This window comes from Bradyrhizobium sp. PMVTL-01, from assembly GCF_051861855.1.
In the GTDB taxonomy this organism is placed as follows: Bacteria; Pseudomonadota; Alphaproteobacteria; order Rhizobiales; family Xanthobacteraceae; genus Bradyrhizobium.
Window position 1 is genome coordinate 2,836,012 of the sequence record NZ_CP193982.1, and the last position, 54,856, is coordinate 2,890,867.

55 protein-coding genes and 5 pseudogenes are annotated in these 54,856 nt (G+C 62.3%); 36 read left to right on the plus strand and 24 right to left on the minus strand.

Features of this window, described 5'->3' with window-relative positions:
• Nucleotides 1-86 precede the first annotated feature (86 nt).
• The gene (locus ACRQ5Q_RS12880) at nt 87-695 is read right to left on the minus strand and encodes a S24 family peptidase (RefSeq protein WP_128932533.1); all 609 of its coding nucleotides are present in this window, start codon (nt 693-695) and stop codon (nt 87-89) included.
• Between the two features lie 164 nt (nt 696-859).
• Here ACRQ5Q_RS12880 and ACRQ5Q_RS12885 point away from each other — a divergent pair, with 164 nt between their 5' ends.
• Together ACRQ5Q_RS12885 and ACRQ5Q_RS12890 are read left to right on the plus strand one after the other, a co-directional pair.
• On the plus strand, nt 860-1,390 hold the full coding sequence (locus ACRQ5Q_RS12885; protein WP_439398112.1) for a GcrA family cell cycle regulator: 531 nt from the start codon (nt 860-862) through the stop codon (nt 1,388-1,390).
• Between the two features lie 45 nt (nt 1,391-1,435).
• A complete protein-coding gene (locus ACRQ5Q_RS12890) occupies nt 1,436-2,011 on the plus strand; it encodes a hypothetical protein (protein ID WP_439369590.1) in 576 nt (191 codons plus the stop codon).
• Between the two features lie 45 nt (nt 2,012-2,056).
• Here ACRQ5Q_RS12890 and ACRQ5Q_RS12895 read toward each other — a convergent pair.
• A pseudogene (locus ACRQ5Q_RS12895) lies at nt 2,057-2,394 on the minus strand (hypothetical protein).
• Nucleotides 2,395-2,531: 137 nt separating this feature from the next.
• Between ACRQ5Q_RS12895 and ACRQ5Q_RS12900 the strand changes: the two are divergent.
• The 3 genes from ACRQ5Q_RS12900 to ACRQ5Q_RS12910 all read left to right on the plus strand — a co-directional run bounded on the left by ACRQ5Q_RS12900 (nt 2,532) and on the right by ACRQ5Q_RS12910 (nt 3,751).
• Entirely contained in the window at nt 2,532-2,711 is a 180-nt protein-coding gene (locus tag ACRQ5Q_RS12900; RefSeq protein ID WP_439398114.1) for a hypothetical protein, read from the plus strand.
• A 373-nt stretch (nt 2,712-3,084) separates the two neighbouring features.
• Nucleotides 3,085-3,270 (plus strand): hypothetical protein, encoded by a 186-nt coding sequence (locus ACRQ5Q_RS12905; RefSeq protein WP_439369589.1) that lies wholly within the window; start codon nt 3,085-3,087, stop codon nt 3,268-3,270.
• Nucleotides 3,271-3,409: 139 nt separating this feature from the next.
• Nucleotides 3,410-3,751 (plus strand): phasin, encoded by a 342-nt coding sequence (locus ACRQ5Q_RS12910; RefSeq protein WP_018644784.1) that lies wholly within the window; start codon nt 3,410-3,412, stop codon nt 3,749-3,751.
• Nucleotides 3,752-3,943: 192 nt separating this feature from the next.
• Here ACRQ5Q_RS12910 and ACRQ5Q_RS12915 read toward each other — a convergent pair whose 3' ends face one another.
• Nucleotides 3,944-4,276 carry a c-type cytochrome gene (locus ACRQ5Q_RS12915; RefSeq protein WP_439369588.1) on the minus strand — a complete coding sequence of 111 codons (333 nt, stop codon included), beginning with the start codon at nt 4,274-4,276 and terminating at the stop codon, nt 3,944-3,946.
• 271 nt (nt 4,277-4,547) lie between these two features.
• Nucleotides 4,548-4,763 (minus strand): annotated as a pseudogene (locus tag ACRQ5Q_RS12920) (hypothetical protein); the annotation flags it as partial.
• On the opposite strand from ACRQ5Q_RS12920, the pseudogene ACRQ5Q_RS12925 reads away from it, so the two are divergent.
• Nucleotides 4,764-5,270: pseudogene (locus ACRQ5Q_RS12925) on the plus strand (EAL domain-containing protein); the annotation flags it as partial.
• 16 nt (nt 5,271-5,286) lie between these two features.
• Here the strand turns inward: ACRQ5Q_RS12925 and ACRQ5Q_RS12930 are convergent.
• A complete protein-coding gene (locus ACRQ5Q_RS12930; protein WP_439398116.1) occupies nt 5,287-5,547 on the minus strand; it encodes a hypothetical protein in 261 nt (86 codons plus the stop codon).
• A gap of 246 nt (nt 5,548-5,793) precedes the next feature.
• On the opposite strand from ACRQ5Q_RS12930, the gene rocF reads away from it, so the two are divergent.
• The 4 genes from rocF to ACRQ5Q_RS12950 all read left to right on the plus strand — a co-directional run bounded on the left by rocF (nt 5,794) and on the right by ACRQ5Q_RS12950 (nt 9,120).
• Nucleotides 5,794-6,771: an arginase gene (gene rocF, locus ACRQ5Q_RS12935; RefSeq protein WP_439398118.1), complete on the plus strand. Its 978-nt coding sequence runs from the start codon at nt 5,794-5,796 to the stop codon at nt 6,769-6,771.
• Nucleotides 6,772-6,936: 165 nt separating this feature from the next.
• A complete protein-coding gene (soxC, locus tag ACRQ5Q_RS12940) occupies nt 6,937-8,205 on the plus strand; it encodes a sulfite dehydrogenase (protein WP_439369585.1) in 1,269 nt (422 codons plus the stop codon).
• Nucleotides 8,192-8,734 carry a c-type cytochrome gene (locus ACRQ5Q_RS12945; protein ID WP_439369584.1) on the plus strand — a complete coding sequence of 181 codons (543 nt, stop codon included), beginning with the start codon at nt 8,192-8,194 and terminating at the stop codon, nt 8,732-8,734. The genes soxC and ACRQ5Q_RS12945 overlap by 14 nt, the downstream gene beginning before the upstream one ends.
• Before the next feature lie 104 nt (nt 8,735-8,838).
• The gene (locus ACRQ5Q_RS12950) at nt 8,839-9,120 is read left to right on the plus strand and encodes a hypothetical protein (protein ID WP_439369583.1); all 282 of its coding nucleotides are present in this window, start codon (nt 8,839-8,841) and stop codon (nt 9,118-9,120) included.
• Nucleotides 9,121-9,126: 6 nt separating this feature from the next.
• Here ACRQ5Q_RS12950 and ACRQ5Q_RS12955 read toward each other — a convergent pair whose 3' ends face one another.
• From ACRQ5Q_RS12955 to ACRQ5Q_RS12970, 4 genes are all read right to left on the minus strand, one after another.
• On the minus strand, nt 9,127-10,341 hold the full coding sequence (locus tag ACRQ5Q_RS12955; protein ID WP_439398120.1) for a mandelate racemase/muconate lactonizing enzyme family protein: 1,215 nt from the start codon (nt 10,339-10,341) through the stop codon (nt 9,127-9,129).
• Between the two features lie 177 nt (nt 10,342-10,518).
• A complete protein-coding gene (locus tag ACRQ5Q_RS12960; RefSeq protein ID WP_439369579.1) occupies nt 10,519-11,805 on the minus strand; it encodes an NRAMP family divalent metal transporter in 1,287 nt (428 codons plus the stop codon).
• Between the two features lie 259 nt (nt 11,806-12,064).
• Nucleotides 12,065-12,574 (minus strand): Crp/Fnr family transcriptional regulator, encoded by a 510-nt coding sequence (locus ACRQ5Q_RS12965; protein WP_439399805.1) that lies wholly within the window; start codon nt 12,572-12,574, stop codon nt 12,065-12,067.
• A gap of 36 nt (nt 12,575-12,610) precedes the next feature.
• Nucleotides 12,611-12,796: a hypothetical protein gene (locus tag ACRQ5Q_RS12970; RefSeq protein WP_439398122.1), complete on the minus strand. Its 186-nt coding sequence runs from the start codon at nt 12,794-12,796 to the stop codon at nt 12,611-12,613.
• A 541-nt stretch (nt 12,797-13,337) separates the two neighbouring features.
• Here ACRQ5Q_RS12970 and ACRQ5Q_RS12975 point away from each other — a divergent pair.
• The gene (locus ACRQ5Q_RS12975) at nt 13,338-13,544 is read left to right on the plus strand and encodes a DUF3606 domain-containing protein (protein ID WP_439398124.1); all 207 of its coding nucleotides are present in this window, start codon (nt 13,338-13,340) and stop codon (nt 13,542-13,544) included.
• On the opposite strand, the gene ACRQ5Q_RS12980 is transcribed toward ACRQ5Q_RS12975, so the two are convergent.
• Complete coding sequence (locus ACRQ5Q_RS12980) at nt 13,537-13,722, minus strand: hypothetical protein (RefSeq protein ID WP_439369574.1); 186 nt, start codon at nt 13,720-13,722, stop codon at nt 13,537-13,539. The two genes, ACRQ5Q_RS12975 and ACRQ5Q_RS12980, sit on opposite strands and share 8 nt — an antisense overlap.
• 796 nt (nt 13,723-14,518) lie before the next feature.
• Between ACRQ5Q_RS12980 and ACRQ5Q_RS12985 the strand changes: the two genes are divergently transcribed.
• Nucleotides 14,519-14,767, plus strand: coding sequence for a hypothetical protein (locus ACRQ5Q_RS12985; RefSeq protein ID WP_439369571.1), 249 nt, complete (start codon nt 14,519-14,521; stop codon nt 14,765-14,767).
• Here ACRQ5Q_RS12985 and ACRQ5Q_RS12990 read toward each other — a convergent pair.
• From ACRQ5Q_RS12990 to ACRQ5Q_RS13000, 3 genes are all read right to left on the minus strand, one after another.
• Complete coding sequence (locus ACRQ5Q_RS12990) at nt 14,737-14,994, minus strand: hypothetical protein (RefSeq protein WP_439398126.1); 258 nt, start codon at nt 14,992-14,994, stop codon at nt 14,737-14,739. The genes ACRQ5Q_RS12985 and ACRQ5Q_RS12990 overlap by 31 nt on opposite strands.
• The gene (locus ACRQ5Q_RS12995; protein WP_439369568.1) at nt 14,991-15,191 is read right to left on the minus strand and encodes a hypothetical protein; all 201 of its coding nucleotides are present in this window, start codon (nt 15,189-15,191) and stop codon (nt 14,991-14,993) included. The genes ACRQ5Q_RS12990 and ACRQ5Q_RS12995 overlap by 4 nt, the downstream gene beginning before the upstream one ends.
• A 916-nt stretch (nt 15,192-16,107) precedes the next feature.
• A complete protein-coding gene (locus tag ACRQ5Q_RS13000; RefSeq protein ID WP_439398128.1) occupies nt 16,108-16,440 on the minus strand; it encodes a hypothetical protein in 333 nt (110 codons plus the stop codon).
• A gap of 192 nt (nt 16,441-16,632) precedes the next feature.
• On the opposite strand from ACRQ5Q_RS13000, the gene ACRQ5Q_RS13005 reads away from it, so the two are divergent.
• The 3 genes from ACRQ5Q_RS13005 (at nt 16,633) to ACRQ5Q_RS13015 (ending at nt 20,164) form a co-directional block, all read left to right on the plus strand.
• Nucleotides 16,633-17,352: a DUF4261 domain-containing protein gene (locus ACRQ5Q_RS13005; RefSeq protein ID WP_439398129.1), complete on the plus strand. Its 720-nt coding sequence runs from the start codon at nt 16,633-16,635 to the stop codon at nt 17,350-17,352.
• A 157-nt stretch (nt 17,353-17,509) separates the two neighbouring features.
• A complete protein-coding gene (locus ACRQ5Q_RS13010; protein WP_439398131.1) occupies nt 17,510-18,133 on the plus strand; it encodes an imm11 family protein in 624 nt (207 codons plus the stop codon).
• Nucleotides 18,134-18,589: 456 nt separating this feature from the next.
• On the plus strand, nt 18,590-20,164 hold the full coding sequence (locus ACRQ5Q_RS13015; protein WP_439398133.1) for a hypothetical protein: 1,575 nt from the start codon (nt 18,590-18,592) through the stop codon (nt 20,162-20,164).
• Nucleotides 20,165-20,315: 151 nt separating this feature from the next.
• Here the strand turns inward: ACRQ5Q_RS13015 and ACRQ5Q_RS13020 are convergent, their stop codons facing one another.
• Nucleotides 20,316-21,827 (minus strand): FAD-dependent monooxygenase, encoded by a 1,512-nt coding sequence (locus tag ACRQ5Q_RS13020; protein WP_439398134.1) that lies wholly within the window; start codon nt 21,825-21,827, stop codon nt 20,316-20,318.
• A 187-nt stretch (nt 21,828-22,014) separates the two neighbouring features.
• Nucleotides 22,015-22,203 (minus strand): hypothetical protein, encoded by a 189-nt coding sequence (locus ACRQ5Q_RS13025; RefSeq protein ID WP_439369557.1) that lies wholly within the window; start codon nt 22,201-22,203, stop codon nt 22,015-22,017.
• A 647-nt stretch (nt 22,204-22,850) separates the two neighbouring features.
• Between ACRQ5Q_RS13025 and ACRQ5Q_RS13030 the strand changes: the two genes are divergently transcribed.
• A complete protein-coding gene (locus ACRQ5Q_RS13030; RefSeq protein WP_439399807.1) occupies nt 22,851-23,216 on the plus strand; it encodes a hypothetical protein in 366 nt (121 codons plus the stop codon).
• A 100-nt stretch (nt 23,217-23,316) separates the two neighbouring features.
• Here the strand turns inward: ACRQ5Q_RS13030 and ACRQ5Q_RS13035 are convergent, their stop codons facing one another.
• Nucleotides 23,317-23,769 (minus strand): hypothetical protein, encoded by a 453-nt coding sequence (locus ACRQ5Q_RS13035; protein ID WP_439398136.1) that lies wholly within the window; start codon nt 23,767-23,769, stop codon nt 23,317-23,319.
• A gap of 440 nt (nt 23,770-24,209) precedes the next feature.
• Here ACRQ5Q_RS13035 and ACRQ5Q_RS13040 point away from each other — a divergent pair, with 440 nt between their 5' ends.
• The 8 genes and pseudogenes from ACRQ5Q_RS13040 (at nt 24,210) to ACRQ5Q_RS13075 (ending at nt 31,732) form a co-directional block, all read left to right on the plus strand.
• Nucleotides 24,210-25,244 carry an IS110 family transposase gene (locus ACRQ5Q_RS13040; RefSeq protein ID WP_439397461.1) on the plus strand — a complete coding sequence of 345 codons (1,035 nt, stop codon included), beginning with the start codon at nt 24,210-24,212 and terminating at the stop codon, nt 25,242-25,244.
• Nucleotides 25,245-25,650: 406 nt separating this feature from the next.
• Nucleotides 25,651-26,330: pseudogene (locus ACRQ5Q_RS13045) on the plus strand (IS5 family transposase).
• 278 nt (nt 26,331-26,608) lie between these two features.
• Nucleotides 26,609-26,845, plus strand: coding sequence for a hypothetical protein (locus ACRQ5Q_RS13050; protein ID WP_439369554.1), 237 nt, complete (start codon nt 26,609-26,611; stop codon nt 26,843-26,845).
• Nucleotides 26,833-27,447 (plus strand): annotated as a pseudogene (locus ACRQ5Q_RS13055) (PBSX family phage terminase large subunit); the annotation flags it as partial. The gene ACRQ5Q_RS13050 and the pseudogene ACRQ5Q_RS13055, both read left to right, overlap by 13 nt.
• Before the next feature lie 401 nt (nt 27,448-27,848).
• Nucleotides 27,849-28,277, plus strand: coding sequence for a GNAT family N-acetyltransferase (locus ACRQ5Q_RS13060; protein WP_439398137.1), 429 nt, complete (start codon nt 27,849-27,851; stop codon nt 28,275-28,277).
• Nucleotides 28,278-28,505: 228 nt separating this feature from the next.
• Nucleotides 28,506-29,768, plus strand: a complete 1,263-nt coding sequence (locus ACRQ5Q_RS13065) for a CaiB/BaiF CoA transferase family protein (protein ID WP_439398139.1) — start codon at nt 28,506-28,508, stop codon at nt 29,766-29,768.
• A gap of 161 nt (nt 29,769-29,929) precedes the next feature.
• On the plus strand, nt 29,930-31,159 hold the full coding sequence (locus ACRQ5Q_RS13070; protein WP_439398140.1) for an acyl-CoA dehydrogenase family protein: 1,230 nt from the start codon (nt 29,930-29,932) through the stop codon (nt 31,157-31,159).
• Nucleotides 31,160-31,168: 9 nt separating this feature from the next.
• Nucleotides 31,169-31,732, plus strand: a complete 564-nt coding sequence (locus ACRQ5Q_RS13075; protein WP_439398142.1) for a flavin reductase family protein — start codon at nt 31,169-31,171, stop codon at nt 31,730-31,732.
• 25 nt (nt 31,733-31,757) lie between these two features.
• Here the strand turns inward: ACRQ5Q_RS13075 and ACRQ5Q_RS13080 are convergent, their stop codons facing one another.
• On the minus strand, nt 31,758-32,666 hold the full coding sequence (locus ACRQ5Q_RS13080; RefSeq protein ID WP_439399809.1) for an NAD(P)-dependent oxidoreductase: 909 nt from the start codon (nt 32,664-32,666) through the stop codon (nt 31,758-31,760).
• A 178-nt stretch (nt 32,667-32,844) separates the two neighbouring features.
• On the opposite strand from ACRQ5Q_RS13080, the gene ACRQ5Q_RS13085 reads away from it, so the two are divergent.
• The 6 genes from ACRQ5Q_RS13085 (at nt 32,845) to ACRQ5Q_RS13110 (ending at nt 39,203) form a co-directional block, all read left to right on the plus strand.
• Nucleotides 32,845-33,828, plus strand: a complete 984-nt coding sequence (locus ACRQ5Q_RS13085) for an ABC transporter substrate-binding protein (protein ID WP_439375654.1) — start codon at nt 32,845-32,847, stop codon at nt 33,826-33,828.
• Nucleotides 33,829-33,905: 77 nt separating this feature from the next.
• Nucleotides 33,906-35,600, plus strand: coding sequence for a dihydroxy-acid dehydratase (gene ilvD, locus ACRQ5Q_RS13090; protein ID WP_439369524.1), 1,695 nt, complete (start codon nt 33,906-33,908; stop codon nt 35,598-35,600).
• Nucleotides 35,601-35,725: 125 nt separating this feature from the next.
• Nucleotides 35,726-36,571 (plus strand): ABC transporter ATP-binding protein, encoded by an 846-nt coding sequence (locus ACRQ5Q_RS13095; protein ID WP_439369522.1) that lies wholly within the window; start codon nt 35,726-35,728, stop codon nt 36,569-36,571.
• A complete protein-coding gene (locus ACRQ5Q_RS13100) occupies nt 36,568-37,353 on the plus strand; it encodes an ABC transporter permease (protein WP_439369520.1) in 786 nt (261 codons plus the stop codon). The genes ACRQ5Q_RS13095 and ACRQ5Q_RS13100 overlap by 4 nt, the downstream gene beginning before the upstream one ends.
• Entirely contained in the window at nt 37,350-38,117 is a 768-nt protein-coding gene (locus ACRQ5Q_RS13105; RefSeq protein ID WP_439369518.1) for an ABC transporter permease, read from the plus strand. Before ACRQ5Q_RS13100 ends, ACRQ5Q_RS13105 begins: the two co-directional genes overlap by 4 nt.
• A gap of 39 nt (nt 38,118-38,156) precedes the next feature.
• The gene (locus ACRQ5Q_RS13110; RefSeq protein ID WP_439398144.1) at nt 38,157-39,203 is read left to right on the plus strand and encodes a peptidase M29; all 1,047 of its coding nucleotides are present in this window, start codon (nt 38,157-38,159) and stop codon (nt 39,201-39,203) included.
• Here ACRQ5Q_RS13110 and ACRQ5Q_RS13115 read toward each other — a convergent pair.
• From ACRQ5Q_RS13115 to ACRQ5Q_RS13135, 5 genes are read right to left on the minus strand one after another with little or no spacing between them, the layout of a single operon-like run.
• Nucleotides 39,200-40,192 carry a 3-hydroxybutyryl-CoA dehydrogenase gene (locus ACRQ5Q_RS13115; RefSeq protein WP_439398145.1) on the minus strand — a complete coding sequence of 331 codons (993 nt, stop codon included), beginning with the start codon at nt 40,190-40,192 and terminating at the stop codon, nt 39,200-39,202. The two genes, ACRQ5Q_RS13110 and ACRQ5Q_RS13115, sit on opposite strands and share 4 nt — an antisense overlap.
• Nucleotides 40,193-40,195: 3 nt before the next feature.
• Nucleotides 40,196-41,284, minus strand: coding sequence for an NAD/NADP octopine/nopaline dehydrogenase family protein (locus ACRQ5Q_RS13120; RefSeq protein ID WP_439398147.1), 1,089 nt, complete (start codon nt 41,282-41,284; stop codon nt 40,196-40,198).
• Nucleotides 41,281-42,807, minus strand: a complete 1,527-nt coding sequence (locus ACRQ5Q_RS13125; RefSeq protein WP_439398148.1) for a class I adenylate-forming enzyme family protein — start codon at nt 42,805-42,807, stop codon at nt 41,281-41,283. The genes ACRQ5Q_RS13120 and ACRQ5Q_RS13125 overlap by 4 nt, the downstream gene beginning before the upstream one ends.
• Nucleotides 42,808-42,809: 2 nt before the next feature.
• Complete coding sequence (locus ACRQ5Q_RS13130; protein ID WP_439398150.1) at nt 42,810-44,099, minus strand: acyl-CoA dehydrogenase family protein; 1,290 nt, start codon at nt 44,097-44,099, stop codon at nt 42,810-42,812.
• A 12-nt stretch (nt 44,100-44,111) separates the two neighbouring features.
• Nucleotides 44,112-44,909 carry an alpha/beta fold hydrolase gene (locus tag ACRQ5Q_RS13135; RefSeq protein WP_439398152.1) on the minus strand — a complete coding sequence of 266 codons (798 nt, stop codon included), beginning with the start codon at nt 44,907-44,909 and terminating at the stop codon, nt 44,112-44,114.
• A gap of 213 nt (nt 44,910-45,122) precedes the next feature.
• Between ACRQ5Q_RS13135 and ACRQ5Q_RS13140 the strand changes: the two genes are divergently transcribed.
• From ACRQ5Q_RS13140 to ACRQ5Q_RS13155, 4 genes are all read left to right on the plus strand, one after another.
• Entirely contained in the window at nt 45,123-45,884 is a 762-nt protein-coding gene (locus tag ACRQ5Q_RS13140; RefSeq protein ID WP_439398154.1) for an SDR family NAD(P)-dependent oxidoreductase, read from the plus strand.
• 39 nt (nt 45,885-45,923) lie between these two features.
• Nucleotides 45,924-46,760 carry an enoyl-CoA hydratase family protein gene (locus ACRQ5Q_RS13145; protein ID WP_439398156.1) on the plus strand — a complete coding sequence of 279 codons (837 nt, stop codon included), beginning with the start codon at nt 45,924-45,926 and terminating at the stop codon, nt 46,758-46,760.
• 103 nt (nt 46,761-46,863) lie between these two features.
• On the plus strand, nt 46,864-49,215 hold the full coding sequence (locus ACRQ5Q_RS13150) for a bifunctional salicylyl-CoA 5-hydroxylase/oxidoreductase (protein WP_439398158.1): 2,352 nt from the start codon (nt 46,864-46,866) through the stop codon (nt 49,213-49,215).
• 52 nt (nt 49,216-49,267) lie between these two features.
• Entirely contained in the window at nt 49,268-50,518 is a 1,251-nt protein-coding gene (locus tag ACRQ5Q_RS13155) for a flavin-dependent oxidoreductase (RefSeq protein ID WP_439369500.1), read from the plus strand.
• Between the two features lie 64 nt (nt 50,519-50,582).
• Here ACRQ5Q_RS13155 and ACRQ5Q_RS13160 read toward each other — a convergent pair whose 3' ends face one another.
• Together ACRQ5Q_RS13160 and ACRQ5Q_RS13165 are read right to left on the minus strand one after the other, a co-directional pair.
• Complete coding sequence (locus ACRQ5Q_RS13160; protein ID WP_439369499.1) at nt 50,583-51,041, minus strand: cupin domain-containing protein; 459 nt, start codon at nt 51,039-51,041, stop codon at nt 50,583-50,585.
• A gap of 29 nt (nt 51,042-51,070) precedes the next feature.
• Complete coding sequence (locus ACRQ5Q_RS13165; RefSeq protein WP_439398160.1) at nt 51,071-52,246, minus strand: ABC transporter substrate-binding protein; 1,176 nt, start codon at nt 52,244-52,246, stop codon at nt 51,071-51,073.
• A 278-nt stretch (nt 52,247-52,524) separates the two neighbouring features.
• Between ACRQ5Q_RS13165 and ACRQ5Q_RS13170 the strand changes: the two genes are divergently transcribed.
• The gene (locus tag ACRQ5Q_RS13170) at nt 52,525-53,016 is read left to right on the plus strand and encodes a MarR family winged helix-turn-helix transcriptional regulator (RefSeq protein ID WP_035971233.1); all 492 of its coding nucleotides are present in this window, start codon (nt 52,525-52,527) and stop codon (nt 53,014-53,016) included.
• Between the two features lie 147 nt (nt 53,017-53,163).
• Nucleotides 53,164-54,855 (plus strand): benzoate-CoA ligase family protein, encoded by a 1,692-nt coding sequence (locus ACRQ5Q_RS13175; protein WP_439398162.1) that lies wholly within the window; start codon nt 53,164-53,166, stop codon nt 54,853-54,855.
• Nucleotide 54,856: the final 1 nt, after the last annotated feature.

Consider the following 54,856-nt stretch of genomic DNA (forward strand, 5'->3'; position numbering starts at 1 on the left):
CCCCGTGATCGGGTGTGCGGCAGAGTATTTCTAAAAAACAGAATGAAGTCAAGATGTATTTCCGAAAATCGGAAATCATCCAGCGCCTACTTGCCCTTCTTGCGGGGACGCGCCGACTTGGCACGCAGCCTTTCGAGTTGCCCCTTGGGCATGGACAGGCAGATCTCGCCGACCCAGTCGAGCTTGACGCCGACGATCGGCTTGGCGTTGAAGCTGGTGAGATTGACGACGGAGGGGGATTTGCCCCTCTCGATGGTCTTCAAATAGCGTTCGCCGGTCTTGAGCCGGACCACTGCCTCTTCGCCGTAGAAGCTCGACAGCGGATGGCGCTGGTCCTTGTAGACCACGATCACGTCGCCGTTCTCGTACTTCGGCAGCATCGAATCGCCCACGATCTCGAAGGCAACAGTCTCTTCCATGATCGGGAACGGCAGCGTGATGTCACCGAGCCCTTCCGGAGGAACCTGCTCATAGTCCGGTTCGATCACGGCGCCGGCCCCGACGCGGCCCATGATCGGCGCGAGGTTGAGTTCGAGATATTCCATGATCGGAATGATTTCCGACGCCTTCACCAGGCGCTCGCCACCGAGGATCTCGGACACGGCGCCGGGCCGCACGCCCATAGCAGCCGCCAGGCCGCCCTTGCTCTTGCCCGTCTTCTCCAAGCCCCGCTCGATCATCGCGACATCCAACATGGTGATTCCCTCGATTGCCCATCGTGTCGCCTCTTGTAATCCGAAATTCGGAATTGATGCAATTATGAATATCAGAAATTCAGCTTGACACTTGCTTCGGAATACCAGAATGTGTGTCCGGCCTCCGCATCGAGCGGTCGGAGGGCGCATCACAGGGCAGCATCATGGAACCGGGCCGTTGGCCGTCGGAGCATTCCGACGCGCTTCGCGATTATTTTCTCAAGGGAATGTCTTATGCGGAGATCGGAAGGCAGATTAATGCAAGATACGGAACGGCTTACACACGCAACGCGGTCGTCGGCCGCGCCAAGCGGCTCGGACTCGTCGTGCCGGAATGGATAACGAGCCCGTCGATCGTTCCGCCTTTGCCCGGCGAGGCTCTGGCTTCGCCACGCCGGTCGGCACTGCCGAACCTGAACCGGCCGCCGAAGTCGGCAATGAAGCCCGCCGCACGGGCCAAGTTGCGCTGCGTCGGCGTCCAGCCGCGCCTGATCGAGCTGGTCGAGCTCGAGGCGGCCGACTGCCGCTATCCCTACGGCGGCGACAAGGACGGGGAGGAAATTACCTTCTGCGGCCATCCGCGCCAGCCGGGCTCCAGCTATTGCGCACCGCATGCGCGCCTGACGCGCCGTTCCGGAGCTGCGTCAGCCCGCATCGCAACTCCCGTCGTGCTGAGGCTGGTCTCCCCCGCCTGAAGCCGCGCCGTCCATCCAATCGTCAGCCTTGCAAGGAGTATCCGAGTGGCACGTCCCCGACGCAACAAGTCCTACAAACTGGCGCAGATTTACGACCGGCGATCCCGGGAGGTTCCGTTCAATGCCGAGGTGGCCGAGGTGGAGGTCGACAATCCACTCGCGCTCGATGCCGGCGAGAAGATCCTGGCCCTCCGGTCGTTCCGCAGCGATCCGCTCGGCCGGCTGCACGCACACCACCAGATCGACGAAGCGCAATACCGCGGTGGGCGTGCCTTCCAGAACGATTGGGAGCGGGCGGAGCGAGGCCCTCAGGCGGTGGATACGACCCGCGAATATGTCGATGGGACCGGTACGCGCGAGCCCGTCACCGAAAGCCAGCGACAGGCGGTGCTGCGACTGAATCGGATCGAGCGGGAACTCGGCACCGACGGCGCCGCGCTGGTGCACGACGTGCTGGTCCTGGGTCTGACCATGGATCAAATCGGGCAGCGTCGTGCCGTCCGTACCCAGCGCTGGAATGATTATTTCGGGCGGCGCTTTCGCGAATGCCTGGACCGGCTGGCGCTGATCTACGGCTTTGCGACCGAGACCGGGACAGAGGGTGGGGGCCGGCGCAGGTGACCGCGGCGCCCCGGCGATCCGGCCGCCGGGGCGCGGTTCTGTTCCTTACGGATGAGGTACAATCTGGTAGGGCGTGGTGTAGGGCTCGACACGCAGCGAGGCGTTGGCCAAAAGCCCGATTTTGGCGGTCGGCGCCTGCTGCATTCGGGCCGCGATGCACGTTGTATTGCCAGACGGTGAGGTCGCCCTTCTGTGCCAGCGCATGTGCAACGGCGCTCGCGTCATTGCCGCCGAGTGCCTGCAGCTCCTGCGCCGACAATTTCGTCCTTGATGGCGACGATCTTGAACAGGTTCATCTTGATCTCCTGCGCCCATGCGCCTTGTATCGCGAAGGTGAGAAGCGCGACCGCGGCGCCCTTGATGAGATCGCAGCGAGAAAGCATGCCGTCGTCCTTTGTGCTGAGGCGCGCCCCGAATCGATCAGTTCATCAGCCATGGCGCCGTGATCTGCGTGGCCGTTTCAAACGCTTGGTCGTTCGGTCTCGAGCAACAGTTCAGGGGCGGAAATATCCCGGGAGCGATGAACCTCGATGCGAAGAGGCGAGTCGCCGATCCGAAGGCGCTTGCCGCCTCGCTCGGCTTTGGCGGCGCGTCAATCGAGACTTTGGAAACCGGCTGTAAGATCGACGTTCATGTCGTCGACGATACAACCGCCGAGCTGGGACTCAACAATTACGTGTATACGCTGAAGAAGCGCTAGGCGTCTCCACCAATGCCCATCCACACTTGAAACGAGGCGAAACGCAGTGCGGTTGCCAGCAATCGGTACCGCGCGCGTGATTTAATGCAGCTTCTTGACGCAGGTGGAGTGACGACGGCCCATATTCCTGTTATCCGGAATTGCGATGCGACGGATGCAGGCGAAGCATCGCCGGCGCCGGTGGTTGGGCTTGCCGGATGGGTTGTTCATTGGCATAATTACAACCTCCTCGGTTGAGCCTGGATGCGTCGTTGGCGGTGCTGACCTGCCGGGCCCTCCGGCCGAGAGGCCATCGTGTCCGGTGGTGGTGGTTTGGCGCTCGCGTGGACCTCGATGTTAGTTCAGGATGGCCGGTGCTTGTCATAGGTGCGAGATGAAGAACCTCAACTTCGTGGCTGAACTGCACCTCAAGCTCGGCGCGCCCGCGACCGGCACGGTCGAAAGCCTGCGCCTGCTCCGCGCCTTTCTGAAGCTCGCGCCGCGGGAGCGTTTCGAGGTGATCAAACTGGTTGAAGACCTCGCCACCGAAGAAGCCCTTCCCGAACACCCCCTGTCGTGAGCCGGACCGCGCGTCTCACGCCTTTTTCCTTCCGTTTCCTGCCCAAGCCGGCCTTCCGGGGGTATTTGCCCCGGCGTTCGCTGCTGGAAGGCGGTCAGGCAAATGTGGTAACAGTCAATAAAAAGGGAGGAGTGCGACCATGATCGAACCGAAGCTCGAAGTTCCGGCCGAACTGCGCGACCTGGCCGAGAAGACAATTGACCAGGCAGAAAAAGCGTTCGGCATGTTTTTCGAAGCCGCCACGAAATCGATGACGTCCGTTCCGGGAGCCGGGACGGAGGTGTCGAAGCAGGCGCTTGCTTTCACCGAGCAGAACATGAAGTCGGCCTTCGAGCATGCACGCAAGCTCGTGCATGCCACCGACCTTCAGGAAGCGATGCGGATCCAGTCCGATTTCCTGCGCAGCCAGTTCACCAGCGCCGGAGATCACATGCGCCAGATGACCGGCAGTCTCATGCAGTCAGGCAAGGGCAAATCCTGATTCCGGGTCTGTGCGCCGGCTGCCTACAAATTGATCTTGCGCGGCATGAAGATCCGCATTTCGATGCTCGCGCAGGTCCATGATGGGCCACCGAATGATGTCTCATTCGCCGTCCATCATCCTTTCTGCTGATCCCTGTCGGTCCTCCGGCAGGGATTTGCATTTGTGGCAGGTCTCGCGATCGACCCGCCTCTAGGGACGCAGTGATCCGATGTAAGCCGCGATGTCGCCAGCTTCGCTCCGGCTCAGGGGGAAGTTCGGCATCCTTGGATGCGGGTCGAGCAGGAAGAAGGCGAGCTTCTCCGAACTGAAGTCCGGCCGTCGCGCAATGGAAGCAAAGGAGGGGACGTCGGCGCTGGCTTGCGTCTGGTCACTGGCCACGACGTGGCAGCTTGCGCACCAGCGCTTGGCGAGGTCGGCACCGTGACCGGCGTCGGCGGCCAGAACAGAGGACGTGCCCAACGTCGAGGTCACGACGAGCAGCAGGCAAATTCGTCTCAAACGCTGGCGGCCGTGCTTATCCACAGCATGATCCCGGAAATTGCGAGAGATCGATGCGGGCGATGAGCGACCGCAGCAGCCTGCGGGTCGCACGATAGAGATGCCGCACGAATGACGGCGTTCTCGTTGTGGGCAGGCCGGCGCCCTTCGTATCGAGACTTTCGGTGTGGTGCGACACGTGCCCCTCCGACGTTATATGGCCTTTCTAGCCTGCCGGCCCGGAGCTGCCTTGATCTGCCGCAAAGGTGCTCGCGGCTAATAGTCGCCGGGATTCATGACCATCGGACTTTTGGTATCAGCTGGAGCGAGTGGGTGCTGGTGGGCGACACACATCGAGACGTCCCCGGCCGCGCTCGGGGCAAAGCCGAAACGCACTCGACAGCGTGAACAGGAAGCGCGGGCTGCGACGTACATTGTCCGGCGCCCGGTTGCTCAACGGGACGGCAACGCCGAGATCGGCCTGGAGGTCATCCCACAGGAAGGAGCGCACGCCCGGTCCGGCTGACGTCAGCGGCGTTGCATTAATCTCTCGCCCTTGCAGCTCGACTCCGGCGACCTCGCGCATTCGGTTGCGGGGCTGCTCGAGGCGACGGGGCTCGCGCCCTCGCTGCTCGAGCTCGAGGTCACCGAAGAATCCTGCTCAATGATGAAGGGCGCGTGCTCGACATGTTCAAGCGGATCCAGCAGCTTTGCGTCGGCGTGCTGTTCGACGATTTCGGCACCGGCTACGCCAGCCTGAGCCATCTGGAGAAGTTTCCGCTCGACGGGCCCAAGATCGACCGGTCCTTCGTGCTCGATCTGCTGACTGATTCCGACGACGCGCGATCGTCGGCTCGACCATCGCCCTCAGCAAGCAGCTCGGGCTCAAGATCGTGGCCGAAGGAATCGAGAACCGGGCTACAGCCGATTTCCTCGTCAGCATGGGGTGCGAGGAAGGGTATTCTTCGGGCGCCCGCTGCTTGTAGAGGCCTTCGAGAAGCAATTCCAGCCTGGGTACGAAGCGGTCAGCGCTGCCTGAACGGGATCTTTCGATTTCAGCGCCGCCGCGCGACGGCAACGCCAAAGAGGAATGCCACGAACAGGCTAGCCAAGGGGGCCTCGCGCGTGATGGCGGCAACTGTCGCGAGCGGCCGGCCGGGCTTTCGAGCTTCGTCGATCGCGGCGGTGAGGCGATCGACCGCCGCGTGCAAGCCGCCGGCGACTTCGCCGATCGTACGGGATACGTCGGTCGCGACGTCGATGGCACGCTCGCCCACGCCGGGCTGGGGATTAGGCTGCGGTATCTCCGTGCTCAAGCTTGCGACCTCCAGACTGGACGTAGCCATGGAGGCCGGCACCTTTGGCTATCCGCGCGAGCGCTCGTTTTGAACAGCGGGTCTGACGACCTTTGGCTATCCGCGACAGGCGCCGTGATTGACGGCGGGTACCGGCCTTGGATGGGCAATTCGGCGCGCGGGATTTTGTTCCCGTCGAGTCCGTGAAACGACGGATGCGAATCTCTGTTAGGCTCGCACCAGCCTTGCTGTTCTCAGGAGACGGCCGTGACCGACCGGACCATGACGGATCGAGCCCGGCGCATCGTCTTGCTTGGTGCTCCCATCGACATGGGGGCTTCGCAGCGCGGTACCCTGATGGGCCCCGCGGCGCTGCGCACCGCGGGCCTTGCGACACTGCTCGAAAGCCTGGATCTTGAAGTCGTCGATTACGGCGATCTCTCCGTGGGCGAGGTCGGCGACCTCGCTGACAGGCCGCCGGAAAAAGCCAATCATTACCGCGAAATCCAGCGCTGGACGCGCGTGCTGAGCCGCAGAGGCTATGACATCGCGAAAACCGGTGCGCTGCCGATCTTCCTCGGCGGCGATCACACGCTGTCGATGGGCTCGGTCAATGCCATGGCGCGCCACTGGCAGGAGCGCGGGCGGGAGCTTTTCGTGCTCTGGCTGGACGCGCATGCCGACTACAATACGCCGGAGACGACGATCACGGCGAACATGCACGGCATGTCGGCGGCGTTTCTGTGCGGTGAGCCGGGTCTCGAAGGCCTGCTCGGCGATGACCCGCGTGCGTCGATCGCCCCTGACAGACTCGATCTGTTCGGCGCGCGTTCGATCGACAAGCTCGAAAAGGAGCTGATGCGCTCGCGCCGGATCAGGGTTGTCGACATGCGACAGATCGACGAATTCGGTGTCGCGGTGCTGATCCGGCGCGTCATCGAACGCGTCAAGACGTGCAACGGCGTCCTGCATGTCAGCTTCGACGTCGACTTCCTCGACCCCAGCGTTGCGCCGGGCGTGGGGACCACAGTGCCGGGCGGGGCGACCTATCGTGAGGCACATCTTATCATGGAGCTGCTGCACGATTCAGGCGTGGTGGGATCGGTCGACATCGTCGAGCTCAATCCTTTCCTCGACGAGCGTGGCCGGACTGCGCGCACTGCGGTCGAGCTGATCGGCAGCCTGTTCGGGCAGCAGATCACCGACCGGCCCACGCCGAGCAACGCGATCGCTCCGGGTGAGTGAATCATGCGGGGCAGTGTTTGTGCGCTGCAAGGAAAGGACCTGCTCTCGCAGCCACTCGATTTAGATCAGCCCTGATCGAAATCGCTCGCTTTTGAAACGGCTGCGAATTGCAAATGCCGCTGTGGAACGGTTTGATGAGGGCTCCGCGCCAGCCGAGGGACCGCAATGAGCACGACAGATCCCGACAATGATTCCGTGACGTCGACACGCCGTCGCTTTCTGACAGCCGCCACCGCAGCAGCGGGAGGCGCCGTTCTTGGCGCGGACGCTTGCGTTGCCGCAGAGGCAGACAACCTTCCGCCCAACGTTCCTGAATGGATGAAGGCGCCGGGGGATCCGACGGGAGGCCAGCCCTACGGCACGCCATCGCCGTTCGAGAAGGGCGTCGTCAGGAACATCTCCAAGTCCCTCAAGCAATACATCTCTGCGTCCAGTCGGACGCCCTTGCAGGAGCTCGACGGCATCATCACGCCAAATGGGCTGTTTTACGAGCGACATCATGGCGGTGTTCCGACCATCGATCCCGCGCAGCACCGGCTAATGCTGCATGGGCTGGTCGAGCGTCCCCTGGTCTTCACGATGGACGATCTCCGGCGCTTTCCGTCGGAGTCCCGCATCCACTTCCTCGAATGCTCCGGCAACCCCGGTTACAGCAAGCCCTATGGCAAGACGGTATCTGACCTCGTCGGTCTCGTGAGTTGTGCCGAATGGACCGGCGTGAGCCTGAAGCTGGTGCTTCAGGAGGCCGGGCTGAAGCCGGAGGCCAAATGGGTGGTCGCGGAAGGCGCCGACGCGGCCGCGCTGACGCGAAGCGTCCCGATCGAGAAATGTCTCGAGGATGCGATGCTGGTCTACAGCCAGAATGGCGAGCGGCTCCGTCCGCAGCAAGGTTATCCGCTACGGCTGCTTCTGCCGGGATTCGAAGGCAATATGAGCGTGAAATGGCTGCGCCGCCTGCATGTGACCGCGGAGCCGGTTTATTCGCGCGAGGAAACCTCGAAATACACCGACCTCCTGCCCGACGGCACGGCGCGGGAATTCTCCTTTTATATGGAAGCGAAGTCGATCATCACCCGTCCCTCCGGCGGTCAGCGTCTGAGCGCACCGGGCTTTCATGAGATCACGGGCCTCGCCTGGAGTGGGCACGGCAAGATCGCGCGCGTCGAGGTATCCATCGATGAGGGGAAGGGCTGGCAGAACGCCTTCTTGCAGGAGCCAGTGCTGACGCGTGCCCTGACGCGCTTCCGCCTGCCGTGGCGATGGGACGGCAAGCCCGCCGTGATTCAGAGCCGCGCCATTGACGAGACCGGCTACGTGCAGCCCACCCTGGCCGAGTTGCTCGCCGTGCGTGGAGAGAACTATTTCTACCACAACAATGCCATCTGGCCCTGGCGCATCGCCGATGATGGCGAGGTGACCAATGCGCTGGCGTGAGACTTGCGGGATTGGCTTCGCAATCGTGCTGTGGGCCTCTTCGAACGCAGCACAGGGGCAGAGTCCTTACGGCATCGGCCGACCGGCGACGACCGCCGAGATTGCGGGGTGGAATATCGATGTCGGACGCGACGGCAGCAATCTTCCGGAGGGGAGCGGTTCGGTCAGTCAGGGACGTGCAGTATTCGCGCAGCAATGTGCCTCGTGCCATGGCGAGAAGGGCGAAGGCGGTTTGGGCGATCGGCTCGCCGGTGGCCAGGGCACAATCGGAACGGCCAGGCCGATTCGCACGGTCGGCAGCTACTGGCCCTATGCCCCGACATTATTCGACTACATCCGTCGCGCCATGCCGCAGAACGCGCCGCAGTCGCTGAGCGATGAGGATGTCTATGCGGTGTCCGCCTTTATCCTGAACATGAATGGCCTGGTGGGTGCGGATACAATCCTTGATGCGAAATCGCTGGCGGCTGTGAAGATGCCGAACCGCGACGGATTCGTCGGCGATGCTCGTCCGGATGTGAAAAGATGAACGGAGCAAGTTCCGACGGCTGGCGCGGAACTTGCTTGGATTGAATGGGGAACTCCGAGGGGCACAATTGGTTAACCTGCGATAGGAAAATAGCGGACCCCTCAATGACTGATCGTTTCGCGAACTCCATCTCGACGGCGCTCCGTCATCCCGGTGTGATCGCATTTGTCGTGGCTGGCCTGACGATTGCGGCCATGCTGATCGTCGACCACGGACCCTGGAGCCGCGCCAAGACCCAGCCGGCCCATGTCGCGATGTATGCGACGACAGGGGAAGCTGCACGCGCCGCAGGCGCTGCGGTGCTTCCGACCGAACCGAAGTCGCCGATCGAGCCGACACGGCCGGGGCCGAAGACATCCCCGACCGTCAATCCGGTGACGCCATAATCTTCGTTAGCCCCTGCTGCCGTAGTTGAGAAGCCCGCCGCTCGTCCTCGGCGGGTGCGCGCGCAATGCTTCCTCGTTCGGTTCGGTGCCCCAGCCGGGCCGGTCCGGGATGATGAGATGGCCGTTGTGGATCTCCGGCTCGTGCGTGAACAGCTCGCGGTCCCAGGACAGACGATCGATGTCGATCTCCATGATGCGCAGGTTCGGCACGGCGGCGCAGAAATGCGCGTTCATCATCGAGCAGAGATGGCCGTAGAAATTGTGCGGGGCGACGTTGACCTCGAACGCTTCGGCCGCCGCGGCGATCTTCATCGATTGCCAGACGCCGTTCCAGGGCGTGTCGATGATCGCGACATCCATCGCCTGCTCGTGGAAAAAGGGCAGGAATTCACGCAAGCCCAGCAGCGTCTCGCAGGACGAGATCGGATGCGGGCTTTGCCTGCGGATGTAGCCGAGCGCCTCCGGATTGAAACTGTCGATCTCGATCCAGAACATGTCGAGGTCAGCGATGAGACGCAGGATATTCAGGTAGCCCTCGGTCTTGGCGTTGAAGTTGCAGTCGAGCAGGATGTCGACGTCGGGGCCCGCGCCCTCGCGGATCGCTTCGAGATGCATGCGCAGGTCGCGCAGAATTTTCCTGTCCACATTGATCTCCGGCGCAAAGGGTGAGCCGAAGCCGGGACGCCAGCCGGTCGGCTTGCCATCGTCGTAGGAAAAGATGTTGGTCTTGAGCGCGGTGAATTTCTTCTCGCGCACCTCGCGGCCCATCGCCTTGACGCCATCGAGGCTTTCGATCGGCGGCTTGTACCAGGAGGGATGATTGATCCGCCACGTCGCGCAATGCGACCAGTACACCCGGACACGATCGCGGATCCTGCCGCCGATCAGCTCGTAGCAGGGCACGCCGAGACACTTCGCCTTGGCATCGAGCAGCGCGTTCTCGATCGCTCCGAGCGCCTGCGCGACGACGCCGCCGGCAGCGGGGCGGGTGGCCGCGAACAGCTCGGCGTAGATGCGCTCGTGCTGGAAGACGTTCTGCCCGATCACGCGGGCGGACAGGCGCTGGATCGCTGCGCCGACCCCGGGCGAGCCAAAGCCCTCGTCGAACTCGCTCCAGCCGACGATGCCGTCTTCGGCCGTCAGCTTGACGAAATGGTAATTTCTCCAGCCGGCATCGCAGGCGAGGATTTCGAGGTTTGTTGCTTTTGATGATTTGGTCATGTCGCTCCCTGTCCCCCGGCGGGGTTTTATGTTTGTTGTGGCGAGCTCGAAAGGCCCAGGTTGCAACTGTTAGGCTAACAACGGACCGGCGTGAAGCCCGCTGTAGAGCGCGTGCCGGGCGCCTTACGCCCACCTCGGCAGGGTGGCGTGTAGACAGCGGCATTGTCGTACGGTTCGTCAGCCGATCACTGAGGAGCCGAGCAGCGCAAGCACCGCCAGCGCCATCAGCGCTGTGCCCAGCCAGCCCAATGCGATCAGCCACGACCGGGCCCTGAAACGGCCCATGATCGTGCGGCTCGAGACGATGAGCATCATCATCGCCATGATCGGCACGGCGACAATGCCGTTGAGCACGGCGCTCCAGACCAGCATGTGCATGGAATCGATGCCGGTGAATCCCAGCCCGAAGCCGATCGCGGTCGCGGTCGCGATGATGGTGTAGAAGCCGACGGCCTCGTCGGGTTTCGCCTCGAGGGTGGCGTGCCAGCCGAAAATCTCGGCAACGCCATAAGCCGCCGAGCCCGCCAGCACGGGGATCGCGAGCAGGCCGGTGCCGATGATGCCGAGCGCGAACAGCGCGAAGGTGAAATCGCCGGCGAGCGGCCGCAGCGCCTCGGCGGCGTCGGTCGCGGAATTGACGTTGGTGACGCCGTTGGCGTGCAGTACCGACGCCGTGGTGAGGATGATGAAGAAAGCGATGCCGTTGGAGAGCAGCATCCCGGTGATGGTGTCGGCCCTGATGCGCGCGAGCTCCGGCCTGCCGCCATGCTTCAGCTCGCGAAGCGGCTTGTCGCGCTTGCCCTGGTTCATCTCCTCGACCTCCTGCGAGGCCTGCCAGAAGAACAGATACGGGCTGATGGTGGTGCCGAGCACGGCCACCACCATCATGAAATAGCCGGCGCTGACATTCACCTCCGGCCACACTGCGGCGAGCAGTGCCGTGCTCCACGGAATCTTAACGGTGAAGGCGGTCGCGACATAGGCGAACAGCGCGAGCGTGAGAAACTTCAGCACCGGCGAATAGCGGCGATAGGGCACGAACACCTGGAGCAGGGTCGAGCCAGCCGCGAAGATCAGAGCGTGCTCGTGGTTGAGGCCTCCGATGACGAGCGAGAGCGCCTCGGCCATCGCGGCGATGTCGGCGGCGATGTTGAAGGTGTTTGCGGCGACGAGCATGAAGACGAGCGCCAGCACCACCCACCGCGGCGCGACTCGCATCACGTTGGCGGCCAGTCCCTTGCCGGTGACCCGGCCGATCTGCGCGCTGACGAGCTGAATGGCGATCATGAACGGCGTGGTCAGAAACACCGTCCAGAGCAGCCCGTAGCCGAATTGTGCGCCCGCCTGCGAATAGGTGGCAATGCCGGAAGGATCGTCGTCGGCCGCCCCGGTGATGAGACCCGGCCCCAGCCGCTTCAGCAGGGTCGAGGCGGATTTCGGCTGGGCGAGGGCGCTGTCGCTCATGTATCTCGGGGTCTTTCCGGCTTGCCTTTTGCGAAGAGGAAGTCCGAAAAAAACCCCGCGGAGGAACAATTGTTCCCGGGCAGGAAAAAGGCGGTACTGGTGGTGAAATTCCGATTATTCGAACTCGGTTTGACCCGTGGGGCAAAACAGCTGTCGAAGTAGATCAACGCAACAGCTGTCGATGCAGGCGGCGCGGCTAGGGCTCTCTGCCGAGCCCTCGAGGTGGAATGCGCCCCTCTGAGCGACCTGTCGGGCCTGCTCATGACGAGGGCGACAGATACAGGTGGCGCCCGTCGAACTGCGCCAGCTCCTGCAGCTTGTGCTCGTTGAAAATGCGCACGGTGCCGCGCTGCAGCTCCAGGACCCCGTCCATGCGGAGATCGCGCAGGATGCGGTTAGTGTGAACGCTGGTGACGCCCATGGCCTCGCCGAGTTGCTCCTGCGTCAGCGGTATGGCGAAGGTGTTGTCGATGACGCGGCCGACAAGGCGAAGCCGCTCGCGCAACTCGACGATCAGATGCGCCAGGCGGTTATGGGTCGAGCGCTGGCCGACATTGACGAGCCACTCCCGCGAGATGGCGGCGTCGACCAGGGTATCGCGCCAGAACATCTCGCCGACGCCGCGCCGCTCCCTGATCAGCTCCTTCAGCGCCCTGTGGCCTATGAAGGCGAGCGTGCAGTCGGACAACGCGACGAGGTCGTGGTCCACGGTCGCATAGTGCAGGTTCTGCAGGTTGGGCAGGTCGCCGGGAATGTGAATCGCCAGGATCTGGCGCCTGCCGTCCGGAAGGGTCTTGGAGCGGACTCAGAAGCCGTCGACGATCAGGCAGCACTCGCTCGGCTCCTCGCCATCGCGCAGCACGGTCTGGTTCTCGTGGAAATCGCGCAAGGAGACCGGCAGTGCTGCCAGGGAAAGCAGTTCCTTGTCATCGGCGCCCGTGGTTGTTTTCAGGCGCTCGAACAGCGGTGCCCAAATTCTGTCGCTTGTCACGTCAACCCATCCCCACGCGACAGAGCGCGTCGGAGGCAAAGAGCACGAAGCCGGCGTTCATGTTGATGACAAAGGTTAAATCGGCGGCCGCCGCTTCGTAACATTGTGGACGATGCGTTTCGAAAATGAGCGATTATAACAAATGTTAAAGTCACGGCCCGCACCGCTGGCAATGACGCCCGAACATTCGTCGGGCTGCGGGCCCGGTAATAGGAACCAAACGGCGATGGAGCCGTTGCGCTGCCGTTTCATGGTCGTGGCCACAGCGTGTCACGCCGCTTGCCGTCCTTCCGAAAAGCCAGAGACAGGGACCATCTGGGTTTCGAGCGCGGACGGTGGACGTGAAAAGGGGGCTTGCTTGGCAGCCGATCTGATTTTCAAAGTCGCCATCATTGCCTTGTTCGCGTTCGCGGCGGTGCTCGCCTCGATGGTATGGCTGAGCGTGTGAGGCCTGCTGTCGGCACGAAAGCTTGCTCGATCGGCGAGCTCAGGAACGGCAGCTCCGTTGCAGCGTTTTCCCGCGGCAAGGAGGATCAGCCGCATGGACAATCTGACGAAGCGCGCGCAGCCGGACCGCAGCAAGATCAACATGCAGGAGGCCTTCGAGGTCAAGTACTGGACCCACGCACTCGGCGTCACGAAGGAGGAGCTGCAAAAGGCCGTCGACAAGGTCGGCAATTCCGCCGCCGCCGTCCGCAAGGAGCTGGCGGCCGGCGCGCGCGAGCCTGGGACGAGGTCCTCTACTTGATGCTGACGAACATGCCCCAGGCGGCGGCCAGCGCCGCGCCGGTGAAGACGACCACGGGGTTGTCGCAGAACGTGCCGCCATAGCGGCACACGTTCGTGCCGAACTGGCCGAGCTCGTGATGGCCCGCAGAGTAGAACAGTCCCGACAGCCCCAGCAATGCGGCGGCGACGTAGTACATCGATCGTCTCTCCGAAGCTTTTCGATCCTCGCCCCCTCGCGGGCGACATGTCCCAGCTTGGCGCGAACAAATTTCGGTCGGCCAAATCCGAATTGCCGGATTTGGTTAAAATTTGATCCGTCGGGCAAAACACTGGCATGATGGCAGGATCGGCCGAGTGCCGCTGGACGCCCGCCTGCGCCCCCAGCGGAGCGGAGGGTGCTGCTTGCTTTTCGCGGCGTCAGGCGGTCCCGCGATTTGGTTGGCGGTGTTCCTATAAGGCGCGGGTTGCTGATGCGTCTTGCAGTCGTTGATCTATCGCAATGGTCCCGTCGCGCCGGGGCCGACGGTCGGGCCCAGGAAGCTTGCGATGAACACGGATTACATGGCGGAAGCCGCCCGGCATCGGCACGTAGCCGAGGAATACCGAACAATGGCGTCATGCACACCGGACGAAGGCCTGCGTAAGGTCTACCTCAGGCTTGCAGACGACTACGATTCGCTCGCCACAAACGAAGATAGGGTTGCCTGCAATTGCAGGCGCGCAAACTAGAGGCCGACTGGGTGGCGATCGTCAGTCGTATCGATGTCGGGCTTCTGGCCCATGGTACGACGAAACTGTCCTGAAACAATCCCGAAACCCGATTGTCCTGAACGCCTTTTCCGCTCGTCTCGACCAACCAGGCGAAAGGGAGATCACCATGATCCAGGTCGGTTCGAAGGAAGAAGTCGCGTTTCTGCTGATGCTGTTCGGCACCCACACCCAGCCGGTCAAGCGACCAAAGCCGAAATCGCGGCAAGGCTGAGGCCAAAACCCATGCCGGGCTTGGCCGAATGCCAGAGCCTTTTGCGTCTTCTGATCGCCAGGGGCGATCCGAAGGCGATCCCGCAAGCCAAGGGCGCCATCGACCAATATCTCAACACTGCTCCGGTCAGTGCCCGCGGGCGCGGCCTGCGTGTGCTGCAACGCGATGCGCTCGACCTGCATGTTGCCGCGGTCGACGTGCAGCGATCCTTTGCCGAAACGGTGGATGCCTATATCGAGCGGAAGCTCGCGGAGGAGTGACCGTGCTGCTTGCCGGGGCCTGCGTCTTCGGGCGAGGCTGTGGCGGGCAACGTCGCCTGTTTCAGCAGGCCGATCTTGCGGTCGAGCTGCCAGACCTCGACGTCGCCCCGTCGCGTGAAGCGCCGCGCGAACAGGAGCGCCGACGCATCGGACCGCGCCTCGAAAGCCTCGGCGGACTGAAACACCCCGTTTTCCCCGACCAGATAGGCGCGATATTGCTGCATCATGTCGGAGCCCTCAGGCCGGGCGAGCGAAGCCAGGCTTCGATCTGCAACGCCGTCTCGTCCTGCCGCGCCTTTCGCAGCAGCATCTCACGCGCGCGTCCGGGCGGTAGCGCGCGCGCCTCGTCGCGAAGGTGTGCCGCTTCCTCGGCCAGCCGCTGATCGAGCGTTTTGGTCTGCTTGTAACGTCGACGCTTCAGCATGACGCCGGCTCCTTGCTGGAGTAGGCGGGAGCGCAATCGCGCTCTCATCACCGATCGTTGCCGTGGGCCTTGCGGTGATGGGATGAGGCTAGGCTTGCTGGAGCGCAGGGGACATAACAATTGATGGGTGCAAAGTAATTATTTTCGCTAGTACTTTCTGCAGTTTGAGCCACTTACTCATTTTTGTGCGAAGCACGCTTCCAAAGTTCACTTTTGAACAAAGCCATCTCTGGTAGTTTGCACAAATCACTGGCCGAGGCTTCGTCCATAGGCGCCGGTGGCTGAGAGACCGATTGCGTTTCAGGTCGGCTGGCCGCGGCAAGGGGTGTTTTAGCGCCGCACATAGCGGTAAGGACGCTCAAAAACGTATGTCGAGCCGAAGCGGTATGGCAGTGGGTCGTAGCCAATCAAATACGCAGTTCTCACCCTGTAGAGCCTGTGTCGCACGACGGCAGTGTGCCGGTGCCACGTAGTGCTGCAAGCACAATTGGCGCGAGAACTGAACTCGGTGGCAGTCGCATTCTGCGGTAGAACAAAAATAGCAAATGCCAAAACCGCCGCTGCGTGCGGTTCTCAAACCCAACCGAACCTGCGCCAGCCTGCGCAACGCATCACTGTACCAGGTACGAGCCAAGCGGCCCCCGGCCCGATAAGGGGCGACGTCTACGTGATACTAGCTGCCAAAATGAAGCGGCCCCAGCGCAAGGCTGGGGCCGACCACCCTCCCGAGTGGCGCGTCATTCATCCTCATCCAGTACCGGGAAAACTCGGCATCTGGCCTATGGTTCCGAGAGTGTCATAAGTTAATTTGTCGAGTGTCCCTCCGGGAAGCTCGCTGTGGGACAGCAGCAGTAATCCTCCGGCCAATCACAAGATTTCCGCGTCGGTACTCGTGAGCCGACATTCCGGGCGGGGCCTATCGATCCCCAAATGGATGATCGCTGACGGCCAGTGCGATGGCGATCGCGGGGATCAGGCCGGACAGCAGAAGACGGCTTTGGCTTGCATGGCTGCAGATGGCTTGCGCCGCTGAAGCATTGCGCATCAGCGCGAGTCGAAGCTGACTTGCTTCCTCCAGCGCAGCGTCGGCGCGCGCCAGGAGCGGATCCGGTGTTGTGTCCTGCATGAGAAGCGAATCGGTATGCTGACGAATGTTCCGGATCGGAGCCTCGGGCGCGATACGCGTTTGGAGTGGCGCCGCTAGGCGAGATGCCGCGGCATAGCTCTTCACATGGGCTTCGGGTCTCACGGCATGTGGACTCTCGCGAACCCTCCAGCAGGGTGCAATTTGACATTGTTCTCTTTTTGTTCTATGACACGAAAACTCAACCTGTAAGCGAGCCGTGATAGGACCACATCACGCCGCAAAGCTTCCGTGAGGCGGCCGATGAGTAAGTCTTTTCTCGCCTTGGTCTTGCTGGAAACACCCGCAACCCCGGACATGGTTGCGCTTGCTGCAGCCGTCCGTGCGCGACATCCCGAACTGCCGATGGAGGTGGACGGAGGCGGCGAGGGCGGCATGCAGCAGGGTTCGCCGCTGCTCCGCTGTGGCAACGAATTCGTGGCAGTGATGTCGATGCCGGCGCCCGTTCCAGACGATTCAGGACTGTGGTCACGCGCTGCCACGACATGGCCGGAGGGCAAGGCAGTTGCAGCCCGGCACCGAGGCCATGTGATCGTTTCGGTACTTGGCCAGAAGCAGCAACCGTTGTCCGCTGCTCGTCTGACGACTGCCGTCATCGGCGCTTTGATTGCGACGATGCCGCAATGCTGCGGCGTGGTCTGGAACGGCAAGGTCGCACGATCGGCCGATCTATGGCTGGATATGTCCATGCAATCGTTCGCGCCTTACCCCGACTATCCGTCCTCGCTATGGGTCGACATACTGCCGTTCCGTTCAGCGGCCGGCATCGGCGCAGTGACGATGGGTCTATCGGCATTTGCCCAGCGTGAAATTCAGTTCGAGACCCGCAAGCTGACGCTTGCAACCTTGATGTCCAAGGTGGACGGGCTTGCCGTCTATCTGGTCGAGCACGGGCCTGTGGTCAAGGACGGTCACACGTTCGGCCGCGACGAGCACGAGCGCTTCGCGGTCAGATACAAGAACTCCGATCAGTTCGGTGGCTTGCCCGTGTTCTTCTGCAGCGACGGTTCGGCGTAATAGGCGGCATGACAGAGTCATGATGGTGCGCGGAAGGAATTACGCGCGTCGTGGTCAGGAAGGTCGTCTGACGCGTCGGGTAGGAGCACTGGCAGTGGGCAGCGTCGGCACAATGCTCTAGAGTGCATTGGACCTGTATGTAAACGAGAGAAGACGGATGGTTCGTTCCCTTCCAGAGAGGCGCCAGAGCAAAACAAAGGTCCGAAGGTTCTATGTCGTAGGTCTGGACTTCAGGTTTCAAACGGCACCGGGATGGGAGATGGAGAATCTCGTTGCTCTCGCCGGCAAGCGCGAGGTACTTATTCCACCACCGGGGCGAGGCTTCGTGGCCTTCCCTGAACCACCGCGACTTGTCATCGACAAATCTCTCGGCCGGGCTCCTACGGACTGGGAGCTCTTTCACGACTACCACCTCGTGTCCGACCGGATGAAGAGCCTTCTTGAGGCGTTGGATTTAGAGGGAGTTCGTTTCGTCAGATGCGAGACATGGTATCGAGACGGCCCACCGGCGCAAACGTATTGGCTCTGCGACGTCGTCAGGGTTCTCGATGCCGTCGACGAAGCGAACTCCGTACTCGAGATCGAGTATCCCAGGCCCGATCGTAAGGTTTACAACCTGAATAGTAGAAGTTGCCTTCTCTTCAAAGAGGACGCTGTCGGAGCGGCCCATATCTTCAGGCTGCCCTTCTATCCCATGATCGTCTGCGACCAGGTGTTCAAGGATGCGTGCAAAGAGGCGGGTATGCGGGGCATCGGATTCACTGATGCGACCAAGTATTGAGCTGAAGCGTAGCTGCTGCCGATTCTGAAATCCTGTCGCATGGAAGTCCGCCGAGTAGGGCGGGAAAAACCTCGCTCTCCTTCCGTGGTCTCATCTCGCGGGAGGAATGTAAGGGGTTTGCCGCGTCTGCTGTCGGGGCTGCTCGTTGACACGTCGGGCAAAACACTGGCAGAGTGGTATGATCTAGAGAAAGGTGGGCCCGCGACGCTGTCGCGGGCTTTTTTGTTGCCCGTTCTTTGCAGCGGCAGGCGTCTCTTGGCGGCTCATGCGAGAACCTCGCTTCGAGCAATTGCTCGGCGCGGACGTCATGAATCTCGACGGCCCTACTCGTCGCAAGCTGCCGCTTCGCCCGACAGACAAGCAATCCAACCTCACAGTTCATTTCCTTCACTCGCATGCGGGCCAAACGTCTTTGGGCCGCGCTGATTGATGCCTTGGCGGACGCAAGAGGCTAACATGATCCAGATTCATCACATCTTGCCACAGATCCTTGCTGGCCACTTCACGCTGAAGGTCTTGGGTAATCGTTTCAACCTCAATAGCATCACGAATTTGATGGCTCTGCCATCAGATCTGCAAGCAGCTCGAGAGCTAGGATCAAGTCCTCATACGGGAGGTCATCTCGGAAGCTATAGCAAGATATTCTGCAAGTTTCTCGGTGTACTCCAGTCCCATCCATCCTTTGCCGCCGCTCAGGAAGGCGATGCCGCTGCTGTTGATCAACTGCATGCCGAACTGAACAGCTTTCTCGCCGCTGCCAAGCACGCACTGGCGAAGGGGCATTTGCTTGCCAATGCACCTTTAGGCATGACGAGCGAGGAGGGGAATAAGCGCATTGAAGATTGGTACGCAAATTGGAAAACGTATGCTGAAGAAAATCGAGACAGCATTCAGCAAATGCGGGAGACTGTCGATCAACTCCACGCCGCCGGCCAATGGGAAAACGCTTTGCGCGCCCCCGTTCTCCTTCCGGACGGCACCCGCAGTCTCGCCGACAAGATAGCGATACTAGCGCGATATCCCAAAGGCTCGCCTATTTCGCAGCACTTCACAGCTGTTGGACCTGTTCCCGATTTGCCTGGCCTCGTTCCGCCGTTTGTGGATACCCGCTTGCCAGGCTTCATCCCGCCTCGTCTTGAGGGAGTGAACAAGCCGGAAGGGTTTGCACCAAGCGACCCGCTCGCGACTTTTGGATCGCCGGGATTTCCGGTCCTATCGCCTGAATGGCAGCGTGGCATGCAATTGCCTCCCAGCACGGCATTGCCGCCCGACCCTCAAGTCCTGCAATTCCATCCAGAGACAGGCCAGCCGCTTACGTATCTTTCAGATGGGTCGCATGTTCTAGGCCCGCCGGCACCTCCTGATCAAGGCTCCGCGTTGCTGATGGGAGCTGGTGTGATTGGCACAGGCGCCCTGATGATACCTGGACTGGAGGGGCTCGGTGCTGCGATACTCTCAGGTGCGGCTGCTGCCGCTCTCACCCGACCTGCTTTCTCTGCGAGTGCCTCGGGTGCTACCCAAGTTGCAGATGGAAGTGTTTTCGCGCAAGGGGCGGCTTCTTACGATCCGTTCGACTTCGCCAGTCCTGCAGACGACCCGGAGGCGGCTCGGTCCAGCACCTTTGCAGATCGCTTCGCGAACTGGATCGACACTCCGGCAGGCACTGTGCCTGCGCAGACGTCGAATACGCCAGAAGCGCCGCCCGCTCCTGCTGCGGGAGCCGTCGCGCCCGATGAGGTTCGGCGTCTCGCCCGTGTCAACGAGTCCAACGCGACCAGTGTATTCTCGTCCGGGAGTGCACCGGTCCCCTATCTGCCTTCCCCCGATTTCGACGCTCGGTTCGGAAGCTGGACCGTGCCGACCGCTGATGGCCGGCCAGCCCAGACGAGCAGGCCGATAGGTGTATCCGCGGATGAGCCGAGCTATCTTATTCCGCCACCGATCTTCGGAGTGGAAAGTTCAGGCAATCCCCACAACGACGCTGAAGAGTGGTTCTCGCGCTGGATACGGCCGATGCTTGGGCGAGAGTGAAGAAGTTGAGCTCTTCGCATGTCGCTCAACATCGATCGTTTGCCACGTCGGGCAAAACACTGGCAGAATGGCATCATCGCAAGAATTCGGAACAGGCCCGCGGGATGCTGTAGGCTTGTTTGTTTTCGAGGGCGAGCGAGATGTTCGTCCGCTATGCAGCTGGTCCGAACCACCTCGTGAGCGCCTCCGCAAGTCCGCATCCGCGATCGTCTCCAACCCAGGCCACGTGCCCGTCGGGACGCACCAGCACGGCTTTTGGCGCGACGACTTGCCCGATCGCCGGAAGCTCCCACGCGCCGTCGTAACCGGCGCGGATGAGATTGACGCGATCTGCCCAAGAGGCGATGTCGAGATCGGGCGCCTCGCCGAAATTCAGCAGCAGCGCTTGCGCGTCATGCAGCAGCGTGAACAATCGCAGCGGCCGGCCGTCGACCATCAGGTCGAGATCGGGCATGCGGCGTCCGAGCAGCGCGTGGCCTTCGCCGAGATCGTAGCTTATGTCGAGACCGCTCATCAGGGCTCCGAAACGCCTGCGCGGCTCGTCCATGGCGAGCAGCTCGGACATGACCTCGCGCGCGGCGATGAGGCCGTCCTCGGCGCGGCGGAGCAGGGCGATCTGCGCCCTCGTGTTGCGCAGCACGCGCGCGGCCACGGGATGACGTTCGGTGTGGTAGGTGTCGAGCAGGTTTGGGGGCGAGATGCCCTTGACGACCTGCGCCAGCTTCCAGCCGAGATTGACCGCATCCTGCAGGCCGGTGTTGAGGCCCTGTCCGCCCACGGAGTGATGGATATGCGCGGCATCGCCGGCGAGCAGCACGCGTCCCCTGCGATAGGAGGCGGCCTGCCGCGCCGCATCGGTGAAGCGGGAGATCCAGGTGGGATTTTTCACGCCGAAGTCGGTGCCGTACACGGCGACGAGCGCCTCGCCGAGATCGCGCAAGCTCGGCTCGCCGCGCTCGCGCATTGCTTCCGTCACGACGACCAGCACGCGCCCGCTCTCCGTCTTGCTGAGACCGTGATAGCCGAGCGCATCGTGACGCAGGCCCCATGCGGGCTCCTCGCGCATCTCGACCTCGGCCATGAGGTTGCTGAGCGTCGGATCCGAGCCGGCGAAGTCGATGCCCACCATCTTGCGCACCAGGCTGCGGCCACCGTCGCAGCCGACCAGATAATTCGCACGCAATGTGCCGCCGCTCGATAGCGCGATGTCGATGCCCATCTCGTCCTGTGCGAAGCCCGTGACCTCGCAGTTCCGATAGACTGGCACCGCGAGCTCGTCGGCCCAATCGGCCAGGATGCGCTCGATATGGCTCTGCCGCAGGGCGAGCCCGTAAGCGTGGCGGGTCGGGAGGTCGCTGATGTCGAGCTTCGTCCAGGCGAAGCCGGCGAGTTGGACGATCTGTCCTTCGCGCAGGAAGCGCTCCGCGACGCCGCGCTGATCGAGGATCTCGATGCTGCGCGCGTGCAGTCCGCCGGCGCGCATGCCACCGAGGTCCTGGCTCGCGCGGCGCTCGACGATTGCGACGTCGATCTGCGCCAGCGCGAGTTCCGCGGCGAGCATCAGCCCGGTCGGGCCGCCGCCGGCGATCACTACAGCATGGCCGGTGGCTGCCGTGCGCGTTGCGCTCGTTCGTGAGCGGGTCGTCGGAAGCAGGATCGGCATCTCGTGACCCTCGAACCGTTGTTCGGGTCGAGGCTTCTACGCGATGACAGGGGGCTTGAAGCAAGCCCCTTGCGCACCACATATTGAGTTGGGAGGAGGGACTTCCGCTTCAGCGCTCGCCGCGTTGACGCGTCGGGCAAAACACCGGCAGAATGGCATCATCCAGATGCGTGCCGCACGTCGCGGCCTAATCGTCCTTGGACAAATCGCCGGGTTTTGTGGGCAGATCGATGGTGCCGCCGTCGCCATGCACGAGGTCGCGGTTGTTGTCTTCCGTTTCCCCGGCCTCTTCGATCATCGCTTCCTGCGTGGCGCGCTCCTTGTCGCCGCGCGGCTTTGAGCTTGGAAGATTTCGTGACGCCGTCCTGACCGTCATGGCGGGTTCTCCTGATCGCCTAACGCGGCCTTCGTGAGTTCGTTCGATTGACACGTCGGGCAAAACACTGGCAGAATGGCATCATCGAAACGAGTATGGTTCGGCCCGCGCGGAGCAATCCGCTAGCGGGCTTTATCATTTCGACGCCGAGACGGAATTCGTTTCCCTGTGATGCCCGACCGAGCCGATCGAAGCTCAATTTCGCAAAAAGCGAACTTGAGTGTTGACCCGTCGGGCAAAACACTGGCATAGTGACATCATCGCAAAGTTCGTAACACCCGCGCGGAATTCATCCGCCGCGGGTTTTTCGTTGCCTGTTTTTTGGAATCGGACGGCGGCCCACGCATCACGGCCACGCACTCGCTTGATACGCGTTCTTGGAGCGCCGATCGGCGTGCCGCCGTCCGAACCATTGCTGGCCGTGCACGCGCGAACGTGCCGGCTCGCGGCGCCGGGCTTGTTGCCCGCGCCGCTGCGGTCTCCGGGACCGGAGATAGGGTTCGCGCCCGAAACGATCGCGCCTCATTGCGCGATCTGCCGCGCATATTGTTTTCGGGAGAGACGATGACCGCCTATCTGATATCGCTGGCCCTCGCGGGCCTCGTCGCAATCGTGCTGTGGGAGACGTTGTCGTGAGCGAGGAGATCATGGAATGTGAGCCCGAGCCTGCACCGGTCCGCTTGCCCGCGCGCGGCAAGATGTCGAGGGCACGCACCCTGACCGAAATTCGCTCTCTTGCGCGGAGCCACACAAGAACCGCCATCAGGGTGCTCGTCGGCGTCATGCGCAGTGAGGACGCAACGCCGGCGGCGCGCGTCTCGGCTGCCAATGCGATCCTGGATCGCGGCTGGGGCAAGGCCGCCCAGCCGGTCGAAAATGGCGAAGACGGAGTGCTCGAATTGATCCACCGGATCGAACGCATCATCGTGCACCCGGCAAGGCCGGGTAGCGGTGACGCTGTTCATGAGACGGCGGAGATCCCGATCTGCAAGCTCACCTCGATTGATCGTTGACCCGTCGGGCAAAACACTGGCAGAGTGGCATCATCGACAGAAGTTGGTGTTGCCCGCGCGGACGCAGTCCGGAGCGGGTCTTTCGTTTTGATGCCTCCGGCTAATTCCTGGTCTGCTTGCCGGCCGGGCGTTGTCCGGCATAGGCGCGCTGCACCTGGTCGCTGCAATAAGACAGCTTTCGGCCATCGCCGGTGAAGTGTCCGTTGTCGATGATCCAGAGGATGACGGTCTTTTCGTCGATCTTCTTGAACATCAGGTTCTCGTGGTCCGGAGTAGAAGCCTTGTCTTGCACGCTGATAGCCTCAGAGCCCGAAGCAGGCTGCATCCTGCAGGCCGCGCCGATCCTGACGGTGTCGGGAAGCTGACCTCGCGTATTTTCTATCTTGCAAATGTTGGAGGCCGTCGTGATCGATTTGCCGGCGAACGCAACGATGGTGTCGTTGAATTTCGCGCAGCGGTCATCGAAATCGGCGCCTGCCGTCGCGTAGACGCCATCCCGCGGATCGGCCTGCTTGAGGGCTCGATCCTGCTCGGACTTCCGCCTCGCTTCCACCTTGGCTCTCGGGGTCGCCTCGGCCAGCGCGCGCTGCGTCTCCAGAGGGCAGTAGGCCGCACGCCACGCATTTGTCGGCAGCTATCGGCGGGGCTTCTTGGCCAACAGCTGACAGATCGGTTGCCGACATCAGAAGAACGACGACCGCCGCGAACGACGCGCCACGTCTTATCTCAACAAGACTCACGAACTGCTCCTGCGCTGAGGGGGTGTCGATCCGTTCGCCGACGTGCAGCAGCTTCGCGTGCAGAATAGTGGTAACAGCCACAAGTTGAGCAAGGGGTTCTATTGTCCGGGTATCGTGCTCTGGTCTCAGGACTAGATGCGGTAATGGGCCCGGCTCCGGAGCAAGGGGTCATGATGGTGGCTGTCCCCCGATAGATGATGAAACGGGGTCACGACTTGAGTCGGCCCCAAGCATCTGGAGACGGAGGACAGCCGTGGAGAATTATGCCGGAATCGACGTGTCATTGGAACTGTCGAGCGTGTGTGTTGTGGACGCCCAGGGTAAGATCCTGAAGGAAGCGAAGGTCGCAAGCGAACCCGACGCCTTAGTTGACTTTTTTGAGACGCTCGGCTTTGCAGTGAAGCGGATCGGGCTGGAGGCTGGGCCGCTGTCGCAATGGCTGCATGCAGGCCTGAAAGGTGCAGGATTTGAAACAGTTCTGCTGGAAACGCGGCACGTGAAGGCCGCATTATCTGCAATGACGGTCAAGACGGATCGCAAGGATGCCCGCGGGATCGCCCAGTTGATCCGGATGGGATGGTTTCGGCAGGTACACGCAAAGTCGGTTGATGCGCAAGAGATCCGGGCACTCCTGATCGCACGCAAACAGCTTCTCGGGCGGCTGATCGATGTAGAATTAAGTATCCGAGGGATTTTGCGCGGCTTCGGTCTGAAGGTTGGCCCGGTGACGCGAAGGAATTTTGAAGCGCGGATTCGAGAGTTGGTTGCAGGCCAGGCGACATTGGAGCGCATTGCTGGTGCGATGCTTTCGGCACGATCGGCCCTGAAGGCAGAATACGGAAGACTACACAAGGCTGTGCTGGCAATTGTGCGTGATGATGCAGTCTGCCGCCGGCTTATGACAGTACCAGGCGTTGGCCCCCTGGTGGCCATCACCTACAAATCGGCGATTGATGATCCTCATCGCATTGTAAAGTCAAAGGCAGCAGGCGCGCTGTTCGGGCTCACGCCAAAGAAATATCAATCGGGAGAAAAGGACGTCACGGGCGGAATCACGCTGGCCGGCGATGAGACGGTGCGGACGGCCTTGTATGAAGCCGCCAACGTTCTGTTATCGCGCATCACGCGGTTCTCAAAACTCAAACGCTGGGGGATGGACGTCGCCAAGCGGAGAGGCTCGAAGCGCGCAAAGGTCGCCTTGGCACGCAAGCTCGCAGTGATCCTGCATCGGATCTGGGTCGATGGCACGACTTACCGATGGGCCGAAGCGGGCTCAATCGCAGCATAGAAGACGTGGAGGAGATCGAGAACGCAACCGGGATGAACTGAAGCCCGGTGCCCGAAGTCCCGTCGCCGGGACGGTGGATGCGGTGAAGCCGTTACACACCCAGTGGCCGTCGTCCGACGAACCACGCGTATCTAGATAGGCTCTACCGCTCCCTCTGACAGCATGATGTGGCGGCCAGGCGTCGACCACGAACAGAAGCATGAGCTCGGCGGCGTGGCGTTCACTCGGGAGGCTTGACATCATCGGGCCCATTACAGAAGGGTCTGTACCTAATTAGCGAACTCTGATTCCCTCGCAGCGGGTTGATTCCACGCGGGGGACTTCGATGCGCAAAGGACTGTTCTGACTCAACGACAAGCAATGGGCTCTGATAGAGCCGCATCTGCCAACGAACCAGACCGGACCGGTGCGCGATGACGATCGACGCGTCATCAGCGGTATCATTCACATGCTTCAGTGCGGCGCACGCTGGCGCGATTGCCCGCCCGACTATGGTCCGTACACGACGATCTACAATCGTTTCAATCGCTGGGCCAAGCGCGGACATTGGCGGGCGATCTTTGAAGCGCTCGCCCGCTGCGGCAAAGACGGCGTGACTTTGTCCATCGACTCCACCACGATCAAAGCGCATCGCTCGGCGAGCGGCGGAAAAGGGGGGAGCATGAACAAGCGATCGGCCGCTCGCGCGGCGGGCGGACCACGAAAATCCACGCGCTGAGCGACCCTGACTGCAGACCTTGCGCATTTCATCTCACTCCAGGCCAGGACGCTGATATTGCCGCAGCGCCAGCCCTTTTGGAACTCGCGCCACCCATGTCTGCCCTCATTGGCGACAAAGGGTACGACGGCGACGGCTTTCGAGCCGAAATCGTCGATCGTGGTGCCAAGCCCGTCATTCCAAACAAATCCAACAGGGTCACTCTCCACAGCTTCAGCAAACGCGCCTACAAGGGGCGCAACGTTATCGAGCGCTGTTTCTGCCGCCTCAAGGATTTCAGGCGTGTCGCAACTCGCTACGACAAACTAGCCAGGAACTTCTTGGCTGCCGTCCATCTCGCCGCCATCGTTGCCTATTGGATCAATTGAGTTCGAGCCCTAGTACTTCGAAAACATTGGAGAGTGGAATGTCTTGGCAAGATGCCCTGCGGCGAATGAATTGCAGGCTTCGAACCCGCATACAACCAGCCCATACGATGCGATACGGGACCGTGGTACGTCACCACGTCAGGGCATAGACGGAAACTACAACGTCAGCCCGAATGGGCAGCGGGGTATCAATCTGACGCATCCTGCGTCGCACTCTCCAGTCAACGGCATCGTGCCAAATGCTGGCGGGTAGAAGCGCGATCAGGGATGCCAATGGCATGTCGCACGAGCTTCTGCACACGCACCCCAGATATGTCAGCGTAGGCGATCCGGTCGTTGCAGGGCAGTTAGTCGGCTCGATGGGCAACACAGGAGTGATCGAGCCGTATATCGAAAGCGGCGATCATCATCTTCATTATCAGCTGAAGGACCCCGCCGGTCGTCGCCTCAAGCCTTGTGGCGCAGGCTCACCGGCCTGCCTTAGGGCGAGCGAGCGCATCCATTGTCCATCCTGAAAATTCCGACGGCCAAGATCTTCGAGCCGCTGCTGCAACCCGCGCGCTACAAGGGGATTTACGGGGGGCGCGGCTCGGGCAAATCGCATTTTTTCGGCGAGCTTCTGGTCGAGACCTGCCAGGCCGAACGCGGCACGCTCGCGGTCTGCATCCGCGAGGCGCAACGCACGCTGGCACAATCGTCGAAGCGTTTGATCGAAGGGAAGATTGCAAGCCTCGGTCTCGGCCACGGCTTCAAGCTGTTCAGCGACAAGATCGAGACGCCCGGGAACGGGCTGATCATCTTCCGCGGGCTTCAGGATCACACGGCCGACTCGATCAAATCCCTGGAGGGATTTCGCATTGCCTGGATCGACGAGGCGCAATCTCTCAGCGCGCGCAGCCTCGCGCTGCTGCGGCCGACGATCCGCGCAAAGGACTCCGAGCTGTGGGCGAGCTGGAATCCGCGCCGCAAGAGCGATGCGATCGACGAATTTTTGCGCGGACGGGAGCCCGATGGCGCCGTCGTCGTGAAGGCGAACTGGCGCGACAATCCTTGGTTTCCGGATGTACTCGAGGAGGAGCGTTTGCTCGACCAGAAACTCTATCCGGAACGTTACGATCACATCTGGGAGGGCGACTATGCGCGCGCCTTCGAAGGAGCTTATTTTGCCTCACTGCTCTCGGAAGCGCGCGCTCAGGGGCGGATTGGAAAAGTCGTCGCAGATCCGCTGCTGCCGCTCCGCGCCTTCATCGACATCGGCGGCGCGGGGGCAGCGGCGGATGCCTTCACGATCTGGATCGTGCAATGGGTCGGCAGCGAAATGAGGGCTGACTTTCAGCATCTGCGAAGGTGGCGAAAGAGCGTGGAGCAGGCACAGAGTTACACTTTCAAAGCCGTAATCACAGTGCTTGCCACCGGCCTGATGGGAGCCGTCTGGCTCGGAGTCAAGGTCGTGCTGAGCAAATGAACGTTCGGTAGGCGCGCCGGCGGCCGCGCGTTTCCTGGCGAATAGGTCGTCTCATGTACAGAATTCGCATTGTCGATACATCCGACGACGACATCGTCGATACATTATCCGATCTGCATCGATTGACGTTCTTCGATGCCGCTGTAATGCCTCAATTTGAGTTGGGAGCGTGGTGGTTGGCCTATCAGGGCGATGATGCCGTCGCCTTCGCCGGTGTCCTTCCATCGACGCATGTCAGAAATGGCGGCTACTTCTCCAGAGTCGGGGTGCTGCAGCGACACTGGGGACGAGGCCTTCAGCGCAGGATGATGCGTGTGGTTGAGGCGAGGGGACGGCGTATCGGATGGGGCAGTATCGTCTCTGATACGACGGACAATCCCGTTTCTGCGAACAACTTCATCCAGGCGGGCTATCGGCTGTTTGAACCAGAGGCGCCCTGGGCTTGGTCGCATTCGCTTTATTGGCGAAAGTTGCTTCGCTGAGCAGGGTTTCCCGCGATGCGGAACGTAGCCCTCATGCGCAGTAGCGCGAGTTGCAGCACAGCCTCGTGCGCGCACAATGTCGAACGGCCCGGCAGCTTGATGGCTGCCGGGCCCTTTTTGCGTTTTCAGGTATGTGGTTGAAGCACTTGCGAAGTTGGTTGCGCCGGGCTTTAAGTTTGCTCTCGCAGGAAATCGGCGACCACAAGCCGATGTAAGGGAGCGTCATCGATGTCTACCAAGCCCCAATTGCCCGAGCGTCCCCCGCGAGCAACGGAAGGGCCTGCGGCGCTCGATGGTCTGCTGGTCGTCGATTTTACGCGCGTGGTTGCCGGCCCCGCCTGCACGCAGACGCTGGCTGATTTCGGCGCGCGTGTCATCAAGATCGAGAATCCGGACGGCGGTGACGATACACGCGCATATGAGCACGCCGAAATCGGCGGCGAGAGCGCTGCTTATCTTAGCCTCAACCGCAACAAGCTCGGCATCGCGCTGGACCTCGCTGTGCCCGAGGGCCGCGAGATCGCCCTGGATCTGATCCGCAGGGCCGACGTGGTCGTCGAGAATTTTTCGAGCGGGGTCATGAAGAAATTCGGCCTTGACTACGACGCGGTCTCGCCGCTCAACCCTCGGTTGGTCTATTGCTCGATCTCAGCCTATGGGCGCTCCGGGCCTTTCGCCTCGCGTCCCGGCTTCGATCCCATCACCCAGGCGGAAAGCGGCTTCATGTCGCTCAACGGATTTGCCGACGGTCCCCCGGTTCGCACCGGCCCACCCATCGTGGACATTGCCACGGGAATGTCGGCGTGTAACGCAATTCTTCTCGCTCTGCTGGCGCGGGATCGCCTGGGCCGCGGCCAGCACGTCGAGGTTGCCCTGTTCGACATAGCAATGGCAATGACAGGGTTCTACGGTATGGCCTATCTGATCAACGGTCAAAATCCCGGCCGGTTCGGAAATTCGCCGAGCGGATCTCCCACTGTCGGGGTCTATGAGGCTTCCGATGGCCCACTCTACATGGCCTGCGCCAACGACCGGCTCTATCGCCGGCTGGTCGTCGAGGTGCTGGATCGGCCTGATCTCGTCACCGACCCGCAATTCGCAACGCGCAAGGCGCGTTCGGAGAACAAGGAGCTGCTGCGGGCAACCATCGCGGAAGTCTTCGCAAGCGATACCCTCGAGAACTGGATGGCGAAGATGAAGCGGGCCAATATTCCGGTCGGCTATCTCCGCACCGTCGAGGAGGGCTTTAACGCACCCGAGGCCCGCGACCGGCATCGCCTGAGCCGGATCCCGCATCCTACCGCCGACTGGGTCCCGAACATCGAGACGCCGATTACCATGAGTCTAACCGCCGCGATCGATCCCGTGGCCGCACCTTTGTTGGGCGAGCATACCACGGACGTCTTGCGTGACACGCTTGGTTATGACCAGCGTCGGATAACTGAGTTTGCCAAAAGGGGAGCTTTTGGATCGGGCAAGCCCTCAGCTTGAGACTGAACGGTTAACTTTGTCGGAGGCATCGCGGGGCTTCCAGATCGTTGCTTCACGATGCTGGCCGCGATATCGCCTACTTTCCGCCAGCCGGCTCGGATCGGTCGGCTTGATTTGGCGATATTCCCGCCGCATAAATGTGCGAAAGTGAGGGATGCGGAATGGCGCCTGGTCAAGAGCCGAGCGTGGGTCAGCCTAACGGGCCGGGATCCGGCGAGCGCGCTTACGCAGCAATGATCGCGAACGCTCGGGCGCTCCTGCCGCGACTGCGAGAGCGAGCTGCCCGAACCGAAGAGCTCCGGTACCTTCCGCCCGAGACCGAACGGGATCTGCACGACGCCGGTCTGTTCCGGATGCTCCAGCCCAGGCGCATTGGCGGCGCCGAGCTCGATTATGTCGCCCTGATTGATTGCGCCGATCTGCTTGGACAGGCGGATGCGTCGGTGGCCTGGAATCTCGCCAATCTGGCGAGCCATCACTGGATGCTCGGCATGTTCGAGCAGAGGGCGCAAGATCTGGTTTGGGGCCGTGATCCGGACACGTTAATTGCCTCCTCCTTCATCTTTCCAGCCGGGCGCGCCACGAGGGTCAAGGGCGGATACCAGTTGCACGGAAGTTGGCCGTTTTCGTCCGGCGTCGCGTCGTGCGAATGGAACATGCTTGCAAGCGTGGTCTCCTCTGAAGACGAGGCAGATGGTATCGAGTACCGGATATTTCTTCTTCCGAAGGGCGATTATAGAGTCCTCGACACCTGGAATGTCGCCGGGCTGCGAGGCACCGGCTCTTGCGATGTGGAGGTCCGGGACGCCTTCGTAGCCGACCATATGACTGTCGCGGTTGGCGAGCTAACCGGTGGCCGGTCGCCGGGAAGCAAAGTTAATTCCAATCCGTTGTATACGTTACCTGTGTTCTCGCTATTCCCTTACGTCTTGTCCGGTGTTGCGTTGGGAAATGCCCAGGCGTGCCTGAACGACTACATCGAGATCGCGCGTCATCGCATTTCCACCTACAACCGTGCCAAGCTGAGCGACTTTCAGAGCACGCAGATCAAGATCGCAGAGGCTTCCGCCAAGATCGACGCTGCCCGCCTGATCATGCGTTCGGCTTGCATCGATGCCATGGAGAACGCAAGGCGTGGCCATATTCCAGATATGTCAGCCAAGACCCGATATCGGCGCGACGGAGCCTTCTCGGTGAACTTGTGTACGGATGCGGTCTCGATGCTGTTTGCAGCGAGCGGAGCGCGCGGCTTGTTCACGACGGGGGTGTTGCAGCGGCAATTCCGCGATGCCCACGCGATCAACTCACATCTCGCCTTCAATTTTGATGCGGCTGGAACCAACTATGGACGCGTGGCGCTAGGCCTGCCGTCCGAAAATCTCACGCTGTGAGGCCGGCCGATGAATGATCTGCCGAAGCAGCCGGCCGTGCCCGATCCAGCCAACGAACTCGCGAGCGACAGCTCGCTGATCGATCCTCGCGATTTTCGAAATGCGCTGGGCACATTCGGAACGGGCGTAACGATCATCACCGCCACTGCGGCCGATGGAAAGCCGTATGGCATCACGTGCAATTCATTTGCTTCGGTCTCCTTGAATCCGCCCCTGGTCCTCTGGAGCCTCGGGGTCTATTCCTCAAGCCTGCCTGTGTTCCAGAACGCCAGCCACTTCGTCATCCATGTCCTGGGCACGGCGCAACAGGCGCTCGCGAACACGTTTGCGAAATCATCCGAAGACAAGTTCGCCGGTGTCGATTGGGCGCCAGGCCTCGGCAACGCTCCAGTGCTCGCCGAGAGCGTCGCCAGTTTTCAATGCCGCTCCGTCAACCGCTATTATGGCGGCGATCACGTGATCTTTCTCGGAGCAGTCGAGGCCTATGTCTACAATGCCAAGGAACCTCTGCTGTTTGCACGGGGGACATATGGCCGATTCCTGGCCGATGATGAGCGCAAGAAGTCCCCGTAAGGCACCTCTGGTTCTATTTGGAAGCTCAATGTTCTGTTGCCGAGAGCTTGTAGATTTCCAGCGCGTCAGCATCCGCGCCGTGCGCGGCCTTGGCCAGCCTGAAAAGTTGTCCGGCAAGCGATGCCATCGGCACCGGCGTTGACGTCGTCTGCGCGACAGCGGCGACCGTATCGAGATCCTTGAGGATCGTGGCGATGTGACCGAGCGGCGGGGAGTGAATGCCCTGGACCATCCGTGGCACGAAAAGCTGAAGCGGGATGGAATCCGCAAAGCCACCGGCGAGCGCTTCGGGCAATCGATTGGCATCAATTCCTGCGTTCACGGCAAGGCGGGTTGCTTCAGCGAGGACGGCCATCGCACATCCGACGATCACCTGATTGCACAGCTTTGTCGTCTGACCTGCGCCAGTAGGTCCCATATGGGTGAACCTGCGTGCCATGGCGAGGACGTAAGAGCGCACCCGCTCGACGTCGGCAATGTCTCCGCCGGCCATGATGGCAAGCGTGCCTTCCTCGGCGCCCTTGGTACCGCCGGACACGGGTGCGTCGATCCAGCCTGCGCCGTTAGTATCCTTCAATCGGCTCGCGAGGTCGCGCGCAGCGTCGGGATGGATCGACGAGAAGTCCACGACGAGCTTGCCCGTACCGGCCGCGGCCGAAAGACCTTCAGCTCCGAATATCACCTCTTCAACCGCCGCGGCGTCCGTCACACACATGAAGACGATTTCCGCGTTCGTCATAACGTCCCGGGGGCTCATTGCGCGCCGTGCACCGGCTTCTACCAGCGGAGCGATCTTGCTCTCCGAACGGTTCCAAACGGTGACCTGATAGCCGGCCTTGAGCAGGCGGCGGGTCATCGGCGTTCCCATCAGCCCGAGGCCGACATACCCGAGTTGCTCGCCGCCCTGCGGGTTTGTCTTGCTCGTCTCAGCCATAGGTTGCCTCCTCCGGTCGCAGCGCAATGGTGCACGACCGCCCCCATACCATACATTGCGCGCTCTTGGACGAGACCGGGCCGGCTTGCATGGCTTGCCTGATTGTTTGAACCATGAAACATTTGGATCGGTCGGGTTCGGTGGCGCCGGTCGGCGCCGGAGCAACGGAGTGGGCGCGATGCGGACGGTTTCGAGGTTGATGCTGGCAACTGGGGCGGTAGCCGCCGCGATTGCGGTCGCGGCTCCCTCACGGGCGCAGCAGACGATCCGCGTCGGCTGGACGATCCCCGCCGAGGAGTCCAAGTACTGGATGATGCGCCGCCCGGCTGAATTCCCCGATATCGGCAAGACCTACAACATCGAATGGACCCAGTTTCAGGGCACCGCCCCAATGACGCAGGCATTGGCGGCGGGCGCTCTGGATTGCGCGACGCAGGCACCGCTATCGCTTTCCAACGGCGTGGTTGGGGGCAATCTCAAGGCCTACATCGTGGCGCAGCATGTCTTCGAGAAGCCCGGCGGCTTTTCGGTCTATTGGGCCGTGATGGATGACTCGTCGATCAAGACCATTGCCGACCTCAAGGGCAAGACTGTCGGCATTTCCGTGATCGGCGGCGGCACGCAGGGGCCGTTCAACCTGCTCCTGAAGCAGAATGGCATCGATCCGGCCAAGGACATCAAGCTGGTCGAGGTCGGCTTTGCTGTTTCTGAAGATGCGCTGCGTCAGGGACGTGTCGACGCAGTCAACATGAACCAGCCGTTTGCCGCGCGCGCCGAAGCGAAGGGCGGGACAAGGAAACTGTTCTCGCTGTCGCAGGCCATGCCGAACATCGTGCACATTTTGGAAGCCTGCCGTGCCGATTTCGTCGACAAGAACCCGGAACTGGTCAAAGCATATGTTCGTGACATCACGTCGGGCATGAAGAAGGCCTTGGCGAACCGCGAAGAGACCTTGAAAGTCGTGTCCGAAGTACTGAAGGCCCCCGTTCCGATTCTCGAGACGTACCTGCTCAAGGAGAACGATTTCGGCCGTGACCCGGGAGCTGCGCCGAACTTCCCCGCCATTCAGAAGATGCTCGACATCTACGCAGAGACGGGAATGCTGCCGAAGCTCGATGTCGCTCAGTTCAAACATCCGACGATCGTTGCCCCACTGCAATAGGTGGTCGAACGAGCTATCCGGCGAGTGAGATCGCAACGTCCCGGTCGCCCGGGACATTGCATGAAGAAGATGCAGGCATGAAGAAGTTGCGATCACGGGTGACGACGGACGGGCTCGACCGGGCTCCGCACCGCGCTTTCATGCGCGCGATGGGCCTCGACGACACCGCGATTGCCAGGCCGATGGTCGGCGTCGTCAGCATGAAGGGCGAGCAGACGCCCTGCAACATGACCCATGATTTCCAGGTGGCCGCAGCCAAGACCGGAATCGAAGAGGCCGGCGGGACGCCGCGCGAATTCTCGACCGTGTCGGTCTCCGACGGCATCAGTATGAATCATGAGGGAATGAAGTTTTCCCTGTTTTCGCGCGAGCTGATTGCCGACTCGATCGAGGCAGTCGTACATGGCCTCGCCTACGATGCGTTGATTGGATACGGCGGATGCGACAAGACGCTTCCCGGCGTGATGATGGGCATGGTTCGTTGCAATGTGCCGTCCATTTTCATCTATGGCGGCAGCTCGCTACCGGGGCGCGTTGATGGGCGGACCCTCACAGTCCTCGACTCCTACGAGGCCGTCGGCAGTTTCATGACGGGTGAGATCGACGGTGCCATGCTTGAGCGGATCGAGCGTGCTTGCCTGCCGACCATCGGTGCGTGCGCGGGCCAATTCACGGCGAACACCATGGGGATGGTGTCGGAGGCGATGGGCCTTACCATCCCCAACGTGTCGATGGTGCCTGGCATCTACGCCGAGCGCGCGCAGATCTCGCGGCGCGCCGGACGCCTGATCATGGAGATGCTGGAACGCGGCGGGCCGCTCCCGCGCGACATCGTGACGCGGAAATCCCTCGAGAATGGCGCGGCCATCGTGGCGGCCACTGGCGGGTCGACCAACGCCGCGCTGCATTTGCCCGCGATTGCGAATGAAGCAGGCATCGCGTTCACGATCGATGATGTTGGCGAGGTCTTCACCAGGACGCCACTGATCGGAAACCTGCGCCCGGGGGGTAAGTACACTGCGAAGGACGTCTATGACATCGGCGGCGCGGCCGTGGTCATCCGCGAGCTGATCCAGAGCGGCCACATGGATGGCAGCTGCATAACCATCACGGGCCGCTCACTTGCCGAAGAATACGGTACAGCCAACACGCCTGATGGGGAAATCGTTTACTCGGCTCGCGCGCCGATCATGCCGGATGGCGGCGTGGCGGTGCTGAAGGGCAATCTTTGTCCTGACGGCGCGGTTATCAAGGTCGCAGGTCTCAAGAGCCTGGTCTTTGAGGGCATCGCGCGCGTTTTCGAAGACGAGGAAGGCTGTGTCGCGGCTGTGCGGGACCGCAGCTACAAGGCCGGCGACGTCCTTGTGATCCGCAATGAGGGGCCGGTCGGCGGCCCCGGCATGCGCGAGATGCTCGGTGTCACCGCTCTGATCTACGGGCAGGGCATGGGCGAAAAAGTGGCGCTGATCACCGACGGGCGGTTCTCCGGTGCCACCCGTGGCATGTGCATCGGCTATGTCTCCCCCGAAGCATTTGTTGGCGGCCCACTTGCGCTCGTGCGAGATGGCGACAAGATCCGGATCGACGCGGCTGGCCGGCGCATGGACGTGTTGATCGACGAGCCGGAGCTCGCTGCACGCCGGCGCGACTGGAAGCAGCGACCGCCACGGCATCGGGCCGGCGCACTGGCGAAGTATGCGCGATTGGTTGGCCAAGCGCCGGGTGGAGCGGTTACGCACGAGGGCCCGGCGGAATGGCTCTGGTTCGAGTGACAAGCCGCGGTGTTGCCGAAGGCAACCGCCCGTCTGGCAGGCTTTTTGCTACGCTCATGCGGCTGGTGGATGACATTCAGCAGGTCGATTGCGTGACGTTCGCGGACGCGTGAAGTGAGAGCGGGATGAAGGTGGTGCCTTCGAGATCGAGCGGATGGGTGAGACCGGTGACGTCGCAAAAGCCGGCTTCTGCGATCATCGAGATCGATCGCGTCTCGCAGGTTTTCCAGACCTCGGCGCGCAAGGACCATTTGGCGCTATCGGACATCTCGCTGACGATCGACGAAGGAGCTTTCGTCTCGATTCTCGGGCCGTCCGGCTGCGGCAAGTCGACACTGCTCTACATTGTCGGAGGCTTTGTCAGCCCAACCAGCGGCGCGGCGAAGATCAAGGGCCAAGCGATCACAGGACCCGGTCCGGATCGCGGACCGGTCTTCCAGGAGTTTGCATTGTTTCCCTGGAAGACGGTCCTGGGCAATGTGATGTACGGGCCGCGCCAGCAAGGCGTGCGGGCGAGCGAGGCGGAAGCGCAGAGCCGCTCGCTGATTGAGATGGTCGGCCTCAAGGGCTACGAGAACTTCTATCCCAAGGAGCTGTCAGGCGGCATGAAGCAGCGCGTCGCCCTGGCCCGGACGCTCGCCTACCATCCTGAAGTCCTGTTGATGGACGAGCCGTTTGGCGCGCTCGACGCCCATACCAGGACACGCTTGCAGAACGATCTCCTGAACATCTGGGAGCGCGATCGCAAGACGGTGTTGTTCGTCACCCACTCGGTCGACGAAGCCGTCTTTCTCTCCGACAAGGTGGTGATGATGTCGAAATCGCCAGGGTGTATCCGGCAGGTGATCGACATCGATCTTCCGCGACCGCGGCGCCGTAACGAATTGCTCCTCGATCCGCGTTATCAGAAATACGTCGTGGACATCGAACGCATGTTCGACGAAAGCGACGAGGGCGGGGCCGCCTCATGATGTCGTCGGCTGCCGTGCTCAAGCGTGCCGCCCCGGTGCTTGCCTGCGTCGGGTTATTGGCAATATGGCAGGCGGCTGCGCTGGTGCTGAAGAACGACAGCTTTCCAACGGCGATCGAGGCGATCCGCGCGATTCCCGATATCCTTGGCGATAAGGAATCCCTGATGAACATCCTGGCTTCGCTTCGCCGCATGGCGACGGGGTTCGGTGTAGCCGTGCTTTTTTCGATTCCACTTGGCTTGTTGATGGGGCGCAGCCGGGCCGTCGCAGCTTTCTTCAACCCGCTTCTAATGGTGATCTATCCGGTCCCGAAGGCAGCATTGATGCCCATCATCATGCTGTGGTTGGGCGTCGGCGACACCACAAAGACGCTGGTGATCTTCCTCGGCGTCAGTCTGCCCGTGATCTATCACAGCTTCGAGGGCGCCAAGGCCGTCGAGGAGAAAATGCTGTGGTCAGGTGCCGCTATGGGTCTCTCGCCTCTGCAGCGCCTGATCCGGATCGTGCTGCCTGCCGCGCTGCCGGAGATCCTGACGGGATGCCGTACGGGATTGGTCCTGGCGCTGATCACCATGATCACCAGCGAGATGATCGCGCGCCAGTCGGGCGCGGGCAACATCCTGTTCAATGCGCTGGACATGGGGCAGTACGACACAGTCTTCGCGATGATCATCATCGTGGGGGCCATGGGCATCTGCCTCGACGCGATCTTCGAGCGGATCCGTGCGAGGCTGGTGCGCTGGTCCGAGCCTCAGTTCGACATGCCGCTGAGCTTCTCATGACATCGCGCCTCATCTCAGCAAACCTCCTGCTTGGCCTCGCGCCGATCGCGCTGGTGGTCGCGGTTTGGCAGAGCCTCGTCTCGTTCGGCTTTGCGCCGGCGGCCTTGCTGCCGGCCCCGGGCTACGTCTTCAGTCGCCTCTTTCAACAGCTCCTGACGTGGACGTTCCAGCAGGAGATCGCGGCGACCCTGATCCGGCTGTTTGCCGGCTTTGCGATCGCGGTCGTGCTGGGCGTCAGTATCGGTATCGCCGCCGCAGCCAATCCGTCAATCAACGCCGCGGTCCGGCCGATCGTACGCGTATTGGCGCCGTTGCCCAAGGTCGCACTCTATCCTGCACTCCTGCTACTGCTCGGTTTCGGCCACGGATCGAAGATCACGTTGGTGACTGCGGACGCACTTTTCCCTATTCTTTTGTCAACCTATTACGGCGCGTCGACCGTCGAGCAGAAGCTGATCTGGTCGGCCATGGCGGCGGGGACGCCGCGCTACGAAATCCTGTTCAAGGTGGTATTGCCCGCGGCGATGCCGTCGATCCTGACCGGCTGCCGGATCGGCCTTGTCATTTCCTGCATCGTGGTGTTTCTGGCTGAGATGATCACGTCGACCGATGGGCTGGGCCATGCTCTCGTCACGGCGGCCCGAACGTTCCAAGCCGTCGACATGTTCGTGCCGTTGATCACGATCTCGCTGCTGGGGTTGATCCTGAACGCCCTGTTGGGCGCCCTGCGATCATACCTCTTGCGGGGCTTCCCCGAAGCGTGATCTGACTGAACGAGAAAACCAAGATACCGGGAGTGAACCATGCTGGCCGATCGCGTCGAGGCAAAATGGATCGACGCATTTTCCGAGATTTTTGAGCGATGCGCCGTCAAGCCCGGCGATACCGCGGCGATCCTGTCGGAGACCCAATCGCGCGCGTTGAATGTTCATCTGGCAGAACTCGCGCTGCTGCGCATGGGCGCGCGGCCGTTCCATCTGGTGATGCCGACGCCACGCAACCGGAATATCGTTCCGGTTCGCTCGACCGGGGCCAGCGAGGCGATCCAAAAGCTTGGTCCGGTCATCACCGCACTTCAACAGGCCGGCTTCGTCGTGGATTGCACCATCGAGGGGCTGATGCACGCGGTGGAAACGCCTGAAATTCTCAAAGCCGGTGCGCGAATCCTGGTGATCTCGAACGAACATCCCGAGGCGCTGGAACGCATGGTGCCGGATCCGGCCTTGGAAAAGCGCGTCCGCGCTGCGGCGAAGATGCTGCGCGGAACCAAGCGCATGCGGGTGACGTCGAAGGCCGGCACGGCGCTCGACGTCGACATGGTTGGTGCTTCAACGGTCGGTGTGTGGGGCTGGACCGACAAGCCCGGCACGCTGGCGCATTGGCCCGGTGGCATCGTGGTCAGCTTTCCCAAGAGCGGAACGATCAACGGCACGCTGGTGATGGCACCCGGTGACATCAATCTGACCTTCAAGCGCTACCTGGCCTCGCCCGTGAAGATGATCTTGAAGGACGACTATGTCGTCGAACTGGAGGGCGAGGGCACGGATGCCGCGATGATGCGCGCCTATCTCGCCGCCTGGGGCGACCGCGAGGCCTACGCTGTCTCGCATGTCGGCTTCGGCATGAATCCGGGCGCGCGCTACGAGGCGCTGTCGATGTATGACCAGCGCGACACCAACGGCACCGAGATCCGTGCTGTCTGCGGCAATTTCCTGTTCTCCACCGGCGCGAACGAATTTGCCGGCCGGTACACGGCAGGGCATTTCGATCTGCCGATGATGGGAACGACCATCGAGCTCGATGGCGTTGCGGTGGTCCGGGAGGGCGTCCTGCAGGACGTCTTCGGCTAGCCGCGGTCGAGCACGGGCGGGCGCGCCAGGTCGAAGTGCCGGAGCAGGTCCACCATGGCCTGAAGCCGCTTGACCCGATAGGCATCGACGTCAAGGCCGGAGTAATCGAGGAAGCCGGCGCCCGTGCGGAGACCGATCCGGCCTTCGTGCATGTTCTTCGAAATCACCTCGGGCGCCCGATAGCGATCGCTGCCGAGTGCGCCTTCGAGGTAGCGGCTCGCGTAGTAGAGGATGTCGCCGCCGCCCCAATCGATGAATTCCAGCAGCCCGAGCACGGCATAGCGGAAGCCGAAGCCATAGCGGATCGCCTTATCGATTTCCTCGGCGCTCGCGACGCCTTCCTCGACCATGCGTGCGGCCTCGTTCATCGCCAGCGCCTGGATGCGCGGGACGATGAAGCCGGGCGTCGCGGCACAGACCACCGGGACCTTCCCAATGCCTTCAAGCAGCGTCTTGACCTCCTCGACGACGACGGGATCGGTGGCTTTGCCGGGTGAAACCTCGACCAGCGGGATCAGATAGGCCGGATTTAGCCAGTGCACGTTGAGAAAGCGATGAGGGTTCACGATCGCGCCCGAGAGATCGTCGACGAGGATGGTCGACGTGGTCGATGCGATGATCGTACCTGCGCCGGCTTGCCTTGACGCAGCGCTCAGCACCTCGCGCTTAAGCTCGACGACTTCGGGGACACCTTCAAAGACTAATCCGGCATCGGCGAGCGCTGCGTGGCTCCGGCTGGCCGATACCACCGACACACGAGCGATGAGGGGATCGACATCTGCCTCGGTGAGCAGCCCCAACTTCGAAAGGCTACCAAAGGTCTTTCGGACTTCGCCGAGTGCGTCCGCCTCCAGCTTGGCGAAATCTTCCGCCGAACGGACCTTGACGTCGACCATCGTGACCGTATGCCCGGCATAGGCGAACGCGACAGCAATGCCGCGCCCCATACGGCCGGCCCCGAGACAGGCGATCTTGGCGCGACGTGTCATCGATCAGAATCCATTGCGAAGCAGTGTCTGCAATTCGGCCTTGCTGAGGCTGCCAAGGCCAAGCGTATCCAGCGTTCGGCCGCCTCGTCCGAAATCCTCGCCGCAGACCGCGCCGCCGACCGCCAGGAAAGCCTTGGCCAGCGGCGTCGCCACGCCCGCCAGTGTGGCGACGGAGACCAGCAGCGAGAGCCCGAGCCGCAAATCCTCACGCATGTAACGGTGTTCCGTCAGCACGATCCGTTCCCGCCAGTCGCCGGAATCGGTCAGCCGGTCATGCGAGCCGCGGCCATACATCCAGATTTCGCCGTCCTTCGCGTAATGATGCGCGAGCGGATAATGCGGTGCGCCGTAGCCGAGCGCCTCGCGCACCGCGATCCGTTCAGCATCGAGCGCATCGGTCACCCGGCGGATCGCGGCTTGCGTTCCCTCCTTGTGGATATCCCATCGTTCGAAGTGCTCGATCGGGCCCGCATTCATCACGATCAGCGGCGGATGTATGATCGGACCCGCATTCATCAGCGCGCCGGATAACGCGTCTCCGCAGGCCTCGATCACACCGGGAAAGGCGCGTCCGATCACGTCGAGCGCATGCGGCGCCTCCTCGAGCGGAAACACGCCGATCGGCAGCCGCTTGGCGCGGATGGTGATTGCGACCTCGAATGGCCCGTGCTTGCGCGTGAGCCAGGGCAGTGTGCCGCTTTCGGCAAAGCTCACCTTGGCGCGGTTGCCGGCCTCGCGTGTGGCCTGCGCGAAGATCATCGAGCCGAATGTCGCCGGCGGCAGAAACACGACCTGGCCGTCCCGCAAATGCGGGGCCAGCAGGCTGGCAATTTCCGGCTGTGCGAAAGCCGGGGCAGGGCAGAGGATCAGCTCGGCGCCACTGATGGCTTCGGCGATATCGGTCGTGACCATCGTCAGTTTCACATCGTGGCGACCGTCATGGTCCTTCACCACGATGCGCGAGCCGGCGTCACGATGTGCCGCCACCTGGTCTGCGTCGCGGCGCCAGAGTCGGACGTCGTGCTCCGACAGGGCAAAATCGCCAGCGGCGGCGAAAGAGCCGTTTCCCCCACCCAGGACCGCAATCCTCAAGATGCTTCTCCTTGCGCATGCGAGCGCGCATCAAGCTGTTTCAGCAGGAAATGCTGGACCTTGCCCAGCGCCGTACGTGGCAGGTCGGCGACGAAGACGAAGTCGCGCGGAACCTTGTAACGTGCGAGCTGCGCCTGAAGATGCACTCTCAGTTCGTCCGCTTCGAGCCGGCAACCTGACCGCCGGATGACATAGGCGATCGGCACCTCGTCCCAGCGCGGGTCGGGTCGGCCGATCACGGCACATTCACTGACGTCGGGGTGCTCGAGCAGAACGCGTTCGACCTCGGCCGGATAGATGTTCTCGCCGCCGGAAATGATCATGTTCTTCTTGCGGTCGCGGACCCAGAAATAGCCCTCGGCATCGCACAGGCCGATATCGCCGGTGCGATACCAGCCGTCGTGCAGCGCATCGCGTGTGGCGTCTGCGTTGCCCCAATACTCGAAAAACACGTTGGGGCCGCGCACGGCGATTTCACCCGGCGTGCCCGCCGGCATGTCAGCGCCGTCATGGTCGATCACCTTCGCTTCGCAGCACAAGCCGGCAAGTCCGGTCGATCCCGCGCGCGAAAGATCACCGCCAAGTCGCGTGTAGATCGCGATGGGGCAGGTTTCCGTCGAGCCGTAGACCTGAAGCACCGGGACGCCGCGCGCGACGAAGCGCTCGATTAGGTGGGGCGGTACGATGGTCGAGCCTGTGGCGACGGCTTTGAGTGACGAGAGGTCGGTTGTGGCCCAAGCGGGGTGCTCGCTCACAGCCTGGATGATCGCGGGTACCATGACCGTCAAGGTTGGCCGTTCCTGTTCAACGGCAGCGAGCGCTTTATCAGGCGCGAAGCGCGCGTGCATCGTAACTGTCGCGCCGAGCTGAAGCGCTGGCGTGGTCTGGATGTTAAGGCCGCCGACGTGGAAGAACGGCAGCACCGTCAGCACATGATCGTCGGACGTCATGTTGTGCATGTGCTGGCTCATGACGCCGTTCCAGAACAGTGCCTCCTGGCGCAATACGGCGCCCTTCGGCCTGCCGGTCGTTCCCGACGTGTAGACGATCAGGAGCGGGCACGAGAGATCGGTGTGCGGGTTGCGACCGTTGCCTTCGCCGCGAGCCAGCAGGCTTTCGAATGTCCTGCCGCGTGGTGGCGTAAAGTCGAGGCCGACGATAGATGTTGCTGGTGCAAGTTCGGAAAGAACTCCCTCAAAGGCTTGCTCGAGCACCAGCACCTTGGCACCCGCGTCAGTGAGAATGAAGAGCTGCTCGGCGACCGCCAGCCGCCAGTTCAAGGGAACCAGAATGGCGCCAAGCCGCGCGCAGGCATAAAGCAGAACCAGATAGTCCGGCCGGTTCAGGCTCAGGATCGCCACGCGGTCGCCGCGGCCGACGCCGAGTTCCTGCTTCAAGGCCGTGGCAGTCCGCTCGATACGGGCAGCGAATGCCGCATAGCTCAGTCGCTCGCCATCGAAGGCAATCGCTGTCTTGTCTGGCGAAAACGCCGCGTTGCGATCGATCAGACTACAGAGGTCCACCGTCAATCGTCCGTTTCACCGGGCTCGTACAACGCCTCGCGCCCGATGCGGTCGAGGCAAAGCTCCGCCGTCCAAGGCAGCATCAGGGAGCCGCAGCGGCTGTCGCGATAGATGCGCTCCAGCGGCAATGACTTGAGCATGGCCTGGCCACCGCAGGTGCGGATTGCGAGCGCGGCGAGCTCGTTTGCCCCCTCCATCACCGAATACTGCGCGGCGTAAGCGCGCAGCACCTGTTCCTTGCTCGGATTGGCGCGGGCTTCGGTGACGGCCTGGAACCAGATCGACTTGATCTGCTCCAGCTTGATCTGCATCTGCGCGACCGCGATCTGCTTGGTCGGATACATCCGGCGCTTGACCGGCGGCATACCGGGGACCTCGCCGCGCAGATAGCGCACCGTGAAGTCGTAGGCGGCTTGCGCGAGGCCCATATAGGTCGGCGACAGCGTCAGGAACATGTGCGGCCAGCGCATCGCAGCCTGGAAATAGACGCCGCGCGGCATCAGCGCCGAATCCTCCGGGACGAACACGTCCTTGAACAGCAGCGTGCGCGAGACCGTTCCGCGCATGCCGAGCGGATCCCAGTCACCGACCACCGAGACGCCTTGCGATGTCGCGGGGATCGCGAGATAAAGCGTGTTTCGGCGCGAGGCCTTCTCGCCTTTCTCGATCTCGGTGCAAAGCACGCCGTAATAGTCGGCATGGCCGGAGAGCGACGCGAAGATCTTCTTGCCGTTGACGATCCAGCCACCCTCGACGGGCCTGGCTTCCGTGCCGAATGCAACGCCGCCCGCGGCGGCCGCGCCGCCCTCGGAAAAGGGTTGCGAGTAGATCGCGCCGTCCTCGACGATGCGCTTGTAGTGCACTGCGCGGCGCCGCCCGTGCTCTGCACGGGTTTCCGTATCCATATCGAGATCGTCGGCGAGGGGCCCCGACCACAGGGTCGAGCAGACATGCATGTTCCAGGTCAACGCGGTGGCGCCGCAATAGCGGCCGATCTCAGCGGCTGCGAGGGCATAAGTCTGGTAATTCGCGCCAAGCCCGCCATGCTTCTTGGGGATGGCAATACCGAGCAGACCGACTCGGTGCAGATCGCGATAATTCTCCGTCGGGAAGACCGCCCCCCGATCGTAGACCGCCGCGCGGCCGGCGAACACACTCTGGCCGATTTCGCGGGCGCGCGTGATGATGCCGGCTTGCTCGTCGCTCAGGCGGAAGGCGACGGGGTCGAAGATCGGCGTATCCAGCACGACCTTGCCGGTTGCACCGATAGTCTTGCTGACTTGCATTGTCATTGCGCAGTCACCTTACGCTTTGGTCGCGACGGAATTCAGGAACCGGCCGAGTGCCTCGTCAAAGGCGCCGGGCCGCTCGAGGTTGGCGAGATGGCCGACGCCGGCGAGTTCGACATATTCGGCGGAAGGGATATAGGTCGCCGTCTTTGCCATCATTGGCGCCGGCGCGTTGTTGTCCTTGGAGCCGGAGAGCAGCAGCGTCGGAACAGAAATATCCTGGAGCGTGCTGCGCTGATCGAAGCCGATCAGGGCCAGCATCATGGCGCGATAGCTCGCCTCCGGCACGCTTCCCATGCATTCGCGCGCAAGCTCCATCCCTTCCGGATCAGGATCGTCTCCGACAAGTTCCTTCACCAGCGAAGGCGCCAGCGATTTCATCGTCTCGCCGCGGTCGAGCGGCCCGAGCCGGGCGGCGATGAACGATTTCTGCCAGTCGCCGTCGGCCTTGCCGAAAGCCGGACTGGTCTGCGCCAGGACGACTGCACGTGCCAGTTTCGGCGATTGCACCAGCCATTTCTGGACGATCATGCCGCCGATGGAATGGCCGACCAGAATAGGCTTGGCCGCACCAAGCTGCTCGATGAACTGCTGGAGTGCATCGGCCAGGGCAGCGATACTGACGCTGGCGAGCGGTTCGGACCCTCCATAACCCGGCATGTCCCATGCAATCGCGCGGAATCGGTTGCCGAATGTAGCCAACTGGCGTCGCCAGGCGCGCGCCGCACCGCCGATGCCATGCAGGAAAACCAGGGGTGTCGCGCCAGGGTCGCCCGCAGCTTCATAGGCGAAGCGGCCGTCCTTTGTTATCATTGGCGCAGGCTGCGACACGCGACATCCCTTTGCTTGGCCCCGTGATGCTAACAGGCCTGTGAAGGATGGAAAGCGATAATTTTATACTTAAAGCAATTTCGGGAGCGGGTCTCTGGCGCGCAACTGTTCACGGCGCCGATTGGCGCCTTCGTTGCAAAAATTTGAAGTTTAAAATATATCGGAAAGAGCGATCAACCCCCGAGGAGCCAGCGCATGTCCGCATTGCCGCAATCGCCGCACGCGCTGGTGACCGGTGGCGGCCGCGGCATCGGCCGCGCGATCGCAGCCGCCCTCGTCCGGGCCGGCGCGACGGTGACGGTGCTCGGTCGGAATGCCGCAACTCTTGAAGAGGCGATTAAGTCGGGAGCCGCGCATTTTGCAGCCGTCGCTGACGTGTCGGATGAGATGTCGCTCAACGCCGCCATCGCCGAGGCCCATGCGCGAAAGCCGATCGATATACTGGTCGCCAATGCGGGCAGTGCCGAATCCGCACCGTTCGTGAAATCGGACAGTGCACTTTTCGCACGCATGATGGACGTCAATTTCATGGGCGTGGTGCATGCTATCCGAGCAGTCTTGCCCGGAATGAAGGATCGTCCCTATGGACGCATCGTGGCGGTCGCATCGACGGCCGGGCTCAAAGGCTATGCCTATGTCAGCGCGTACACCGCAGCCAAGCACGCCGTGGTCGGTCTCGTGCGGTCGCTCGCCCTCGAAACGGCCGGCAGCAATGTCACGGTGAATGCGGTATGTCCGGGCTTCACGGACACGGATCTCGTCGCCGGCAGCATCGAAAACATCATGAAAAAGACGGGGCGAACCCGCGAGCAGGCGATTGCGGACCTCGCCAAGCACAATCCGCAAGGGCGGCTGATCGCGCCCCAAGAGGTCGCGGACGCCGTGCTCTGGTTGTGCGGCGAGGGCGCCGGAGCGATCACCGGGCAGGCGATCGCAGTTGCCGGTGGCGAGATCTAGCGTGACGCGGGTTCAGAACAGGACCGCCAAGGAGATCATATGAGCAGACCAGCCAATCCCGTAACCGTACCGCTTGCGGACTATTCGCCGCAGCACTTCCTGCTGGCCGTTGTCGACGGCGTTGCGACCGTGACGCTCAATCGTCCCGAACGGAAGAATCCTCTGACGTTCGAGAGCTATCGGGAACTGACCGATTTCTTCCGCGCTTGCGCATTTGACGACGCGGTCAAGACGATCGTCGTCACCGGCGCAGGCGGCAATTTCTCGTCCGGCGGCGATGTATTCGAGATCATCGGCCCGCTCGTCAAGATGGACACGAAGGGGCTGACCGCTTTCACGCGGATGACCGGCGACCTCGTCAAGGCGATGCGGGCTTGTCCGCAGCCGATCGTGGCCGCGGTCGAGGGCATCTGCGCCGGCGCCGGCGCGATCATAGCCATGGCATCCGACATGAGGCTTGCGGCCAGCGGTGCCAAGGTCGCGTTCCTGTTCAACAAGGTCGGCCTTGCCGGCTGTGACATGGGCGCCTGTGCCATCCTGCCGCGCATCATCGGGCAGTCCCGCGCCTCCGAACTGCTCTATACCGGCCGGTTCATGACAGCGGAGGAGGGCGAACGCTGGGGCTTCTTCAGCCGAACCGTCACGCCGGAGCAGGTGCTTCCCCAGGCGCAGATTCTGGCCAGGCAGGTCGCGGAAGGGCCGACCTTCGCCAACACCATGACCAAGCGGATGCTGGCGATGGAATGGGCGATGTCGGTGGAGGAGGCGATCGAGGCGGAAGCCGTTGCCCAAGCGCTGTGCATGACGACAGCGGATTTCGAGCGCGCGTTCGAAGCCTTCGCCAACAAGGTCAAGCCGGTCTTCAGGGGCGACTGAGCCGGCTTGCCACTATCCGTAGCCGAACCAGCCACGGGGACTTGCGCGAAATTATTTTAGGCTTAAAATAGTTTTCATGGCCGGGTGAATTGGCGAGGCTCCCATGAAAGTCGCGATCATCGGTGGCGGACCTGCGGGTCTCTACGCTGCGATCCTGCTGAAGAAGCAGCGGCCCGGCGCCGACATCGCCGTTTATGAGCGAAACCGGGCCGATGATACCTTCGGCTTCGGCGTGGTGTTCTCTGACGCCACGCTCGACAATTTCGAGAAGCACGACCTTCCGAGCTACCGCCGCATCACTCAGGAATTCGCCTATTGGGACGACATTGCCGTGCACTTCCGCGGCACGGTCCACCGGGTCGGCGGTAACGGGTTTTGCGGCTGCTCACGGCAGAAGCTGCTCCTGATCCTCCAGGAGCGTGCGCGGGAGCTCGGCGTCGCGCTGCAGTTCGAGGTGGATGTCGAGGATGAATCCCGCTTCGCCGATGCCGATCTCGTCCTGCTCGCCGATGGCATCAACAGCCGCATTCGCGAGAAATACATCAATCATTTCCAGCCGGAGGTCGATGTCCGCACCAACAAGTTCGCCTGGATGGGCTCGACCAGGCCGCTTGATGCCTTCACCTTCATCTTCCAGGAAACGGAGTGGGGGCCGTTCATCGCGCACGCCTATCAGTACGAGGCCGGGCACTCGACCTGGATCTTTGAGACCGATCCGCAGACTTTCGAGCGGGCAGGTCTGACCGGGCTGAACGAGCAAGAGTCCGCCGCGCGGATGGCCGACATCTTCGGCTGGTTTCTCGAAGGCCACAAGCTGCTGACCAACCGCTCGATGTGGCGGAATTTCCCCATGATCCGCAGCAAGCGCTGGGTCAAGGACAACATGGTGCTGCTCGGCGACGCCAAGGCGAGCGCGCATTTCTCGATCGGCTCCGGCACCAAGCTCGCGATGGAAGATGCGATCGCGCTCGCCGAGGCGATGGAGAAGGCGCCCGGCATCAAGGCGGCGCTAGAAGTCTACGAGCACGGCCGCCGTGAGGAGGTCGAGAAGACGCAGCACGCCGCCGACGTCTCCCTGGTGTGGTTCGAGCACGTCGACCGCTTCTGGGATTTCGATCCCGTGCAATTCGCCTTCGGCGTGATGACGCGCTCGAAGGCGATCACCTACGACAATCTGAAACTTCGTGCGCCCGATTTTGTGGCTGAGGTGGAAAAATCCTTCGCAAGGCAGGTTCGCAGCAGCGGCTTCGACGTTGACGCCAACAAGCCGATGGTGCCGCTGTTCCAGCCGTTCCGCCTGCGCGAGATGGAGATCGCCAACCGTGCCGTGATGTCGCCGATGTGCATGTATTCGGCGAAGGAGGGCGTTCCTGGCGACTTCCATCTCGTGCATTACGGCTCGCGGGCGATCGGTGGCGCCGGCTTGATCTTCACCGAGATGACCTGTGTCAGCCGCGATGCCCGGATTACGCCGGGGTGTGCCGGCCTGTGGAATGACGAGCAGGAGGTCGCGTGGCGCCGCATCGTCGATTTCGTCCACGGCAATTCGGCTGCAAAGATCTGCCTGCAACTCGGCCATGCCGGCCGCAAGGGAGCGACCAAGCTGATGTGGGACGGCATGGACCGTCCGCTCGAGGACGGCGGCTGGGACGTGGTCTCCGCATCGCCGCTGCCCTACTTCCCCGATAGTCAGGTGCCGCGCGAACTTGATCGTGCCGGCATGAATGCGGTGAGGGACTCTTTCGTCGCGGCGGCCGAGCGCGGCGAACGCTGCGGCTTCGACATGCTGGAGCTGCACTGCGCCCACGGCTATCTGCTCGCGAGCTTCATTTCGCCGCTGACAAACACCAGGACCGACGAGTACGGCGGCTCGCTCGAAAATCGCCTGCGCTTCCCACTCGAGGTCTTCGAAGCACTGCGCGCTGTCTGGCCGTCGCACAAGCCGATGTCCGTGCGCATCTCCGCGACGGACTGGGCGGAGGGTGGCGTCACCGGTGACGACGCGGTGGCAATCGCGCGGGCCTTCGCCGAGGCCGGCGTCGATCTCGTCGACGTCTCGACCGGGCAGACCGTGCGCGATGCGCAGCCGATCTATGGCCGGATGTTCCAGACGCCTTTCTCCGACCAGGTCCGCAACGAGGCACGGGTGGCCACCATGTGCGTCGGCAACATCACGACGGCGGATCAAGCCAACACCATCCTGGCGGCCGGCCGGGCGGATCTCGTCGCGCTCGGGCGCCCGCATCTGGTCGACCCCTTCTTCACCATGAAGGCGGCGGCCTGGTACGGCGCGGACAGCACGTTCTGCCCGCCGCAATATCTCCCCGGAAAAGATCAGATTTTCCGCAACAGCGTGCGCGACCGGCAGGATCTCGATGAGCTGAGAATTAAGGCTAAGCCCAAGACCCGGGCCGAGCTGAAGGCGGAGGCAACAAAGCCGCTTGCGGCGGAGTGACCGCCCATGCGACCTTAACCCCATTGCCTGTGTTTCGAGTGGAGTTTGGGCGATGAAGGCGATTATCGTCGGCGGCGGTATCGGAGGTCTCACCACGGCATTGATGCTGCGCTCGCGCGGCATTGGATGCGAGATCTTCGAACAGGCCGAGACCATCCGCGAACTCGGTGTCGGCATCAACACGCTGCCGCATGCGATGCGTGAACTGGCAGGCCTCGGCCTGCTGCAGAAGCTCGACGATGTCGCGATCCGCACCGACCAGCTCTACTACCTCAACCGCCACGGCCAGGAGGTCTGGCGCGAAGCCCGCGGCGTCGACGCCGGCCATGACGTGCCGCAATTTTCGATCCATCGCGGCCGCCTTCAGGGCGTCATCCACCGCGCCGTCGAAGAACGGCTCGGGCAGGATGCAATTCACACCGGCTGCCGGCTCGGGGCCTTCACGCAGGACGAGGGCGGTGTCACGGCCTATTTCTTCGATCGTGCCGGCGCGCACATCCACACGACGCGTGGCGATATCCTGATCGGCGCCGACGGTATCCATTCGCGCGTCCGCGAGACCTTGTTCCCGAACGAGGGACCGCCGTGCTGGAATGGCCTGATGTTGTGGCGCGGTGCCCGCGACTGGCCGCTCTTCCTCACCGGCAAGTCGATGATCGTGGCCGGCGGCCTCAACGCCAAGGTCGTGATTTATCCAATCGCGGAAGGATCCAGCCCCGCGAGCCGACTGACCAATTGGGCGGTGCTGGTGAAGGTCGGCGAGGGCAATGCCCCGCCGCCGCGAAAAGAGGACTGGTCGCGGCCGGGCCGCCGCGAGGAGCTGATGCCGCATGTGGCGCGCTTCTCCGTGCCCTATATCGACGTGAAGAGCCTCATTTCGGCGACGCCGGAATTCTACGAATATCCGACCTGCGACCGCGATCCCTTGCCCTATTGGTCCTCGGGGCGCGTCACGCTGCTCGGCGACGCCGCGCATCCCATGTATCCGGTCGGTTCCAACGGCGCCTCGCAGGCGATCCTCGACGCACGCTGCCTTACGGACGCGCTGCTGCGCGCCGAGCATCCGCGCCAGGCCTTGCTCGAATATGAGAAGAAGCGCCTGCCGATGACAGCGGAAATCGTCCGCTCCAACCGCCGCGGCGGCCCCGAGGGTGTCATCGACGCCGTCGAGCAGCTCGCTCCCGACGGCTTCGACAATGTCGATAACGTGCTGAGCTATTCCCAGCGCGAGGCGATCGTGCGCGGCTACGCCACCAAGGCGGGCTTTGCCGCCGTGCCGGGGCTTGCGGCGGTGCGTGCTTGATGCACTTTTGATTGAGCATGCCCCTTCCGGAAAACCGCTTCACACTTTTCCGGGGGGCATGCTCCTAGCCGGCGCCGGGAGGCGGCGGCAGGAAGTGGATGTTGAACTCCGCGGCCATCGCCACCACGTCCTCGGGTTTCTGCTCCTTCATGTTGTGCAGGCCCCAGAACAGGTCGAACAGTTTGCGGCTCGGCGAGACCCAGAACAGCACTTTTGCGGTCTGCTCCGATTTGTTGAAGATACCGTGCGGCACGCCCATGCCGAGACGGATCAGGTCGCCCGCAGTCGCCTGCGCCTCCGAATTGCCGAGCACGAAATCGAGCTTGCCCTCCAGCATGTAGAGATACTCATCCTGGTCGGGATGAATGTGCGGGGGGACGAACGTGCCGGGCGGCAGCGTCGCGTGCCAGGAGAAGCTGTTCTCCGCGTAGCTTTTCGGCACGTAGGTCTGGCCGAGGATGTTCCAGGAAATGCCCTGGATTCCCTCATTGGCCCGCGTGATGCCGGTGATTTCGTTCTTCATTGCAGTCCTCCCTTAACGCGACGCGCGGCTCAATTTACAGCCTTGCAGTCCTTGGCATAGCGATCGCCGTAATTCTCAAAAACCTTCTGGACGATCTCGGTCTGGAACTTGCCGTCCGGACGCTTGGCGACCTTGGTCAGATAGAAATCCTGGATCGGATAGCCGTTGGTGTTGAACTTGAAGGCGCCACGCAGCGAGGTGAAGTCCGCCTTCTTCAGCGCGGCTCCAACGGCATCCTTGTTGGAGAGGTCGCCTTTCACGCCCTTGATGGCGCTGTCGATCAGCATCGCGGCATCATAGGCCTGGAAGGCGTAGGTGCCGGGCACAACGTTGTAGGCGGCCTCATAGGCTGCGACGAACTTCTTGTTCTGGGGATTGTCGAGATTGGGCGCCCAGTTCGCGCCGCCGAACATGCCGACGGCCGCGTCCTGCTGCGCCGGCAGCGTCGACTCGTCGACCGTGAACGCCGAGAGCACCGGAATCGTATCGGCGAGGCCCGCCTGGCGGTACTGCTTGACGAGATTGACGCCGAGTCCGCCCGGCATGAACGTGAACAGTGCATCGGGCTTCTGCGAGGAGATCTTGGAGAGCTCCGGCTGGAAGTCCAGCGTGTTCAGCGGCATGTAGGATTCTTCGACGATCTCGCCCTTGTAGTCGAGTTTGAAGCCGGCGACCGAGTCCTTGCCGGCCTGATAGTTCGGCACCATCAGGTACATGCGCTTGTAGCCGCGGTCCTGCGCGACCTTGCCGAGGATCTCGTGGACCTGGTCGTTCTGGTACGACGTAACGTAGAAGAACGGGTTGCAGTCCTTGCCGGCAAAGGTCGATGGCCCGGCATTGGGGCTGATCAGGAACACCTTCGATTCCGTCACGGGGCGGTGGATCGCCTGAAGGATGTTGGAGAAGATCGGGCCGACCACGAAATCGACCTTCTCGCGCTCGAGCAGGCCCTTGACCTTGGTCACCGCTGCGTCCGGCTTGAGCTCGTCGTCGACCACCACGACCTCGACATCGCGGCCACCCATCTTGCTGCCGAGGTCCTTGAGCGCGAGCGCAAAGCCGTCGCGAACCTGCTGGCCGAGCGCGGCGGCAGGCCCTGACAGGGTCACGATCACGCCGAGCTTGACCTTCTCCTGGGCGAGGGCGGGGCTCATTGCGGTGCCGAGCAGCAAGGCGGCTGCGGTCAAGGTCAATTGCATTTTCATCTTCCGTCCCTCGTGACATCAGGGCCTGCGCAGCAAGCCGCCTACTCCAATCCAAGCTTATGCCGATGATGGCTGCCACGGCAAGCAAGGCTCAAGACGTTGCCGTCCCGCGGCACGGCGCGCATGCAAGCGGCGCGCCAATTATTTGAAGCCTAAAGAAATTGGGGTGCGGTCGATTGCTGCAGCTTTGGACTTGCGGCCGGCTTCAATTTATTTGAAGCTCAAAACGTTGGGGAATCCGTGCCGGCGCCAATGCCTGCCGTCAATGACTGCATCAGATGCTTGATTCCGAGACCAAGGCCGTCGAGACGCCGGAAGATCATGCCGAAGAGCTTCGGCTGTGGCTGCGCTTGTTGACCTGCACCACCCTGATCGAGGGTGAGGTGCGCGGCCGGCTGCGGCAGCGCTTCGACGTCACGTTGCCCCGGTTCGACCTGATGGCGCAGCTCGACAAGGCGCCCGACGGCATGACGCTGTCCGACGTCTCCAAGCGCATGATGGTCTCCAACGGCAACGTCACCGGTCTTGTCGAGCGTCTGGTCGAATCGGGCCATCTCGATCGCCGCACCTCGGAAACCGACCGCCGCGTCCAGGTGATCCGCCTGACGAAGCTCGGTCGCGCCGAGTTTCGCAGGATGGCCGCGGAACACGAGACCTGGATTGCCGATCTGTTCGCCGACCTGACGCCGAAGGACGTGCGCGAGCTGATGCGCCTCCTCGCCAAGACCAAGGCGTCGGCGCAGAAATCGGCCGCGCGCAGACGGCCCTGAGCCCGCATCCAGGCCGGCCCGCCAATCGCTTTTGCCGCAGGAAAAAGCACGGAATGCCCAAATCCCCTATTGCGCCAAATTGTTTTAAGCCTAAAATGTTTTCCAGATAGTGCTGCCGGGTGCTTTCCATGCGCAAAGGAGCGTGCGATGGCCAACGCCGCCAAGGTTCAAGCGTCGGGCTCGTCTGACGGCAACGCCGCGACGGCCCATGTCGATACATTTGCGCGGCAGCATCTGCCGCCGCGCGAACTCTGGCCCGACTTCATCTTCACGCGGCCGGAGCTGCACTATCCGCCGCGATTGAATTGCGTCAGCTATTTTCTCGATCGGTGGGTGGAGCAGGGCCACGGTGATGCGCCTTGCGTGATCAGTCCCGCGGTGAGCTACACCTATCGCGAGCTGCAGGCGCTCGTGAATCGCATCGCCAACGTGCTGGTCGGCAAGCTGGGCCTCGTCACCGGCGGGCGCGTGCTGCTGCGTTCGGCCAATAATCCCATGATGGTTGCGACCTATCTCGCTGTGATCAAGGCCGGCGGAATTTGCGTGGCAACGATGCCGCTGCTGCGCGCCAAGGAGTTGTCCTATCCGATCCAGAAGGCGGAGATCACGCTGGCGCTCTGCGACGGAAAACTCGCCGAGGAGATGGAAAAGGCGAAGCTAGCTGCACCGGGTCTCAAGCAGGTCGTCTATTGGGGTAATGGCGCGTCCGACTCGCTCGAGGCGCTGACCGCCGATGCCAGCTCCGAGTTCACGGCCGTCGATACCGCGTCCGACGATATCTGCCTGATCGCCTTCACATCGGGCACGACAGGCGATCCCAAGGGCACCATGCATTTCCACCGCGACATGCTGGCGGTCTGCGATGGCTACGCGCGCAACATCCTGCGGGCCGAGCAGAAAGATCGCTTCATCGGCTCGGCGCCGCTCGCCTTCACTTTCGGCTTCGGCGGCGTGTTGTTTCCGATGCATATCGGCGCCTCCTTCGTGCTGCTGGAGAAGACGACACCGGACGACATCCTCACGGCCATCGAGCAATACAAGACCACAGTTTGCTTCACCGCACCGACCGCCTATCGCGCCATGATCGGCAAGCTGCCGGGACGCGACATTTCATCGCTTCGGAAGTGCGTCTCGGCCGGTGAGACACTGCCGAAGCCGACATTCGACACCTGGCTCAAGGCGACCGGCATCAAGCTGATGGACGGTATCGGTTCGACCGAGATGCTGCACATCTTCATCAGCGCAACCGAGGACGACATCCGCCCGGGCGCGACAGGCAAGCCGGTGCCGGGCTATGAAGCCAAGATCGTCGACGAGGCGGGCCATGATGTGCCGCCTGGGACCATGGGGCTGCTAGCCGTGCGCGGGCCGACCGGCTGCCGCTATCTTGCCGACGAGCGGCAGCGCAAATATGTCCAGAATGGCTGGAATATCACCGGCGACACCTATTTGATGGATAGCGATGGCTATTTCTGGTACCAGTCGCGCTCCGACGACATGATCGTCTCAGCCGGCTATAACATTGCGGGTACGGATGTGGAGGCCGCGCTCCTCACGCATCCGGCCGTCGCCGAGTGCGGCGTGGTCGGTGCGCCGGACGAGGCCCGCGGGATGATCGTGAAGGCTTATGTCATCGCCGCGCCCGGCGTGACGCCGGACTCTCAACTCGTGGCCGAGTTGCAAGAGCATGTCAAACGCGAAATCGCGCCTTACAAATATCCGCGCGTCATCGAGTTCGTGACGCAACTTCCGAAGACCGAGACCGGCAAGTTGAAACGTTTTGCCCTGCGACAGCTTGCACAGGCGGCAGCGGCGTCTTCGGGCGTCGCGGCAGAATGAG

Bases quoted from the DNA above. Each gene is read 5' to 3' on its own strand.
- ACRQ5Q_RS12880 (WP_128932533.1), bottom strand. From the start codon at position 695: ATGTTGGATGTCGCGATGATCGAGCGGGGCTTGGAGAAGACGGGCAAG.
- ACRQ5Q_RS12885 (WP_439398112.1), top strand. From the start codon at position 860: ATGGAACCGGGCCGTTGGCCGTCGGAGCATTCCGACGCGCTTCGCGAT.
- ACRQ5Q_RS12900 (WP_439398114.1), top strand. From the start codon at position 2,532: ATGAACCTCGATGCGAAGAGGCGAGTCGCCGATCCGAAGGCGCTTGCC.
- ACRQ5Q_RS12905 (WP_439369589.1), top strand. From the start codon at position 3,085: ATGAAGAACCTCAACTTCGTGGCTGAACTGCACCTCAAGCTCGGCGCG.
- ACRQ5Q_RS12910 (WP_018644784.1), top strand. From the start codon at position 3,410: ATGATCGAACCGAAGCTCGAAGTTCCGGCCGAACTGCGCGACCTGGCC.
- soxC (WP_439369585.1), top strand. From the start codon at position 6,937: ATGAGCACGACAGATCCCGACAATGATTCCGTGACGTCGACACGCCGT.
- ACRQ5Q_RS12945 (WP_439369584.1), top strand. From the start codon at position 8,192: ATGCGCTGGCGTGAGACTTGCGGGATTGGCTTCGCAATCGTGCTGTGG.
- ACRQ5Q_RS12950 (WP_439369583.1), top strand. From the start codon at position 8,839: ATGACTGATCGTTTCGCGAACTCCATCTCGACGGCGCTCCGTCATCCC.
- ACRQ5Q_RS12955 (WP_439398120.1), bottom strand. From the start codon at position 10,341: ATGACCAAATCATCAAAAGCAACAAACCTCGAAATCCTCGCCTGCGAT.
- ACRQ5Q_RS12960 (WP_439369579.1), bottom strand. From the start codon at position 11,805: ATGAGCGACAGCGCCCTCGCCCAGCCGAAATCCGCCTCGACCCTGCTG.
- ACRQ5Q_RS12975 (WP_439398124.1), top strand. From the start codon at position 13,338: ATGGACAATCTGACGAAGCGCGCGCAGCCGGACCGCAGCAAGATCAAC.
- ACRQ5Q_RS12980 (WP_439369574.1), bottom strand. From the start codon at position 13,722: ATGTACTACGTCGCCGCCGCATTGCTGGGGCTGTCGGGACTGTTCTAC.
- ACRQ5Q_RS12985 (WP_439369571.1), top strand. From the start codon at position 14,519: ATGCCGGGCTTGGCCGAATGCCAGAGCCTTTTGCGTCTTCTGATCGCC.
- ACRQ5Q_RS12990 (WP_439398126.1), bottom strand. From the start codon at position 14,994: ATGATGCAGCAATATCGCGCCTATCTGGTCGGGGAAAACGGGGTGTTT.
- ACRQ5Q_RS12995 (WP_439369568.1), bottom strand. From the start codon at position 15,191: ATGCTGAAGCGTCGACGTTACAAGCAGACCAAAACGCTCGATCAGCGG.
- ACRQ5Q_RS13005 (WP_439398129.1), top strand. From the start codon at position 16,633: ATGGTTGCGCTTGCTGCAGCCGTCCGTGCGCGACATCCCGAACTGCCG.
- ACRQ5Q_RS13010 (WP_439398131.1), top strand. From the start codon at position 17,510: ATGGTTCGTTCCCTTCCAGAGAGGCGCCAGAGCAAAACAAAGGTCCGA.
- ACRQ5Q_RS13015 (WP_439398133.1), top strand. From the start codon at position 18,590: ATGATCCAGATTCATCACATCTTGCCACAGATCCTTGCTGGCCACTTC.
- ACRQ5Q_RS13020 (WP_439398134.1), bottom strand. From the start codon at position 21,827: ATGCCGATCCTGCTTCCGACGACCCGCTCACGAACGAGCGCAACGCGC.
- ACRQ5Q_RS13025 (WP_439369557.1), bottom strand. From the start codon at position 22,203: ATGACGGTCAGGACGGCGTCACGAAATCTTCCAAGCTCAAAGCCGCGC.
- ACRQ5Q_RS13030 (WP_439399807.1), top strand. From the start codon at position 22,851: ATGGAATGTGAGCCCGAGCCTGCACCGGTCCGCTTGCCCGCGCGCGGC.
- ACRQ5Q_RS13050 (WP_439369554.1), top strand. From the start codon at position 26,609: ATGTCGCACGAGCTTCTGCACACGCACCCCAGATATGTCAGCGTAGGC.
- ACRQ5Q_RS13060 (WP_439398137.1), top strand. From the start codon at position 27,849: ATGTACAGAATTCGCATTGTCGATACATCCGACGACGACATCGTCGAT.
- ACRQ5Q_RS13065 (WP_439398139.1), top strand. From the start codon at position 28,506: ATGTCTACCAAGCCCCAATTGCCCGAGCGTCCCCCGCGAGCAACGGAA.
- ACRQ5Q_RS13070 (WP_439398140.1), top strand. From the start codon at position 29,930: ATGGCGCCTGGTCAAGAGCCGAGCGTGGGTCAGCCTAACGGGCCGGGA.
- ACRQ5Q_RS13075 (WP_439398142.1), top strand. From the start codon at position 31,169: ATGAATGATCTGCCGAAGCAGCCGGCCGTGCCCGATCCAGCCAACGAA.
- ACRQ5Q_RS13080 (WP_439399809.1), bottom strand. From the start codon at position 32,666: ATGGCTGAGACGAGCAAGACAAACCCGCAGGGCGGCGAGCAACTCGGG.
- ACRQ5Q_RS13085 (WP_439375654.1), top strand. From the start codon at position 32,845: ATGCGGACGGTTTCGAGGTTGATGCTGGCAACTGGGGCGGTAGCCGCC.
- ilvD (WP_439369524.1), top strand. From the start codon at position 33,906: ATGAAGAAGTTGCGATCACGGGTGACGACGGACGGGCTCGACCGGGCT.
- ACRQ5Q_RS13095 (WP_439369522.1), top strand. From the start codon at position 35,726: ATGAAGGTGGTGCCTTCGAGATCGAGCGGATGGGTGAGACCGGTGACG.
- ACRQ5Q_RS13100 (WP_439369520.1), top strand. From the start codon at position 36,568: ATGATGTCGTCGGCTGCCGTGCTCAAGCGTGCCGCCCCGGTGCTTGCC.
- ACRQ5Q_RS13105 (WP_439369518.1), top strand. From the start codon at position 37,350: ATGACATCGCGCCTCATCTCAGCAAACCTCCTGCTTGGCCTCGCGCCG.
- ACRQ5Q_RS13110 (WP_439398144.1), top strand. From the start codon at position 38,157: ATGCTGGCCGATCGCGTCGAGGCAAAATGGATCGACGCATTTTCCGAG.
- ACRQ5Q_RS13115 (WP_439398145.1), bottom strand. From the start codon at position 40,192: ATGACACGTCGCGCCAAGATCGCCTGTCTCGGGGCCGGCCGTATGGGG.
- ACRQ5Q_RS13130 (WP_439398150.1), bottom strand. From the start codon at position 44,099: ATGACAATGCAAGTCAGCAAGACTATCGGTGCAACCGGCAAGGTCGTG.
- ACRQ5Q_RS13135 (WP_439398152.1), bottom strand. From the start codon at position 44,909: ATGATAACAAAGGACGGCCGCTTCGCCTATGAAGCTGCGGGCGACCCT.
- ACRQ5Q_RS13140 (WP_439398154.1), top strand. From the start codon at position 45,123: ATGTCCGCATTGCCGCAATCGCCGCACGCGCTGGTGACCGGTGGCGGC.
- ACRQ5Q_RS13145 (WP_439398156.1), top strand. From the start codon at position 45,924: ATGAGCAGACCAGCCAATCCCGTAACCGTACCGCTTGCGGACTATTCG.
- ACRQ5Q_RS13150 (WP_439398158.1), top strand. From the start codon at position 46,864: ATGAAAGTCGCGATCATCGGTGGCGGACCTGCGGGTCTCTACGCTGCG.
- ACRQ5Q_RS13155 (WP_439369500.1), top strand. From the start codon at position 49,268: ATGAAGGCGATTATCGTCGGCGGCGGTATCGGAGGTCTCACCACGGCA.
- ACRQ5Q_RS13160 (WP_439369499.1), bottom strand. From the start codon at position 51,041: ATGAAGAACGAAATCACCGGCATCACGCGGGCCAATGAGGGAATCCAG.
- ACRQ5Q_RS13165 (WP_439398160.1), bottom strand. From the start codon at position 52,246: ATGAAAATGCAATTGACCTTGACCGCAGCCGCCTTGCTGCTCGGCACC.
- ACRQ5Q_RS13170 (WP_035971233.1), top strand. From the start codon at position 52,525: ATGCTTGATTCCGAGACCAAGGCCGTCGAGACGCCGGAAGATCATGCC.
- ACRQ5Q_RS13175 (WP_439398162.1), top strand. From the start codon at position 53,164: ATGGCCAACGCCGCCAAGGTTCAAGCGTCGGGCTCGTCTGACGGCAAC.